This window comes from Sphingobacteriales bacterium (assembly GCA_016700115.1).
In the GTDB taxonomy this organism is placed as follows: domain Bacteria; phylum Bacteroidota; class Bacteroidia; order Chitinophagales; family UBA2359; genus UBA2359.
In genome coordinates this window covers 2018497-2076167 of sequence record CP064999.1, presented here as the reverse complement: position 1 = coordinate 2076167, position 57671 = coordinate 2018497, and the positions used below count along the sequence as shown (strand labels likewise).

General features: G+C 40.3%; 40 protein-coding genes (2 of these 40 only partly in view). 24 read left to right on the top strand and 16 right to left on the bottom strand.

The window, feature by feature from the left end; genetic code table 11:
• On the bottom strand, positions 1-1507 hold the 5' portion of the coding sequence (locus IPM47_07375; protein QQS30739.1) for a choice-of-anchor L domain-containing protein. The gene continues 590 nt to the left of window position 1, outside the view; 1507 of the gene's 2097 nt are visible here — the first part of the coding sequence; its start codon is at positions 1505-1507; its stop codon lies off the left edge, out of view.
• Between the two features lie 323 nt (positions 1508-1830).
• The gene (locus IPM47_07370) at positions 1831-2820 is read right to left on the bottom strand and encodes a GDP-mannose 4,6-dehydratase (GenBank protein QQS31415.1); all 990 of its coding nucleotides are present in this window, start codon (positions 2818-2820) and stop codon (positions 1831-1833) included.
• Between IPM47_07370 and IPM47_07365 the strand changes: the two genes are divergently transcribed.
• The 4 genes from IPM47_07365 to IPM47_07350 are packed head-to-tail and all read left to right on the top strand — an operon-like array spanning position 2819 to position 5785.
• Positions 2819-2965: a hypothetical protein gene (locus IPM47_07365; GenBank protein ID QQS30738.1), complete on the top strand. Its 147-nt coding sequence runs from the start codon at positions 2819-2821 to the stop codon at positions 2963-2965. The two genes, IPM47_07370 and IPM47_07365, sit on opposite strands and share 2 nt — an antisense overlap.
• Before the next feature lie 41 nt (positions 2966-3006).
• Positions 3007-4320 carry a 2-oxo acid dehydrogenase subunit E2 gene (locus tag IPM47_07360; protein ID QQS30737.1) on the top strand — a complete coding sequence of 438 codons (1314 nt, stop codon included), beginning with the start codon at positions 3007-3009 and terminating at the stop codon, positions 4318-4320.
• 17 nt (positions 4321-4337) lie between these two features.
• Complete coding sequence (locus IPM47_07355) at positions 4338-4994, top strand: DUF4340 domain-containing protein (GenBank protein ID QQS30736.1); 657 nt, start codon at positions 4338-4340, stop codon at positions 4992-4994.
• A gap of 23 nt (positions 4995-5017) precedes the next feature.
• The gene (locus tag IPM47_07350) at positions 5018-5785 is read left to right on the top strand and encodes a class I SAM-dependent methyltransferase (protein QQS30735.1); all 768 of its coding nucleotides are present in this window, start codon (positions 5018-5020) and stop codon (positions 5783-5785) included.
• On the opposite strand, the gene IPM47_07345 is transcribed toward IPM47_07350, so the two are convergent.
• The 4 genes from IPM47_07345 to IPM47_07330 all read right to left on the bottom strand — a co-directional run bounded on the left by IPM47_07345 (position 5782) and on the right by IPM47_07330 (position 10090).
• Positions 5782-6432: a YceI family protein gene (locus IPM47_07345; protein ID QQS30734.1), complete on the bottom strand. Its 651-nt coding sequence runs from the start codon at positions 6430-6432 to the stop codon at positions 5782-5784. The genes IPM47_07350 and IPM47_07345 overlap by 4 nt on opposite strands.
• 183 nt (positions 6433-6615) lie before the next feature.
• Positions 6616-7920 (bottom strand): hypothetical protein, encoded by a 1305-nt coding sequence (locus IPM47_07340; GenBank protein QQS30733.1) that lies wholly within the window; start codon positions 7918-7920, stop codon positions 6616-6618.
• A 39-nt stretch (positions 7921-7959) separates the two neighbouring features.
• Positions 7960-8526 carry a YceI family protein gene (locus tag IPM47_07335; protein QQS30732.1) on the bottom strand — a complete coding sequence of 189 codons (567 nt, stop codon included), beginning with the start codon at positions 8524-8526 and terminating at the stop codon, positions 7960-7962.
• A 286-nt stretch (positions 8527-8812) separates the two neighbouring features.
• Positions 8813-10090, bottom strand: coding sequence for an asparagine synthetase B (locus tag IPM47_07330; GenBank protein ID QQS30731.1), 1278 nt, complete (start codon positions 10088-10090; stop codon positions 8813-8815).
• Between the two features lie 160 nt (positions 10091-10250).
• On the opposite strand from IPM47_07330, the gene IPM47_07325 reads away from it, so the two are divergent.
• Positions 10251-10670: a hypothetical protein gene (locus tag IPM47_07325; protein ID QQS30730.1), complete on the top strand. Its 420-nt coding sequence runs from the start codon at positions 10251-10253 to the stop codon at positions 10668-10670.
• An 80-nt stretch (positions 10671-10750) separates the two neighbouring features.
• On the opposite strand, the gene IPM47_07320 is transcribed toward IPM47_07325, so the two are convergent.
• Positions 10751-12571 (bottom strand): S9 family peptidase, encoded by a 1821-nt coding sequence (locus IPM47_07320; GenBank protein ID QQS30729.1) that lies wholly within the window; start codon positions 12569-12571, stop codon positions 10751-10753.
• 125 nt (positions 12572-12696) lie between these two features.
• On the bottom strand, positions 12697-15111 hold the full coding sequence (gene lon / locus IPM47_07315) for an endopeptidase La (GenBank protein ID QQS31414.1): 2415 nt from the start codon (positions 15109-15111) through the stop codon (positions 12697-12699).
• A 962-nt stretch (positions 15112-16073) separates the two neighbouring features.
• Here lon and IPM47_07310 point away from each other — a divergent pair.
• The 11 genes from IPM47_07310 (at position 16074) to IPM47_07260 (ending at position 31496) form a co-directional block, all read left to right on the top strand.
• Entirely contained in the window at positions 16074-18503 is a 2430-nt protein-coding gene (locus tag IPM47_07310) for an endonuclease MutS2 (GenBank protein QQS30728.1), read from the top strand.
• 175 nt (positions 18504-18678) lie between these two features.
• Positions 18679-19980, top strand: coding sequence for a phosphotransferase (locus IPM47_07305; GenBank protein QQS30727.1), 1302 nt, complete (start codon positions 18679-18681; stop codon positions 19978-19980).
• A 209-nt stretch (positions 19981-20189) separates the two neighbouring features.
• Positions 20190-22331 (top strand): hypothetical protein, encoded by a 2142-nt coding sequence (locus IPM47_07300; protein QQS30726.1) that lies wholly within the window; start codon positions 20190-20192, stop codon positions 22329-22331.
• 7 nt (positions 22332-22338) lie between these two features.
• Positions 22339-23961 carry a PKD domain-containing protein gene (locus IPM47_07295; protein ID QQS30725.1) on the top strand — a complete coding sequence of 541 codons (1623 nt, stop codon included), beginning with the start codon at positions 22339-22341 and terminating at the stop codon, positions 23959-23961.
• Between the two features lie 61 nt (positions 23962-24022).
• Complete coding sequence (locus IPM47_07290; protein QQS30724.1) at positions 24023-25675, top strand: hypothetical protein; 1653 nt, start codon at positions 24023-24025, stop codon at positions 25673-25675.
• Positions 25676-25840: 165 nt separating this feature from the next.
• A complete protein-coding gene (locus IPM47_07285; protein ID QQS30723.1) occupies positions 25841-27523 on the top strand; it encodes a hypothetical protein in 1683 nt (560 codons plus the stop codon).
• A 318-nt stretch (positions 27524-27841) separates the two neighbouring features.
• Positions 27842-28765 carry a hypothetical protein gene (locus IPM47_07280; GenBank protein ID QQS30722.1) on the top strand — a complete coding sequence of 308 codons (924 nt, stop codon included), beginning with the start codon at positions 27842-27844 and terminating at the stop codon, positions 28763-28765.
• Positions 28766-28803: 38 nt separating this feature from the next.
• Positions 28804-29091 (top strand): hypothetical protein, encoded by a 288-nt coding sequence (locus IPM47_07275; GenBank protein ID QQS30721.1) that lies wholly within the window; start codon positions 28804-28806, stop codon positions 29089-29091.
• 8 nt (positions 29092-29099) lie between these two features.
• A complete protein-coding gene (locus IPM47_07270) occupies positions 29100-29372 on the top strand; it encodes a hypothetical protein (protein QQS30720.1) in 273 nt (90 codons plus the stop codon).
• 32 nt (positions 29373-29404) lie between these two features.
• A complete protein-coding gene (locus IPM47_07265; protein QQS30719.1) occupies positions 29405-29869 on the top strand; it encodes a hypothetical protein in 465 nt (154 codons plus the stop codon).
• Positions 29870-29879: 10 nt separating this feature from the next.
• Positions 29880-31496, top strand: coding sequence for a T9SS type A sorting domain-containing protein (locus IPM47_07260; GenBank protein QQS30718.1), 1617 nt, complete (start codon positions 29880-29882; stop codon positions 31494-31496).
• A 462-nt stretch (positions 31497-31958) separates the two neighbouring features.
• On the opposite strand, the gene IPM47_07255 is transcribed toward IPM47_07260, so the two are convergent.
• Positions 31959-33374 (bottom strand): SPOR domain-containing protein, encoded by a 1416-nt coding sequence (locus IPM47_07255; protein ID QQS30717.1) that lies wholly within the window; start codon positions 33372-33374, stop codon positions 31959-31961.
• A gap of 160 nt (positions 33375-33534) precedes the next feature.
• Positions 33535-33882 (bottom strand): 4Fe-4S dicluster domain-containing protein, encoded by a 348-nt coding sequence (locus IPM47_07250; GenBank protein QQS30716.1) that lies wholly within the window; start codon positions 33880-33882, stop codon positions 33535-33537.
• A gap of 96 nt (positions 33883-33978) precedes the next feature.
• Here IPM47_07250 and IPM47_07245 point away from each other — a divergent pair, with 96 nt between their 5' ends.
• Positions 33979-35004: an acyl-CoA reductase gene (locus IPM47_07245; GenBank protein QQS30715.1), complete on the top strand. Its 1026-nt coding sequence runs from the start codon at positions 33979-33981 to the stop codon at positions 35002-35004.
• A 24-nt stretch (positions 35005-35028) separates the two neighbouring features.
• On the opposite strand, the gene IPM47_07240 is transcribed toward IPM47_07245, so the two are convergent.
• On the bottom strand, positions 35029-36177 hold the full coding sequence (locus IPM47_07240) for a cystathionine gamma-synthase (GenBank protein ID QQS30714.1): 1149 nt from the start codon (positions 36175-36177) through the stop codon (positions 35029-35031).
• A gap of 190 nt (positions 36178-36367) precedes the next feature.
• Here IPM47_07240 and IPM47_07235 point away from each other — a divergent pair, with 190 nt between their 5' ends.
• The 3 genes from IPM47_07235 (at position 36368) to IPM47_07225 (ending at position 40770) form a co-directional block, all read left to right on the top strand.
• Entirely contained in the window at positions 36368-37258 is an 891-nt protein-coding gene (locus IPM47_07235; GenBank protein ID QQS30713.1) for a lytic transglycosylase domain-containing protein, read from the top strand.
• 29 nt (positions 37259-37287) lie between these two features.
• Positions 37288-38193, top strand: coding sequence for a hypothetical protein (locus IPM47_07230; GenBank protein QQS30712.1), 906 nt, complete (start codon positions 37288-37290; stop codon positions 38191-38193).
• 264 nt (positions 38194-38457) lie between these two features.
• The gene (locus IPM47_07225; protein ID QQS30711.1) at positions 38458-40770 is read left to right on the top strand and encodes a hypothetical protein; all 2313 of its coding nucleotides are present in this window, start codon (positions 38458-38460) and stop codon (positions 40768-40770) included.
• A gap of 164 nt (positions 40771-40934) precedes the next feature.
• Here IPM47_07225 and IPM47_07220 read toward each other — a convergent pair whose 3' ends face one another.
• Together IPM47_07220 and IPM47_07215 are read right to left on the bottom strand one after the other, a co-directional pair.
• Positions 40935-41828: a peptidoglycan-binding protein gene (locus IPM47_07220; protein ID QQS31413.1), complete on the bottom strand. Its 894-nt coding sequence runs from the start codon at positions 41826-41828 to the stop codon at positions 40935-40937.
• Between the two features lie 485 nt (positions 41829-42313).
• Positions 42314-42919: a DUF255 domain-containing protein gene (locus IPM47_07215; protein QQS30710.1), complete on the bottom strand. Its 606-nt coding sequence runs from the start codon at positions 42917-42919 to the stop codon at positions 42314-42316.
• A 135-nt stretch (positions 42920-43054) separates the two neighbouring features.
• Between IPM47_07215 and IPM47_07210 the strand changes: the two genes are divergently transcribed.
• A complete protein-coding gene (locus IPM47_07210) occupies positions 43055-43636 on the top strand; it encodes a UbiX family flavin prenyltransferase (protein QQS30709.1) in 582 nt (193 codons plus the stop codon).
• Between the two features lie 42 nt (positions 43637-43678).
• On the opposite strand, the gene rlmD is transcribed toward IPM47_07210, so the two are convergent.
• The 3 genes from rlmD to IPM47_07195 all read right to left on the bottom strand — a co-directional run bounded on the left by rlmD (position 43679) and on the right by IPM47_07195 (position 48668).
• The gene (gene rlmD / locus IPM47_07205) at positions 43679-45082 is read right to left on the bottom strand and encodes a 23S rRNA (uracil(1939)-C(5))-methyltransferase RlmD (GenBank protein QQS31412.1); all 1404 of its coding nucleotides are present in this window, start codon (positions 45080-45082) and stop codon (positions 43679-43681) included.
• Between the two features lie 83 nt (positions 45083-45165).
• A complete protein-coding gene (locus IPM47_07200; protein ID QQS30708.1) occupies positions 45166-46602 on the bottom strand; it encodes a TlpA family protein disulfide reductase in 1437 nt (478 codons plus the stop codon).
• A gap of 95 nt (positions 46603-46697) precedes the next feature.
• Entirely contained in the window at positions 46698-48668 is a 1971-nt protein-coding gene (locus IPM47_07195) for a DNA primase (protein ID QQS30707.1), read from the bottom strand.
• 1171 nt (positions 48669-49839) lie between these two features.
• On the opposite strand from IPM47_07195, the gene IPM47_07190 reads away from it, so the two are divergent.
• From IPM47_07190 to IPM47_07180, 3 genes are all read left to right on the top strand, one after another.
• A complete protein-coding gene (locus IPM47_07190) occupies positions 49840-53634 on the top strand; it encodes a T9SS type A sorting domain-containing protein (protein QQS30706.1) in 3795 nt (1264 codons plus the stop codon).
• A gap of 63 nt (positions 53635-53697) precedes the next feature.
• Positions 53698-55260, top strand: a complete 1563-nt coding sequence (locus tag IPM47_07185; protein ID QQS30705.1) for a T9SS type A sorting domain-containing protein — start codon at positions 53698-53700, stop codon at positions 55258-55260.
• A gap of 488 nt (positions 55261-55748) precedes the next feature.
• Positions 55749-57671 carry the 5' portion of a right-handed parallel beta-helix repeat-containing protein gene (locus tag IPM47_07180; GenBank protein QQS30704.1) on the top strand. Its footprint extends 1374 nt past the window's final position, so only the first 1923 of its 3297 coding nucleotides appear in the window; the start codon lies at positions 55749-55751; the stop codon falls past the right edge of the window.

The following is a 57671-nucleotide window of genomic DNA, read 5'->3' as shown; positions in this document are numbered from 1 at the left end:
CTATTTTAAAAGTTGCGTAAGGTGTTTGAGGGTCGCTCGTACCTATTTTGCTGACTTCACCGGTTGTTTTATTGTTTTTGGCAAGTGTAGTAAATACATCTCTGGATACAGAAACACAAAAACCGCCATTGACTGATTCGGTATAACCAAAATATGTTTTAGCGCCTTTTCCGATAAAAGCATCACGCAATGGAGGAGTTTGGTCGCTGCCACAGAAATTTGCCAAAATGACACTTTGCGGAAACTCACCGATTAAACCGGAAATATAAGAGGCATATAATTTATAGACGTTTTTCTTATCAATGGCATCCCCCTGTTTGCTGATGGTAATGTTCATACTGATACCCATCTTAGGGTTATCTCCCTGAAGTAATGCTTTATAAGACTGGTAAGCTGTTGCTGTTGTATCTGCAATTTCACCGGTTAGTACAGCCTTGCCTCCTCCCGAACCATGAGTTGATAAAACTACCATTCCATAGCTCATCATTTCGGCAATTTTAGCGACATCGGCCTCCTGATTGGTATATGCAGTTACCTGAAACCCGCCACAATCTAAACTGTCCAAAATGTTGATAATATGCGGTCGTTCATTATTTTTCCACGAGGCTTCGTAAGGTGCATAAATAAAAACATTGCGGTTACCGATGGTATTCGGGTCAAAATCTTCCATCATTTTGCCTGAAAAAACACCTTGCTCAACATAGTTTTTCCCACGAGTCTGTTGGGAAACCGGAATTTTAGTAACAGAACCCCTATCGTCATTTTCCTGAACTGAAGAAACAGGCATTGCCATTCCACCACGGGTATCAACATAGCCGTTATCGTCTTCTAAAGAAATAATCACTCCACCCATTAAACCGGATTTGTACTTGATTTCAATAGAAGTTCCGTTGCTTAAAGTTGCGGACTCAACTTCCGGTTGGCTCTGTATCCAGCTAAGCAATTGGTTAACAGCATTTGGAGCATTATTTTGATTGCCACCGAGATAGTCGTCAAGTTGACCTACCATATCGTTTTGCACATCGAACAGTGCTTTCATATCGGCACCGTTAATATCTGCATATACTTTTACCTTAAACTCTTTCGACTCGGCATCTTCTGTATCTCCCTTCGTATTGGTAATTTTACCCGCAACTTTGAGGATAATTTCTCCTGAAATAGCTTCGGTTACCGTTACTTTGGTGGTGTAAATATTGTCACCTTTAATTTCATCACCGTTGTACAAATCCCCATTATCAAGCAACTCACTAATTTCGGTAGTGTTGCCATTAGGGTCGGTTTTGAGAAGTGTTAAACTATTGTCCACCACAGCTACTCCGGGGGGAACATGAACATGTGCAGTAATAATAGTCGGAAAATTGACGACCATTTCACCGGGCGTTACGTCCAAATTGCCTAAAGCAGCCGGAATAGGGTCGTCTTCGTCGCAATTTGAAAGGGTAAAAACCATGCTAATAAGCACAAACAGCGCTAATACATAGCGAGTAAACTGATTTAATAATGTCATTTGAAAATTGGTTTGTGGTTAGAAAAACGAAAATGAATTTCAATATAAACGTGTTAAAATTCCTCACAAAATTAAATAAAAAAATTGAAACAAACCAAAACAATTCTTGCTTTTTTTAATAAAACTTTCAAATGCACAACAGACATCATGCGACTTGATGATTTTTTAGTAACCCGCCAATGTTTGGCAATAAATGATTGAGAAAACCACAACTGATATTCCGTTAAAAACCACAGATATTTACAACCTCGGTTAACAATCCATCAGACCGAAATTCATTTAATAATCTGACTTAAGACCAATGCCACAAGGACAAGAAAAACTCAAACTTGATATTCCTGAGGTTTAAACAAATGCAGGTGGTCGCTAATCCATGCTATGGTTTCGGCAAGCCCTTGTTCAAAAGAAAATTGAGGTTCCCAACCGCTCAGGTTTTTTGCAAGTTGTGCGTTACATACTAACTGAAACACTTCCGACTTTTCAGGTCTGAAGCGGCTGTTATCTGTGAGCAAATCCGGATGTTTACCCATCAAGCCACATATCGTTGCATAAGTTTCAGCAATTGAAACATCCGTCCCGGTGCCTAAATTGACCACCAATCCGACTGTATTTTCGTGAGTGCCGGCTTGTAAAAACCCCCGAATGGTGTCTTTGACATATAAGAAATCGCGCTTAGGGCTTAGGTTCCCCAACTTAATGTCTGACAGCGTGAGTAACTGTGATATAATTGTAGGGATAACCGCCCTTGCCGATTGTCGCGGGCCATACGTGTTAAATGGCCGAATAACTGTTACCGGCAGGTCAAAGGCATTGTAGTACGACAAAGCCAAAAGATCTGCACTCATTTTACTTGCCGAATAAGGGGATTGTGGTTGCAGAGGGTGCTGCTCATCTATGGGGGTATATAATGCAGTGCCATATACCTCAGACGTTGAGGTATGAACAAAGCGCTCTAAAACATCAGATTTCCGTGCAGCATTCAGCAAATATGTGGTACCGGCGATATTGGTTTGGACAAAATCGGTGGGATTGACATAAGAATAAGGAATGGCAATCAATGCCCCCAAATGAAAAACATAATGACAGCTTCTGACGGCATGATGACAGAAATCCGGGTCTTTTAAATCGCCTTTTACAATCTCTATCGCCTGAAAAATTTCACGGGGCAGAAATTCAAGGTTGCCTAATTGCGGCCTTGAACTATATCTGACCATTGCTCTAACGTTGTAACCCTGTTCAACCAGGTATTGGGTTAAATGACTGCCGATAAACCCGGCTGCTCCGGTAACTAAAGCCAGTTTGTTTTTAATCATGCTCAAAAATACGACAATTTCACCAAAGCACAAGATACAGGCTCCTATGTCATGTGCCGGCGATTTAACCAAAACACCGATTATTCCCGAAACAAATTCAGGGCATTATAAAGGGTTGATGGATAGAACTATCAATAATCGGTAAAAATCCACTAACTTTACCCCCTAAAGATTATACATATACTTATGGCACAGGTAGAACTCATCATGCCCAAAATGGGTGAAAGCATCATGGAGGCCACTATTTTAAAATGGCTAAAAAACGATGGAGATACAATTTCGGAAGAAGAAGCCGTATTGGAAATAGCTACGGATAAAGTGGACAGCGAAGTGCCGTCCCCTACTTCAGGCAAATTAGTCAAAAAATTATATGCCGAAGGCGATGTAGTACCGGTAGGAAAGGCAATAGCCCTGATTGAAACGGATGCTCAACCTTCTTCCGATAACACCAAAATTCAGGAGCCTGTTTTAACTACCCCTGAAAAAGCAATCAGTTCCACAGCTATTCAGCAAACTCCGGCATTATCGCATCAAAAAACCGAAGCTGTTGCAGTAGATAACCGGTTTTATTCTCCTTTGGTGCTCAACATTGCCCGGCAGGAAGGTATTGATATGCGCGAACTGGCCGCCATTGCCGGAACCGGCAGCAACGACCGCGTTACTAAAAAAGACATACTACAATATATACAGCAAAGGCAGGAGCAGCCAAAAGAGGTAATCCGGCCAACTGTTGAAACAGTTCAACAAAAACAAGTGAGTAGCATCACTCCACCAAAAGTAGAATATGGCAGCAATGTAGAAATCGTTGAAATGGACAGAATGAGGCGGTTGATTGCCGATCACATGGTCATGTCTAAGACCGTCGCGCCCCATGTTACCTCTTTTGTAGAGGTGGATGTAACCAATTTGGTAAACTGGCGAAATAAAATCAAAGATCGGTTTCAACAACGCGAATCCGAAAAAATTTCTTTCACTCCATTATTAATAGAAGCTGCCGTAAAAGCCATCAAAGACTACCCTTTAGTCAATTCATCGGTTGACGGGTATAATATCATCATACGCAAAGACATCAATATTGGAATGGCTACCGCAACGCCGGAAGGCAACCTGATTGTGCCGGTTATCAGAAATGCAGACCAAAAAAGCCTGATTGGGCTGACAAAAGCAGTAAACGATTTGGCAAACAGAGGAAAAGCAGGAAAATTAAAACCTGACGAAATTCAAGGCGGTACTTTTACCTTTACCAATGTCGGAACTTTTGGCAGCCTGATGGGAACCCCCATCATTAACCAGCCTCAGGTAGCAGTTTTAGCAACCGGTATCATCAGAAAAAAACCGGCAGTTTTAGAAACTGAATACGGCGACATCATTGCTATACGTCATTTAATGATTATGTCTTTGTCTTACGACCACCGCATTATTGATGGAGCACTCGGCAGTACTTTCCTGAACAGGGTGGCTCAATACCTTGAAAACTTCGACATAAACCGAGAAATTTAACCTTAGCGACCGGTACTATGAAACTGAATAACAAATTACTGATAGCCCTCTTATTCTTTTTAACAGCCATCTTTCTCTACACCCAATTTACAGGCAATAAAAAGGGAAATTTCAAGAAAGACCTCTTTGTAACTGACACTTCGAAAATTACTTCAGTTACCATTTATTCAGACGAAAACTCCGGCAAGCCTCTGACTCTTAACCGTAAGGATAACGGTTGGGAAATGACCAACGACAGTATCGGCACAACGGCAGCAAACCCGGCTACCGTCAGTTCAATGCTTGCAATATTTAATCAACTTAGCGTCAAAAGAGTAGCTGCTGCCGGTAAAGACAAATGGAAAGAATATCAGGTGAATGAAAACGCTCACAGAGTTGTAGCAAAACAAGGCAACAAAACAGTATTGGATTTTTATATCGGAAAGTTCAATATCGGACAGCCTCAGGGCGGAGGGATTTCTGAGGGAAACTTTAATCCTAACCAAAATCAGCAGCGTCCTGTTTTGACTACTTATGTCAGGCCTCACAACGACGACAAAGTATATGCAATCCCGGGAATGATTAGCGCTTCTTTCAGCAATGATCCGAAAACCTATCAGCCAAAATCGTTAGAAGGCAGTCAAATCCTAACTCCGGACACTATTATCAGACAACAAAATATCAGCACCGAATAGCCGGAAAAGGCACACCAAAGCGTATGTTGAATACTTACGATCTTAAGCAATTTGCAGAAAAAGTGGTGCCTAAAAAGTTCCTCCGGGTTTGGGGCATGTATGCTTTGCGGGCAAGTTCTGTTTTATACAAAGGCAACAAGGTTACCTGCCCTTGTTGTGGTCATTCATTCAGCAGTTTTGCCTCTTATGGTTATATAAAACGCCCTAACGTACTTTGCAGGTGGTGTTTATCGCTGGAGAGACACAGGGGATTATGGCTCTACCTTCATCAACACTCCGATATTTTAGAACGAAAGGCAAAATTACTGCATTTTGCACCTGAACATCAATTGCAGGAACTGTTTAAAAGCAATCCGAACTTAGACTACCTGAGTGCTGATCTGGACATGCCGACAGCAATGGTCAAAATGGATATTACCAATATTCCTTTGCCGGACAATACCTACGATGTTGTCATTTGCAATCATGTGCTGGAGCATGTGCCCGACGACAAGAAAGCCATGAGCGAACTTTACCGGATTCTAAAACCCGGTGGATGGGCTATTTTGCAAACTCCTATGAGCAATCTGCCCGATACCATCGAAGACCTCACCATTACCGATCCCCGGGAACGGGAAAGATTGTTTGGACAAGACGACCACGTAAGAACTTACGGAATGGATAAAAAAAACCGCCTCGAAGCGGCAGGATTCAGGGTTGAACTCAATAAATTTCTGTTTGAACTACCCCTTGAAGAAATTAACAGATATGCCATATCCAGAGAGGATATCTGGATCGCACATAAAGATTAATTTGTCAGACTAATCCCCAGATCAAACACAATATCAATACCGGAATTGACCTTTACTGCTCCAAAAAACACTTCCGGTGGCTTTACACCAAAATCCAGCATATTGAGGCGCTTTTGGCCCAGAACAAAAAACTTGTTTTCTGAGGACTTTCTCAGTTCAACATCTATCCAATATCTGTTTGATTTACCATTGATGCTGATTTGAGCATAAACCAAAGCCTCGGTCAAATTTTCAGAAACACAATCAATATTTGCATAACATTCATCCCCAATTATTACTTTTAGCAATTCAACTTTAATTTTGGGGTGAGTACTTGCATTTAGTGCTTTTTGCAAATCTGTATTCATTTTTTTATTTCCACAATCCAAAGTTGCAATTGCAAGCTGTAGTCTGGTTTCGGTAAACTCCAGAAGATCGGAAGTTGAATTTTTCAGGAAAAAACTTTGAGGGTGGTAATTATCCTTGCATTTACAGGTAAATGAGTTAACATTAGTCGTTCCTTTAAGCAAAAGAACGCTGTTTTGGTCAACAAGGAATTTACTTGCATTGCTGATATTACCTCCGGAAACTAAACTCAGAGCAACTTGTGCCTGAATTAACTGAAAGGAAACAGCAATGAACAGAAATGCAATTAAAAGTTTTCGCATAATTAAAAATCTTAGGCGGAATATTGTATGTACTATCTGTTTAACTGAGCTTAATAAATAATCAACCCGACATTTAAAAAAAGCAGGCAATGACAATTTTTTGCCCTTTGCCTGCCTTTTCTGATATTTAACAACCTGACAAGTTAAAATAGTGTTGCTTTTTAAAAGCCAAATAACAGAATTTTAGAATCCAATTACACCTTCAACCATCACCCCGTTAAATTTACCATTGCTGCGTAAATCGGCAGCCGGAAAGTCGTTGTAGTTCTGTGTAACATATTCGACTTTTGCCAAAATATTTTTGGTAACAAATGCACCCACTGAACCCTGAATACGGTCAATATTGATATCACTGACATTGCCGGAGGCAAGATGTTCGGCGTTTACTCTGCAATAACGGGCACCCGCAAAAAATTGCTCGTTTTTGCCAAAGCGGTACAACAATTCTCCGGCCAATTGGCTGACTTTCCGGGTGTCGGTTTCGTTGTTTGCCCGACCGCTAGCCATTTCATAAGTTCCAAACAATTCTGCGCCTTTGTATTTCAAAAACACATTGCCCATAACGGCAGTTACTTTGTCCCTAAATCCGGGATTGTATCGTCCGGAGGTGAAATTGGTTTGAGCAGACGCTGTTTGGGGTTCAAGCACAAGATAATATCTGGATCCTGTGCGGTCGCCGCCATAAAGTGTATTGCTGGTAGAACTTGCCGTGTAATAGGCAGAGGCTGTAGCACGCAATCTTAAATCTTCAGTGAGTTGTTTATCATACCCAAATTTTCCGATGATAGAAGGGCTTCTTTTGGCCTTGTCATCCTGTGTAGTAACAACAGGTTCTGAAACATCTCCTTTGATTTCGCCACCGGTCATTGAAAACACTGCCAATAATCCCTTATCGCATTGGTAAATGACCTCTCCACCAATTTCTGTGGTAAAAGCATCCAAAATGTAATTGCCGACAAATGGGTTCCACATAGCATTGCCGTTGTCTGTCCGGCGAAAATGTGCATCCCCGTAATTGATTTCAAAATGGCCAAATTTAAAGGTGAGGTTCTCCATTATTTTATCCACAAATTCGCTTTTTAAAAACAAAGCTTTGTCAATTTGCAGATATCCTCCTTTTACCCATGCTTCAGGGTGATGACGTGCAGAAAGATAAGTAACCAAACTTACTGAGATACCATCCTGCAATTGCGCATCTATGTTGAGGTTTGCGGTGGCAAGGTTAAAACCCGGTTTTAAGGCAGTCAGTAAAGTATCCTGATCCGATTCGTGTTGTAAAGCCTGAAATTGTTGGGCAAAATGCCCCCCAACCCGAACTTTGAATCCTGTTTCATCTGATCGGGGTTGTTTCGGAGTTTCAAAAACATGAACTCCGCGCTGGTCATAAGGACGATAATACTGAATGTCGTTTTGACCGAATAAAGCAACTGAAATAAAATAAAGCGCTAAAAAAAACACAGGCCGAACACTTTGCATAATTTTCTTCATAATGCAATTAGTTAGAGTTTTAATTAAAAAAATTGGATTTTATTTTGAAAATGTAGTGGAGAATGTAATTGTAACCTCATCACCTGTTTTCATGGCACCAAACATAAAAGACGGAGGTTTGACATTAAAATCGGTCATTTTAATCTTTTTGACACCATTGAAAACCAAATTGCCATTGGTGCTTTTTCTCCCTTTCACATTCAATTCTACCAACTTTGTGGTCCCGGCTATTGTAAGATTACCTGTTACCAAAGCATTAAAATCAGAAATTTGTCCTTTTATACTGTTCACTTTGGTCATTTGAAATGTGATTTTGGGATTTGATTTTGCTTTTAGCGCACTGTAGATATTATTATCCATAGCAGACCCTTTCTCGCTTTTAATAGCATTTACCTCAATTTCAATAGATACATTTTGCAAAGCGGTAGTCAAATCATTCTCACTAAAATTTACCGTTCCTGTTACTTTGTTGGCCTCAGCACTCCAATCGTGCAAAGAGGAAGTGCCCTCAATTTTCATGGTACTGCTTTTCAGTTTGTAATTATCCTGAGACATAGCTGTAAATGTAAAACCTAAGCAAACTGCCAATATAAATATTCGTTTCATCTCTTTTTTGTGCAAAGTTATCCCCGTTTTTATACTCAAACCAATGACATAAGTCATTTACAAAAAAGATAAAAGCTATCATAAGTTTAAAAAAAACACTTAAACCGGACTGCAACCTTAGATATTAGGCGGAGGTTTTGAATTTGATTAACAAGTTGATTGTTTGAAAAGAAGCGTAACAAAATCAGATGAAAAATTCTGATTTTGTTACAAATAAAAAATCGGCAGCCCCTATTATGGAACTACCGATTTTAATGCAACTGCATTTAGCATTTATACTGTAAGTTTATGTTTTTCTTTTTTTCTTTTTAGCAGCCGGGAATAAAACATTGTTTAGAATAAGGCGATATCCGGGCGAGTTAGGGTAAAGGCTTACATCCGTTTCCGGTTCGCCAACCAAGTGTTGGTAGTCTTCCGGGTCGTGGCCGCCATAAAAAGTCCAAAATCCTTGTCCAAATTCGTTGTGAATATACCGTACTTCGGCAGCAGCCTTATTTTCACCCATCACAAGGATATCAGATTTTACATATTTTTTCAAAAAGGCTGTAGTTTGCCCCATAAAACCTTTAACAGTTTGAGTGTGATTCTGGGTGAGCATGGTCGGTACCGGATCCCATTTTGCAGAAAATTCAAACAAGGTAAAATAGTCCATGTTTTTGGGCACATTCCGGGTTTGTGTAGCGTCAATATCAGAAAATTCATACTCGTAAGGGTTTGTACTGAGTTTGTAATCTTTGAAAGCAAATGTATTTGAATAGTCGAGTTTTTGTTGCGCTCCCGGGTCAGGCGCATCTCCGTCAAACATCCGGTCACAGATATCTACTCCCTCAGCAGACAATGCGATATCATACGAATCGGTAGCAGAACACATGGCAAACATAAAGCCGCCCCCTGCAACATATTGTTTTATTTTTTTGGCTACTGCCAACTTCATTTGTGATACTTTGCTAAATCCGAGTTGTTTGGCTTTTGATTCTTCATACTTCACCTGCTCTATATACCATGACTGGTTTCTGTAAGAGGCGTAAAAACGACCGTACTGACCGGTAAAGTCTTCGTGGTGGAGGTGTAACCAATCGTATTTTGCAAGTTTTTCATCCAACACATCCTCATCGTATAATTTGTCAAAAGGGATTTCGGCATAATCTAAAACCAAAGTAACTGCATCATCCCAAGGCAATTCGGGGTGGTGTGGCTTATTACTTGGTGTATAAACCGCCACTTTAGGCACTTTTTCAAGTTTAACCGCATCCATATTTACTTCCGGATTGGCAATTTCCTGTAAAATAGTAGTATATTGAACGTCGGGTACCAAATCATAGCTTACTCCACGGATACGGCAGGTAGCTTCTAACTTTTCATTGTATTTGAAGGCAAAACTCCCACCGCGATAATTGAGCAACCAATCTACTTCTATATTACTCTGCAAAGCAAAATAGGCCACTCCATAAGCTTTTAGATGATTCTTTTGTTTCTCATCCATATAAATGAGAACATACGAGGCTTGCAGCTTTACTGCAAAGAGCATAAACAAAAAACCAAACAATATTCTTTTCATTATCATGTTATTTTAATACGGCAGAAGGGCTGAGTTTTCATCAATGGATTGAATTTAGTCAGAACCTGTAAACCATAAAAACTGTTCGAAGTAATGAAAATTGCCCTGCATAATACAAGGCAACCTACATTTAACCTTTATTAGCAATCAATTCAACAAATAACCCATGAAACATCTACTTATTGTAACACTGCTTTTCTCAATTTTCAATATTTTTTTCAGCAATATGGTCAGTGCACAGTATCGCAGTTCAGATGTTATCCAGGCTGAACGCCTTCAAAAGCTACAAGATTCAAGATTGCGATCAACCATCGAGGGATTTACATACCAATGTAACATGTATGACGAAGTTACGGTTTATTATGTCATGCCCAATGATGAAATTCTACAAATAGACAAGGAAGGCACCATCACCTTAGCCGGTTTTAAAGACCGCCCTCCATTGGGTCGTGAAAAAGAGTTTTCATTTATGCTGGCTATTGTTACAGACCCTCCCATTACTTATGCAGTTGACCAATATGGTCAGATTTGGCAAAATAAATACCCCTATAAAGAAATTGTGGGGATGGCTAAAAAGGCCAACTGAATTTTATGAACTGCTGGATTCTTAAGATACGATGTAAGAGGTTTTAAGTTATCACCTGAAATGTAAAATGGCAATTGTTGTTAATTCAGATGCAGTGCCAAAAATTTCTCCATTGCTTCGTAAAATTCGAACTTGTTTTCCTGATTGTGGAATCCATGCCCTTCATTATCTTTAACTAAATACTGAACCTCTACGCCCTTATCTCTCAAAGCATTCACAATTTGCTCCGACTCGTTGATGTTAACCCGCGGGTCTTTGGCTCCCTGGGCGACAAAAAGCGGAGCTTTAATTTTTTGAACATGGAACACCGGAGAAGTGGCGGTCAGATGGTCTTTGTCTTTTTCGGGATGACCGACCATTTCGTACATCATATTTAAAAACGGTTTCCAATAAGGAGGGATTGTATTGAGAAAAGTAAACAAGTTTGAAACTCCGACAAAATCTATTCCACAAGCGTAAAGGTCGGGAGTAAAGGTCAGGCCTGCAAGAACTGCATAACCGCCATAGCTACCCCCGTAAATGGCAATTCGTTCCGGGTCAGCTATGCCTTGTTTGATTAGCCAATGAACGCCATCGGTGATATCGTTTTGCATGGTTTTCCCCCATTGTTTAAAAGATGCCTCCCAAAATGCGCGTCCATATCCGGTCGAGCCTCTGAAATTCATTTGAAGAATAGCGTACCCCCTGCTCGCAAGAAACTGAACTTCGGGGTTAAATCCCCATACATCGCGATGCCATGGTCCACCATGTGGATTGACTACAACAGGCAGGTGTTTAGGTTCTATTCCTTTGGGTAATGTCAGGTAACCATGTATAGTTAACCCGTCCCGTGAAGTATAGGTAATTGGTTTCATTTCGCAGAGTTCGTCCTGATTTAACCAATCGCCGATTTGAGCAAGTTTGGTAAGTTGGTCGGCAGCCAGATTGTAAAGGTAGTAGGTGCCATAATTGCGGTCAGATGTTACCGCTATGATAAAATTTTCTTCGTTTTTATCGAAATCAATGACATAGGTATGACCTTGTGTGCGTTGTTCCAATTTTTTCTGTAATTGCGCCCGTTCTTCGTCAAAAAAAGTATATTCAGTTGCCCAGGTGATAAACGATGCCCCGAGCAATTTCTTTTGTTTAAAGGAATAAATGACCGAAGCCACATCAACATCGGGGTGAGCATAGATCTGTTCCACCTCTTTACCATTGTCAATGTCGAAAATGATGAGTGCTGATTTGTCGCGGCCGATATTGGAAACCGCATACAAAAACTTGTTGTCGGGAGTAAACATCTGAGGCGACATTGACTGACGGAAATTGGTGGTCAGGATGTTTTTGAAAGGCTCATTTTCTGTTTCACGGTAAAGGATATGTTGGTTGACCCCATCAGAGGCAACTGCCACTCTGATCTGACCATTATGGTCGGTCAGCCATAAAGCTATATTGCCCGGATTTTCGGCCGCCATGCTGAGTTCGCCTGTGGTGGTGTTTAACCGGTAAACATCAAAAATTTCGGGTATTCGCTTATTGAGGGCTATCAAAACTTCTTCGTCTTTTTCGGGCAGTTCATCCACCAATTTTGCGACAACGTCCCCGAAAGGGGTAACGTCCCGGTTATTTCTGCCGTCTGTATCCACCGTAAAAAGATGAAAATTTTCATCTCCTCCGTTGTCTTTAAAATACATGAGCGTCTGATTGTTTGCCCAGAAATAACTCGAAATATTGCGATCTGTTTCAGACGTGATTCGTTTGGTTTCGCCTCCTTTTACCGGTTGAACAAAAATGTTCATCCTGCTCTCAAAAGGTGCCATAAAGGAAATAAAGTTGCCATCGGGAGAAATTTTGAACGCCATTTTTTCGGGATTGCGAAAAAAATCGCGAAGCGGAATTCGGGATGCCCTGTTTTGTGTCATACTTAATATCTGTTTTATGTTTTTAAACTTCCAAACCCGGCTTAAACATGATTGGAGTACCGGAAAAGCAGAACCAAATGAGTACGGTTGAAAGAATAAGTATCAGGCTTTGCCATTTTGTTACATCAGGTCGTCAGTGCGAGCTGAATTACTTCTTTCATATCTTTAACATAGTGAAAACACACTCCTTTAATATATTCCGGCTCAATTTCGAGGACATCTTTCCGGTTGGCCTGACTCAGAATGATGTCCACAATTCCCGCTCTTTTTGCCGCCAGCACTTTTTCCTTAATCCCGCCTACAGGTAAGACCTTGCCCCGAAGGGTAATTTCGCCGGTCATAGCCAAAAATGGCCTGACTATTTTGTTGGTAAATGCAGAGGTCAATGCCGTTAACATGGCAACTCCTGCCGAAGGTCCATCTTTTGGAATAGCACCTTCCGGCACATGGACATGGATGTCGGTATTGTCGAAAACATCGGAATCTAATTGCAGCGATTCGGCATGAGCTTTTATGTAGCTCAGTGCAGTGGTAACTGATTCTTTCATCACATCGCCCAGATTTCCGGTTAACGTCAGTTTTCCTTTCCCTTTACTCAAAATACATTCGATAAACAGTATATCGCCACCGGTTTGTGTCCAGGCTAACCCAACTGTAACGCCCGGTGGGTTATCGTTTTGATACATGTCGCGGTCATAAATGACGGCACCTAATATTCGTTCCACATCTTCGGGCATTAGCCGGGGCTGATAGTCTTCTTCCATGGCTACCAACTTGGCCACGGAACGCATTAACGCCGCAATTTTCCGCTCCAACTCGCGAACCCCCGATTCACGGGTATATTCATTGATTAGTTTTGTCAATACAGCCGAAGAAATAGTTATATTTTTACTGTTCAACCCATGTTCCTGCCTTTGCTTGGGTATCAGATGTTTTTTGGCAATCTCAATTTTTTCTTCTAACGAATAGCCGGTTATTTCGATGATTTCCATCCTGTCCAGCAAAGCAGGGTGCATGTTTACCAATGAATTGGCTGTTGCAATAAACAGTACTTTAGATAAGTCATACTCCAGTTCCAGATAGTTATCATAGAAAGTGCTGTTTTGTTCAGGGTCCAAAACTTCTAATAATGCAGAAGAAGGGTCTCCCCTGAAATCATTTCCAACCTTGTCAATTTCATCGAGAATAAAAAGCGGGTTAGAAGACTTGGTTTTCCTGATTGATTGAATAATTCTGCCGGGCATCGCTCCGATATATGTTCGCCGGTGTCCTCTGATTTCAGCTTCATCATGCAAACCTCCTAACGACATTCTCACATACTTGCGTTTCAGGGCTTTGGCAATGCTCTTTCCCAACGAGGTTTTCCCAACGCCGGGCGGGCCGATAAAACATAAAATAGGAGATTTCATATCTCCTTTGAGTTTAAGCACTGCCAGATATTCTAAAATACGTTTTTTTACTTTCTCTAACCCGTAATGGTCTTTATCTAATATGTTTCTGCTTCGCTTCAGGTCAAAGTTATCAGGTGTAAATTCACTCCATGGCAAATCGAGTAAAAGCTCCAGATAGTTAACGGTCAGGCCGTATTCGGGCAGGGCAGGATTCATCCGTTGCAGCCTTTTCAATTCTTTGTTAAAGGTTTCGCCTACCTCTTTCGACCAGTGTTTTTTGGCAGCCTTTCGTTTAAAATCGTCTATATCCCCTTCATAGTTTTCATTGCCCAGTTCCTCCTGAATTGTTTTCAATTGCTGATGAAGGAAGTAGTCGCGCTGTTGTTTGTCTATGTCAGTTCTGACTTTGGACTGAATCTGATTTTTCAGTTCTGCCATCTGATATTCGGTGTTCAGGTAACGAAGCACCTGAACTGCTCTTTTTTTGGGGTCTTCTATATTTAATAATTCCTGTTTTTCTGAAATCCCGATGCCGAGGTTGGATGCAATGAAATAGATCAAAAAATCAGGCTTATCAATATTGCGCAAAATAGCGCTTACCTCAGTCGGCATATTGGGCGAGATGCTGATGATTTGTCCCGACAAATCTTTGATAGTAGATATAAGGGCATTATACTCGGGGTCATCGGGCGATTCGGCATCCGGCAAAATTTTAATGCGGGCACGTAAAAAGGGACCTTCATTAAACATTTCTTCTACGACAAACTTTGACCGTCCCTGCAAAATAACGGTTGTGCCGCTGTCCGGCATCTTCAGCAATTTGACAATCTTTGCAATAGTTCCGGTTTGGTAAAGGTCATCCGCTTCAGGTTCTTCAATATTGGTATCTTTTTGTGCGAGTACCGCAATAAATTTATCTCCGACATTTGCTGCCTTAACAGCTCTTGTGGATTTTTCACGTCCCACCGTAATGGGTATCACCACTTCGGGAAACAAAACTGTGTTGCGAAGTGGAAGAATGGGCAAGATTTCATTATACTTATCGGCATTATCTGCTTCGCCCTCTCCTTCGGATTCAGTAAAGGACAATAAGGGTAAAAACTCAATATCTTCGTCAATCATTGGAAACATTTTTTGTTCCTCAAACATGCAACAGGTATTTGGTGAAATATAATAATCGGGAGTATAAACCGGACTGACTGATAGTTTTTCAAATAGAAGATAACCTTCCTGAACTGAAAAAAAATAACCGGTAAACACGCTTTAAATTAACAACAAATGAAACTTTTTATTTTTAAGAAAGAGCGTATTGAAAAACATTTTTTAACTCGCAAAGTTCTTACAAGCCAATTTTTACCTTTAAATGCTTGAATATGCAAAGGTAAAACAAAAACTTTTCTAATCAGTCTTCCAAAAGGTTTGACAATTGCCGATTCAATGCTTTCTAAATCTGAAAGACATTTCTCACACTGCAATTCAGGTGAATTGAAAAAAATGTATTTCATCCTGTTAAAAATAGAATATCACAAATCAAAACACAACTATTAAATCACAAAATACTGCAACCATTAAACCAAAAACATCCAGCCCGACAGCAATAAAAATTTTGGCAACATGCAGAGCGGGGTAAAAAATAGGCTTGACAATGGTTTATTGCAGGTTGGCTTTGAGTCATTGCAGGGGTGCAATAGTTTATTGCAAAGGCACATTAAGTCAAAGCAGGGGTGAAATGAGCCTTTGCAGGGATTCAACAACTCATTGCAGAGGTGCAATCACCCAATGCAGGGGTGCAACATCTCGTTGAAGGGATTCAACAACTCAATGCAGGGGTGCAACAACCCATTGCAGAGGTGAATTCACCCAATGCAGGGATGCAACAACCCTTTGCAGGGGTACATTGACCCTTTGCAGAGGTACAATAACCCGAAACAGGGGGACAATGAGGCTATACCAAGTACGGATTTTTAATATCTGCCCCATTAAAAAAATTTGGTTTGAACTATTTTTTGTTCATTAATGTTGCTCAACATCATATCTGATGCCTATCTTGAGCTAAGATGTTATATTCTGTCTGAAAAGTGGCGGCGAGTTTTAACCCCAATCCATGAAACATGAAATATTTTGACAAAGAAAAATATAAAACTGACCTATACCCGAAAGATCTGTTTCAAAAGTTAGAGTTTGACAAAGTGCAGGAGTTAGTGGCAAATAAATGCCTCAGCCCGATGGGAAAAGAATGGAGCGCAAGCATGTCTTTTCTGGCAGATCCGGACGAAATACTGAAACTCCTCCGGCAGACAAACGATTTCAAACAAATGCTGATTGTTGATCAACAGGGGTTCCCGTCCGAAAACTATTTAGACCTCCATGAAGAAATAACCTTATTGGGTATCGAAAACTCCGTTTTGAGCGAGCAACAGTTTTTTCGAATTGCCAAAGTTTTGGTTACCGTAGAAGAGATTGTACGAATGTTTACCGGTCAGCAAAATGAACGCCGTCAAAAATACCCTGACCTTTACGATATAGTTACCAACCTTGTACCGGGCAAAGAACTTTCACATCAGATTAAACAAGTGCTGGACGACAACGGCAAGATTCGTTCTGACGCTTCCAAAGAATTGCAGCAAATAAAACGAAGTATTACTGCATGTTATACTGATCTGGAACGAAAGTTTAACTCTATCATCAATGAATATAAAAAATTAGGCTGGCTGACAGACAGCGCTGAAAGTATCCGCAACGGAAGAAGGGTATTGTCTGTGCCCTCTGAGCACAAAAGAAAGGTAAAAGGAATTATTCATGACGAATCGCATACCGGCAGTACAACTTTTATTGAACCGGAAGCAACCGTTTATATCAGCAACGAAATTATAGAGTTGCAGCAAGCTGAAAAGCGGGAAATCTACCGGATTCTGCGAAATCTAACCCAACAGTCCCGCCCTTTCCTCCCTGCGCTTAAACAATACCGCCAAACTTTGGGGATTTTGGACTTTGTCCGCGCTAAAGCTTTATTGGCCTTAGACCTGAATGCCTCTATGCCTCGTTTATCTACCGATAAAAGCGTAGAAATCTTCAATGCCCGCCACCCTCTGCTGTATTTGAAAAACAAGGCTTTGAAGAAAAAAACAGTGCCATTATCTTTTTCTTTATCCATAGCCGAGCGCATTTTGGTGGTGAGCGGTCCGAATGCAGGCGGCAAATCCGTTTTATTGAAAACGGTGGGTTTGATGCAATTGATGTTGCAATCGGGTATGTTAGTTCCTGCAGACGATCATTCGTTGTTTACCATTTTTCGCAACCTGTTTGTTGATATAGGTGATGAACAATCCATCGAAAACGACCTGAGCACTTATAGTTCTCGTCTTCGCAATATGCGCTATTTTACCGAACACACCAATTCCAAAACGCTGCTGCTTATTGACGAATTTGGTTCAGGAACCGACCCTGCTCTTGGGGCAGCTATTGCCGAAGCCCTGCTCGAATATCTGAATAAAAAATTTTGCTACGGCATCATCACCACCCACTATTCCAATATTAAAGTATATGCTACAGGCACACCGGGCATTTTTAACGGCTGTATGCTGTTTGACCACGCCACACTTTCTCCTTTATACAAATTGGATGTCGGTAAGCCGGGAAGTTCGTTTGCTTTTGAACTGGCAGTTAAAAGCGGGCTTTCGGATTCTATTATTCAAACTGCCAAATCAAAAGTAGATATTGCCTATAAAGAGTTTGATGAACTGCTCAGCAACCTGCAGCGCGAAAAACAGGCAGTCAATGAAACTGCGCGAATCCTTGCCAATAAAGAGGCTCAACTTTCCAAACTTTTGGAAGATTACACTCAGAAAAGTCAATCTTTAGAACAAAACCGTAAAAAAATTATTCTGGAAGCACAACAGAAAGCCTTGGGATTTCTGGAAGAAGCCAACCGGAAGTTTGAAAATATGGTGCGGGAATGGAACGAAAACAAAGGTGAAAAAAACCTGATTAAAAAAATAAAAGCCGAAATTGAAGACGATAAAACTAAGTTGACCGAAACAGTAGAAGCCCTTAAGGATGTAATTTATTTCCGAAAATCTGAAAAACCGGTTGAAGTCGGAGCCTTTGTAAGGCTCAGGGGCGGCAATGAAGTCGGTAAGGTTGTTGAACTTAGAAAAAAAACCGCCATCGTACAGTATGACCAAATTAAAACGCATATTCATATCAAAGAATTGGATGTTGTTGAGCCGGAAGAGCAAAAACCCGACATTACTCCCGGGCGAATTAACCTGTACAATACTTTGCAGGCTAAAAGCGAGTTTAAAAACAATATAGATTTAAGAGGGTTGCGCCGCGATGAAGCAATGCGATTGGTAGAAGAAATGCTTGACCGAGCAATGATGTTTGGTGTCGGTGAGGTGAAAATAATCCATGGAATTGGAGACGGTATCCTGAGGCGGGCAATCAGAGATTTGCTAAAAAGCTACCGAAGCGTAAAATCAGTGTTAGACGAAGAACCCCAATACGGAGGGGCAGGGGTCAGTATTGTTGAGTTAATGTAATGGGGCTGTTTCCAACTTTTACCCGAATTATCCTGATTGTATGTACCTGATTTCTTTGATGAAGGTTTTTTATAGACCTTTGTACCTATACTTACTTTCGTGTTTTACTTGTTCAGCTATTATGTCAGGTAAACAATTTGATCAACCTTTTTTAAAGTAAATTCACCCGAATTTCATGAAAGTACAAGAAAATATACCTGCTTCCAAAGTTGAACGCGCCACCCGTTTTGTTAAAGCCGGATTAAAAGTCGGCTCAAACTATGTAAAGCACTATACCCAAAAAGCGTTAAATCAGGATGTCAGCAAAGAAGATTTAGATCGTGCCAACGCAGGCGATATTTATGAAACCCTAAGCGAGCTAAAGGGAAGCGCACTCAAAATAGCACAGATGCTCAGCATGGAGCGCAATTTATTGCCCGATGCCTATTCTGATATATTTTCGATGGCACAACACAACGCCCCTCCCCTTTCAGGTCCGCTGATTGTAAAAATTTTTAAACAATATATTCAAAAAACACCCCAGGAACTGTTTGACAGTTTTGACATGCAGGCGAGTCATGCCGCATCAATCGGGCAGGTTCACAGGGCAGTTAAAAATGGCCTCGAACTGGCAGTAAAAGTCCAATATCCGGGAGTTGCCGATAGTGTTAAGTCTGACCTGAAGTTGGTAAAACCGTTTGCCTTACGTCTTCTGAATATGAAAGAAAAAGATGTGAGGATATTTTTTGATGAGGTGGAAATCAAATTACTCGAAGAAACCGACTATGAATTAGAGCTGCAAAACTCCATAGCTATCAGCGCCAAATGCAGTCATTTGGAAAACCTTAAATTTGCCCGCTATTATCCTGAATATTCCTCTAAGCGCATTTTAACCATGGATTGGCTGAATGGCGTAACTTTAGGTGAGTTTATTAAAAGCAACCCGAACCAGGGGTTGCGCAACAAAGTCGGGCAAGCCCTTTGGGATTTTTACAGCTATCAAATTCATGCCTTGAAACTAACCCATGCCGACCCACATCCGGGCAACTTCTTAATACAACCGGATGGAACTGTGGCAGTGATTGATTTTGGTTGCGTCAAACAAATCCCTTCAGAGTTATACCGTCCATATTTTGATGTGGCCAAACCCGAAATCATGAATAATCCTCTGGAACTGGAAAAGCGGTTTATTGCTCTCAACATGATTTATCCGGACGATACTCAATCTGAAAAAGATTTTTTTATCCCTGTTTTCAAAAACATGATTTTCATGCTGAGCGCTCCTTTACAATATCCCACTTTTGATTTTGCGGATGATGCCTTTTTCAAACAGGTATATGACTATGGTGAACAATTAGCCCGAATGCCTGAAATACGCAATTCGGGCAAACCACGCGGCTCACAACATGTCTTGTACATTAACCGCACCTTCTTTGGCTTATACAAGTTGCTCAACAACCTCAAAGCAGAGGTCATCACCCGGTTGTTGTTTAAGTAATTTAACTGTTTTAAAACATAGTTTCATTACATTAACAGAGATGTCAAAAATACGGTCGTACAAAAACCTGAAATATAGCCTTGTTAAAAAAGATTTCGATTATAGTGACAAATTATTTTTTTCAAAAAAATAATTCAAAAATTTGTTTTTCAAAAAAACAGTGTAACTTTGAACTAAATAGCAATTACCTCTAATAAAACCTCATCGCCATGATTATTGACATCACTTCCATGCCCAGTGCGCCCAACCCTACAACCGGCGATTGGTTACAGGCTTTTTATGAAGCCCAATTATCTATGCGTGATAACATATATGGGGGGGTAATATATTTCCCTCCGGGAATCTATCATTTCAGCAACACCCTTCAGGTTTTCGGTGCACCCATCATCAGAGGCGCAGGTCCTAACAACACCTTTCTGCTTGTGAACGCCCCGTTTGCTCCTCATCCTTTCGATAGCGGTCTTTCATTGCCGGCAGACGGTTTGATTGTTCATTTCAATAATGGTTTAGGTACAGGTTCATTTCTCAATCACCCCACTTTGCCTATCGGACCTGAAATTGATTTTGTTTGGTCACCGGGATATGATATTTTGGAGTTTATAGATGAAGAAGGCAATTTCCTCACTAATGCAGAACCCACTTTAGAAGACTTTTCGCTGATTTATAACAATACATCAGAAGTTTACCAAAATCCCGCCAATCCTGATTTTGGATTTGGACATGGAATGGTACTACATAAACGTACTGCAATCAACAATTGTAACATTAGAGGCTTCCCGGGAGATGGTATCAGATTGGTTGGTACTAATTTCGGAAGTTTTTTTCTTGAGGGGCAAAGAATATGGGGGCTATTTTACGAAATTGACGGCATAATGATAGCCAATCCTCCTGACCCTGAACATATTCTAAATCAATTAACCCCCACTCCTTTACCTGATAATTATATCCAATTCAGATATTCGGAATATGTAGGAATTAGTCCGGTACCGGATATTGATACCAATCTCACTGATTTAGAAATAAACTTTTTGCATGCTGTTAATAAAACACAGTTAGACGGAAGTACCGTATTAGATAACTTAGAAATTGAAATACTTATTGGAGGTGAAGATTTATCTGTTTTGCTAATGCCTTTTTTTGAGGTTTCTTCTGGACCAATTGCTGCCAATTCAGTTATATTTAGTATTAATGCCGATACCGCATCGTTTCCTTTTGGACAATTTCCTATTCGGATAAAAGCTACTTATGATGGCAGTATTAATGCCGTTTCAGAAGTGTTTTTTGTTTATGCCTGTGACAATGTCAACAACGGATACCCAATTAGCGTTTACACAAATGTCAATGTAAGTCAGATATACAATTCCCGTATCAGCCATTGTAAGAGAAACGGACTTTATGTGGCCGGAATTGATGCCAATGCAGGCGCTATAGTAAGTTTGAACACAGTCCGCAATGGAAGTTGGGGAATATTTGATAACAGTGGATTGGGAAATACTTATCTTGGTTGTCATAGCGAAGGAAATTTAACCGGCGCTTATACTACGGGAGTAGAAAGCGGTGTAAATTATAACTTGTTTATCGGTTGTACCGGCGAGGGGAGGGTGTTGCTTGAAATACCGGCACAATGGATAGGAGGCAGTACGGAATACAGCCCAAATTATTTTCCTGATGGTGTGTGGCGGAACGGAGCGTCTATTCTTCAACAAGGCGGTATTTTCCCGTTATACCGTCAGGTAGTCCGATTTAGAAACTCGACCGGCACCACTCCCGACCCTGAAGACGGAGTTTTTGGGGGTGCGGGCGTATTTTTCGATGCAGGTCCAAACGCCCCTGTTGATATCTTAGGATTTGGACATACCAACTCCCGAGAATGGGCTTTGTCGGTAAAAGAATTACCAAATATTGGTACAGGCAATAGCAATTATTATGTATTCAACGAAGCCAACGCTGATGCTGGTAGAGGTTTGTCCCTATCCGGATTACTAACAGGAGGTGAAACTCCGCCCGGAATGCCTTATTTTTTCAATCCCATCCTGATGAGTAAAAATGACGAGGAGGGTGAAAAGAAAATTAGAATTACGGTAGGTGAGGGTAAACCCGTTGAAGAACCCGTTCATAATAATGGTATTCCAATTTTATTAACTCCAACTATTCCATTAACAAAAGTAATTGGCAATATAGGTGATATACATTTAAACAGAAAACCAACTTATGATGACGACTCTGAAATTATTAATGAATTAGAATATGTTGCTTGGATTTGTACCGAGTCATTCTTATATGATGAGGGGAATCCAATTGACTCAATAAATGCGATTTGGAAACCATTTTGGCACATAAATCCAATTTAGCAATGCCATGAATAAATTAATCTACTACCTAATTACAGCTCTTCTCTGCACACAATTTGTCAATGCTCAAGGTTGGGTGAGCTTTTTTATACCTAACTATATTTTAGGGCCTAGTTATACTAATGTTTGGGATTTAGTTGAATTAGAGAATGGGAATTATCTGTGTAGCGGTCTTGATCCCGGATTAATAATGATAAATTCAGAAAACGGTGATACGCTGTGGACAAGCAATATTGCTGCCGGGCATATTGTACAAACAAACGATGGGGGATATATTGTCAATAATACAAAATTTGATTCCAATTTTGTTTTAGTATGGGAAATTCCATTTTCAGCTATAAATCCCACAGGATTAGGTTTAATTTTTGAAGCAGTATCCAATAATGAAGATATCGTTTATTTTTCCGGCAGAACACAAACTATTTTAATTGGTGATGCACCATTTCCTTATGAGTATAACTGCACTTGGTTCTTAAACAGCTCAACCGGCGATTTTCAAAGTTCTGTTCGTATTTTGGCCCTACCTGTCCAAACATTAGATGACTGGGCAGCAGGTGCAAATAACGACATGGTTCCTTTATTGGAAGGAAATGGATGGATGGTTTTTGCACAATGTAATGATTGCCATTCCTGTTTTATCAAAGTTCCCAATGGAAGCTCAATAAGTCAGTCTTGTATTGATGGTTTTAATGCAGAAACCCGAAGCATTATTCATTCAAACGAAGGAGACGGTTATATTGTAACTTTTGGAAATCGCACTATAGCAAAAGTTGCCGTAAACACCTATTTTATTTGGAGTAATGTTTATCAAACCACTATTCCTCCTGTTGTCCCAGGAACTTATGGTTTTCACAACATTATCAGCACCGGCACAGATGGCTATATTGCAGTTGGAAGAACTAATAGTGATGAAAAACTCTGGGTAATCAAGATAGATAACAACGGCAATTTACAATGGCAGTCCGACCATATCAGGATCAAAAACTATCGAACAGTTGGCAATACTATTATAAAAACTTCTGACGGTGGTTACCTTATAGGTGGAGTTGCAGTACATATAACCTCTCCACTAAATGAAAGATATCCCTTTTTTGTAAAAATGGATTCCACAGGCAATTGCCGGCCGCAGGCCGCTTTTATCCATTCCATAGACAACTACACCCTAAACATAGTAAGCAATACCTCCACCGGCGCACACGAATATACCTGGTTGTTCGGAAATTCGGATACCGCCCAAACTGCAACTCCCGTTTATACCTATCCCAACCCCGGAACCTACAACCTTTGCCTCGTCGCCACCAACCCCTGCGGTAACGATACCCTTTGCACCCAAATTGATGTGGCTACTGGCATACATAAGCCCGATAATCCCATTCAGTCCATAACAACACTATATCCAAACCCTGTTTCGGCAAATCAAAACATCTATTGGCAGGCAGACGGTATTTCTTCGGGTGCTTCCTTAGAATTGCGGGTGTTTAACCTTACAGGCAATATCCTCTACCGGGAGCAACCCAACCAACCTTCCGGAATCCTGCCATCGCATACATACCGCCTTTTACTTTCTGCAACTCATCACCCCAAACTCCCAAACTACAGTGCGGTTGGTAGTTTCGGGGGAATGATTTAAACCATCTTAGATAAAAAATATTATGATTAATATCGTTGATTTTGCCCTAACCTCATATCCTATGTTTGCAGCCGCAAACAGTAATCCTGTTTCCGATCCTGATCATCTGTTAGATACCTTAGCTGGAGAACCAACACTTGAAACAGGTGATCATACTTGGGATAGAGTTTTCCACGCTATGCTTAATTTAGGAAATACCCCGAAACGGATATATTTCCCGGCGAGCTATACAAGTACCACTGCTTTAGCCCCTGCTCCCAATCCGGCTACTTACCCAAGTTATCCTATTCTCAATACTTTAAATATAGACCGCCCTGTTATTGTGTGCGGAGATGGCGGACGCTCGACCATATTAGAGTATGCAGATACATTCAATGAAAGTCCGGCAATCAGAGTTCTGTCACCCGGAGTAACTTTAGAGCATTTTAAAGTCAGCAGAACTAATACAGGGTTAATGGAACACGGGATATTATTGTCGCAGCCTGCCACAGTTAAACAACTCTATATAGAACGCGCATTATATGATGGAATTCACATTCTGGAAGTAGCAAACGGATGTCAATTTTATTATGTAAAATCATATTCCAATGCCAGATATGGATTTTACACGAAAGCTTCAAATGGAGTAATAATTGGGTTGGATGCAAATGTAAATGCAGAAGCAGCAGTTATGGATCAAAGCAATGCCGGAAATATTTTTGTTGGATGCCATACTGCCGGGATTGACGACACTTTCCAGCCAATCAGTTATCAGGCAAAGAATGGTTTGTTTTTGGGTTGTTATGCAGAATGGGACCAATTAGCCCCTAAAATAGATAAGCCGGGAATATGGATTGGTGCAGAATCTGAAACCCCTGTGGGTAGTGGTTCTATATGGAGAAGCCAAACCTTTTATATACAGAACCATAACAGGGGGATCCGATTTGAAAACATGATGGGTAATATTGTCGATTTTACTGCAGGCGGTATATTTGAAGGTATTATTTTTGAATTTGGTGCAAACGAAGATTTTCAGACTGTAAGTTTTCCATTCGAAAGATTAGACAATGAGCTTATCGACGAAAGACAAATCGCCACATTACGTTATAGATTTGACCTTTACCATCAACTCGAAGAGTTAATCGATCAACGTCAAAAGTTGATTGAACAAATGGAGCACACTAAAGATAAAGAGGAGTTGGCTGAAATTAAAATTTCATTAGCCAATAATCAAAACCGGAAAAACTTAATAAATCTTGAGATAAGTGCAGTAGAAGAAATCATCAAAGATATTCCTATTGACACGATTGATGGTGTTATATTCGGGCGATGGCGACTTGAATATACCCCCGAAATATCTGGTTCATACAAAGATTGGTATCGTTTGAGATACTATGCCCAACCCAAAATTATTAATCAGGATATATTTATTCCTCCAGATGTAGAGGCTGAAGTTAACACCGGTATGGCATTTTCAAGTAATGAGGCTAATTTGCATCAGGAAAATGACGGCTACCGATTATTGGGTTATGTCGCATTTCCAAGAGGATTTTTTATAGGAATAGGCTCTAACAGAATAAAAGTAGGAGTATCGGATGCCGCACCCGATAATCCTACAAAACTTGGAGACATTATATTCAATTATAATCCTACTATAGGTTCAAATGTGGGATGGATATGCGCAGACGTAGGAGGAGGATTAGCTTGGCGAAAATTTGACACGATTGAAGAATAGCTATTTCTTTAAAACTTTGTTCAAGATGTTGAAATACTCCTTGATTTAAATAAATGTATCGGGCTTTTACATAACCAGCTACAACTCATCGCCCCAACGAACAAACTATTGTCCGGTTGATTGTAACGGGTGAATAATATTAAACCATTTTAAACAATAAATATTATGACTAATATCGTTGAATTTGCAATTGGTGCGTATATTGTGCAATCCTCATTAGGCAGTAATCCTGTTTCAAATCCCGAATATTTGTTAGATACTTTAGCCGGCGTACCGCCAATTGAAACAGGGGAAACAGGGGAGCATACTTGGGATATTGTTTTCAATACTATGCTTAATTTAATAGTTCCTCTAAAGCGAGTGTACTTTCCAGCAAGCTATACGAGCAGCACTGCATTAGACCCAGGTCCTGATCCTGCAACATATACAACATACCCAATTCGAAACCCATTAAATATTGACCGTTCTGTTATAATTAGCGGAGATGGCAGACAATCTACCATAATTGAATATGCAAATACAGACGTTATAAATCCTGCAATCAGAGTTCTAACAAACGATGTAACTTTAGAGCATTTTAAAGTCAGCAGATCTGATCTCGGACTAATGCAGCACGGGATTTTGTTGATGCAGCCTGCCACTCTTAAACATATAGACATAGAACTCGCAATAAATGACGGAATTCATATTCTGGAAATGGCAAACGGATGTCAATTTTATCATGTGAAATCCTATCGCAATGCCAGATATGGGTTTTATACTGAAGCTTCAAATGGTGTGATATTAGGATTGGATGCAAATGCAAATTCATTAGGAGCAATAATAGATCAAAGTTTTGCCGGAAATAATTATGTTGGTTGCCATACTGCTGGAATAAACAGCACAAGCAATTTGCCAATCAGCTATCAGGCAAAAAATGGATTGTTTTTAGGTTGTTTTGCAGAAAATGACCAATTAGCCCCCAAAATAGATAAGCCGGGAATATGGATGGGTTCAGAATCTGAAATCCCAATAGGTAGTGGTACTATATTGAGAGGTCAAACTTTTTATATACAGAACCAAAACAGAGGAATACGTTTTGAAAACAGGATGGGCAGCATTGTCGATTTTACCGCAGGCGGTGTATTTCCCGGTGTAATATTTGAATTTGGTGCAAACGAAGATTTTCAGACCGGTGGTTTCCCTTTTGAAAGATTAGATAAAGAACATCTCGATAAAACTAAAATTACCACTTTACGTTTCAGATTTGACCTTTACCGTCAACTCGAAGAGTTAATTGATCAACGCCAAAAGTTGCTTGAACAGATGGATCTCACTACTGATGAAGAAGAGTTGGCTGAAATTAATATTTCATTAGCCAATAATCAAAATCGTAAAAATTTAATCAACGTTGAGATAATAACAGTAAATGAAACCATCGAAGAGATGAAAATTGAGAACCTTGAAGGTGTTACATTCGGGCGATGGCGGCTTGAATTTACCCCTGAAGAATTAGGTGAATACAATAACTGGTATCGGTTGAGATACTATGCCCAACCAATGAGTTCGATTCCTGTATTAGTCCCTGCAGAAGTAACTACCGGGATGGCATTTTCAAGTATAAAGGCCAATTTGTCGGATAATTATAGCGGTCACCGATTATGGGGCCATGTCGCATTTCCAAGAGGATTTTTTATGGGAAAAGGATCCAACAGAATAAAAATAGATGTAGCGAACGCCGCTCCTGATGTTCCGACAACAATTGGTGACATTGTATTTAACTCTAATCCTGTGGTGGGTTCACCGATAGGGTGGGTATGTACACATGTAGAAGTTGGGTTAGCTTGGAGAAGTTTTGGAGAAGTATGACCATAACTATTCTTCTCTTTAAAAAGGTTTTGGATGTTAAAAAGTGCTTTGCTTTTAGTTAAATATATCTTCTATTTAAAAAGCAGTTAAGACTAAGTTAATCCTTCATAGTTAAGTAATCTTGATTGCTTGATAAATATAAAAAGTATTTTTACTTAATTTGTTTTAAAATTTTAATGCAATAATAGGAAAAGTACCTATAAACCCAATATATTATGATAGTTGATATAACCACTATGCCCAGTGCGCCCAACCCTACAACCGGCGATTGGTTACAGGCTTTTTATGAAGCCCAATTATCTATGCGTGATAACATATATGGGGGGGGTAATATATTTCCCTCCGGGAATCTATCATTTCAGCAACACCCTTCAGGTTTTCGGTGCACCCATCATCAGAGGCGCAGGTCCTAACAACACCTTTCTGCTTGTGAACGCCCCGTTTGCTCCTCATCCTTTCGATAGCGGTCTTTCATTGCCGGCAGACGGTTTGATTGTTCATTTCAATAATGGTTTAGGTACAGGTTCATTTCTCAATCACCCCACTTTGCCTATCGGACCTGAAATTGATTTTGTTTGGTCACCGGGATATGATATTTTGGAGTTTATAGATGAAGAAGGCAATTTCCTCACTAATGCAGAACCCACTTTAGAAGACTTTTCGCTGATTTATAACAATACATCAGAAGTTTACCAAAATCCCGCCAATCCTGATTTTGGATTTGGACATGGAATGGTACTACATAAACGTACTGCAATCAACAATTGTAACATTAGAGGCTTCCCGGGAGATGGTATCAGATTGGTTGGTACTAATTTCGGAAATTTTTTTCTTGAGGGGCAAAGAATATGGGGGCTATTTTACGAAATTGACGGCATAATGATAGCCAATCCTCCTGACCCTGAACATATTCTAAATCAATTAACCCCCACTCCTTTACCTGATAATTATATCCAATTCAGATATTCGGAATATGTAGGAATTAGTCCGGTACCGGATATTGATACCAATCTCACTGATTTAGAAATAAACTTTTTGCATCTTGTTAATAAAACACAGTTAGACGGAAGTACCGTATTAGATAACTTAGAAATTGAAATACTTATTGGAGGTGAAGATTTATCTGTTTTGCTAATGCCTTTTTTGAGGTTTCTTCTGGACCAATTGCTGCCAATTCAGTTATATTTAGTATTAATGCCGATACCGCATCGTTTCCTTTTGGACAATTTCCTATTCGGATAAAAGCTACTTATGATGGCAGTATTAATGCCGTTTCAGAAGTGTTTTTTGTTTATGCCTGTGACAATGTCAACAACGGATACCCAATTAGCGTTTACACAAATGTCAATGTAAGTCAGATATACAATTCCCGTATCAGCCATTGTAAGAGAAACGGACTTTATGTGGCCGGAATTGATGCCAATGCAGGCGCTATAGTAAGTTTGAACACAGTCCGCAATGGAAGTTGGGGAATATTTGATAACAGTGGATTGGGAAATACTTATCTTGGTTGTCATAGCGAAGGAAATTTAACCGGCGCTTATACTACGGGAGTAGAAGCGGTGTAAATTATAACTTGTTTATCGGTTGTACCGGCGAGGGGAGGGTGTTGCTTGAAATACCGGCACAATGGATAGGAGGCAGTACGGAATACAGCCCAAATTATTTTCCTGATGGTGTGTGGCGGAACGGAGCGTCTATTCTTCAACAAGGCGGTATTTTCCCGTTATACCGTCAGGTAGTCCGATTTAGAAACTCGACCGGCACCACTCCCGACCCTGAAGACGGAGTTTTTGGGGGTGCGGGCGTATTTTTCGATGCAGGTCCAAACGCCCTGTTGATATCTTAGGATTTGGACATACCAACTCCCGAGAATGGGCTTTGTCGGTAAAAGAATTACCAAATATTGGTACAGGCAATAGCAATTATTATGTATTCAACGAAGCCAACGCTGATGCTGGCAGAGGTTTGTCCCTATCCGGATTACTAACAGGAGGTGAAACTCCGCCCGGAATGCCTTATTTTTTCAATCCCATCCTGATGAGTAAAAATGACGAGGAGGGTGAAAAGAAAATTAGAATTACGGTAGGTGAGGGACAGCCCGTAGCAGAAGCAGTACATGTGGACGGAATTCCTTATGGTTCTCCTCCATATTTACAAAAAATAGTCGGTAATGTAGGAGATATTCACTTCAATAGTGCTCCTCTATATTTGGGAGAATCCTCTGATAATGACGAACGCGACAATGTAGCATGGATATGTACAGAGTCCTTCAATTTCAACTCCGAAGTCCCAGAGGACTCTATTGAAGCCATATGGAAACCTTTTTGGTTCATTTACCCATAATTACAATACCATGAAAAAAATTTCAATCTCTTTGTTGGCTGTTCTGCTCTGCTCGCAACTTGTATTTGCACAAGTTTGGGTTAGCCACTTCAAATCAAATGCATTATCAAACTCTGATGTGGAAGTCTTTGATTTATTCGAAATGGATGACGGAAACTTTTTGAGTTCTGGTAGGAAACCGGGCATGGTACTTTTAAACTCAGAAACCGGCGATACTCTTTGGACATCTGATATTGCTCAAGGCCAAGCCGTGCGTACAACTGACGGTGGTTTCATGTTTTATAACACAAAACTGAATAGTAATTTTGAAATTGAATGGTCTATTACTGAAAGCATATACGGTTTGGGGGGCATTTGGGAAATAATTCAAGGTTCCGGAGATTTAGTTATATATTCCGGCACATCAACAACATTACTGTTGGGAGATGCATATTATCCGTTTGAATATAATTGTATCTGGTCTTTAAACAGTGCTACCGGCTTGTATCCAAGTTCAGTTAATTTTCTTGCTCTTCCCGTACAAACTTTTGATAACTGGTCTTCAGGACCTACTAATAACGACATAGTCCCTTTATTAGACGGAAACGGTTGGATGGTTTTTGCACATTGTAATTATTGCGATGGTTGCTTTATCAAGGTTCCTTATTCTGGTTCGATAAGCCAAAGTTGCGTTGATTTGTGGGAAGTTGATACCCGAACTATTATCCATGCCAATGAAGGAGATGGTTATATCGTTACCGATGGTTATCGTATAATTGCAAAGGTTGACCTAAATGGCAATCATGTTTGGACCAAGTATTATCAAACCACGGTTCCACCTGTCGTACCCGGTGTCTATGGTTTTCATAGCATCATCAGCACCGGCACAGACGGCTATATTGCCGTTGGAAGAACTTATTCAAACCCAAAACCGAATCTTTGGATTGTCAAAATAGATAATAACGGCAACCTGCAATGGCAGTCTGACTATATCAAAATTAAAAACTACAGAACTGTCGGAAGAACCATCCTCAAAACATCAGACGGAGGTTATCTTATAGGTGGAGTAGCAGTACAACTCGCCTCGCCTTATTATTTAGGCCACCCCTTCTTCGTAAAAATGGATTCCACCGGAAATTGCCGTCCGCAGGCCGCTTTTATCCATTCCATAGACAACTACACCCTAAACATAGTAAGCAATACCTCCACCGGCGCACACGAATATACCTGGTTGTTCGGAAATTCGGATACCGCCCAAACTGCTACTCCTGTTTACACCTACCCCTATCCCGGAACCTACAACCTTTGCCTCGTCGCCACCAACCCCTGCGGTAACGATACCCTTTGCACCCAAATTGATGTGGCTACTGGCATACATAAGCCCGATAATCCCATTCAGTCCATAACACTATATCCAAACCCTGTTTCGGCAAATCAAAACATCTATTGGCAGGCAGACGGTATTTCTTCGGGTGCTTCCTTAGAATTGCGGGTGTTTAACCTTACAGGCAATATCCTCTACCGGGAGCAACCCAACCAACCTTCCGGAATCCTGCCATCGCATACATGGCCGCCCGGGCTTTACTTTCTGCAACTCATCACCCCAAACTCCCAAACTACCGTGCGGTTGGTGGTTTCGGGGGAATGATATTTAATTCATTTAGCTTCAACCAATTAATGAAGATTTTAAGGGCAATAACTATCAGTTTACCGTGAGGTTGGAATTAGAATTTCAACAAGACTTTTTTATTAAATCTTTAAGAAGTTGATGTGTATGTTATCAAGCTTCTTGGATGATGAAGCTGATTAGCGAACCCGAAAGGTTCACACATTTATAGAAGCTATATAGAGCGTTATATACGACCCCATTCGGGTCGAATAGGTTGTTGAACGGCTATGTTCTATAAATGTTTTATCCCTTCAGGATAATTGGGTTGTTTCATTGTTTTTCAAGACTTTAACACTTATAACGGCACCTCGATTTAACAATCTATCACACGTTAATCAAAACGGGAGGTCGCAGAAATACCAAAAAAACATGCGAATTGATGGCACTGGTCGAAAAACCTATTACCTAAATCCTGCTGAGTTACAGCTTAATAACTAACAACTAAAATGCAGTTGCAATACCATTTTTAAGGTGATACCATCTATTCAACCTGAAAGCCTCTTCCCACGCATTAGAGACAGTATTCAATTGAAAAACGATGTAGTAATTATCGGTATCGGTTTGTTTAAAAAATTTTGTGCCATCTTGACTGGCATAAATACCGTTAGCGCTTTCTGCCTGATATGGAGGCAGGTTTTTAAAAGCGCTTTTACTCATTGTGCCTTTATATTGCCAGTTAGCTCCTCCATCGGAAGTGCTCCATAAAAAATTGGTTTCGTCTTCGCAATTATAGACAACGGTGCCAAATTTCACATCGTTCATGCGAAGGTAGGTCGGATAACAATAATGTTCGTTTTTGGGAATATTACCTACCTCTTTCCATGCAATTCCTTTATTATCGGTTCGGTATAGTGTCAATGCTCCGGGGCCTTCAACATAACCCATAGTCATCATAAATGCGGTTTGCTCGTTGACAAATTCGAGATAACGGATATCATACCCATATTCTCCTTTAAAGACCTCTGTCCAGTTTTTACCGCTGTTATCCGAACGCAACAACAAAGTCTGAGCATACATGTCACCCTTGATTCTGATATACCCATGAAACAAAAAGTCATTTTGGGTAAGAGGTAAAATATTGCCGTGAATTTCCACCGAATCGGTAGGATAAGGAAGTGAAAACTCCTCTATCGGGTTGGAAAAGGTTACTGCGGCAATCTGTAGGTTTGGAGTATTTCCCTGTGGAATTCCTTGTCGCTGTTCAATCAGTAATTCCAAAGCAGAAATGGGCATCTCTTTCACAAAAGCGCCTTTAAATCCGGATGCTTTTGCAACTTTCAAAGGTTCATCCGCAGCCTTGCGGCTGGCAAAAGTACCTACAAATACTTTGGTGGCAGTATTCGTTTTTTCAGTATAAATATTGCCGATACTGACCAATGGCAAAATTTCGTTCATTGGTATTTTTCCGCCAAATACCCCTACTTGTACCAAAAAAGCTTTGGATTGGTCATTTTTTCGGGATGGTTGTACCCCCCCCTTGTTTCCATTATCACCCTGTATCAAATCCAAATTGTCATAAATCGTAGGTACATTGTCAATTTGTCGCTCTACAATGAAAGCATCAGAAAAACCTTTTGCTTTTACATCCTTTAGAGTCTTTTCGGCATCAACTCGCATAGCAAATTGCCCCAACAGATATCTTTGCTGGTTCTTACCGGTATTTTCGATATAAATTGCTCCTAAATTCTTGACCTGCTCTATTTGATTTGTGGGTTTCTTTGAAAAAACTCCTAATTGTACAAAGAAAACAGATTCTTTCTGTGCTAATGCCTGCTTTGCCGGGATAGTAAATGCAGCAAACAGGAAAAGATATAAAATACAGGTATAACCCTCCAATTTTCTTATTAACAATTTCATAAACCAAATTTTAAGATATGAAACCCAAAATACAGTTGTTTGGGTTGAGATGGCCGTTTTTTAAAAAAATACCTTAGCAATAACGGATTTAACTAACGTATTGCTAAGGTATATCTAATTTAGATCGGGTAAAACCCCTAAAACAAATTTGGAAAAGAGATTAGATATGTAGCTTGGCTTTTTTCCCAAGCAGTACTTCGTCCGTTTCTCTGAAATCAGGATCAGGTACACAACAATCTACGGGACAAACTGCAGCGCACTGCGGCTCTTCATGAAAACCCATACATTCTGTGCATTTGTCGGGTACAATATAATAGTAATCCTCCTGAATAGGGGTAAATCTGTCTGAAGCATCCACAATACTTCCGTCCAACAAAGTTACATCTCCTTTAATGGTAGTGCCATCTTCAATTGCCCATTCAACACCACCTTCATAAATAGCATTGTTAGGACATTCGGGTTCACAAGCACCACAGTTAATACATTCGTCAGTTATCATTATAGCCATAGCAAAAGTATTTTTATGAGGTTGTAAATTTAAGATGTTATTTTTGCTTTTTTGAACACTTTTGGTCTTAAAAATTTTATTAACCAATTAAAAAACATGCAACAATCTTCCCGAATAAAGGTTTTGGCAGCTTTAGGTGAAAAACTTAAAAATAAAGAAGCAGATTTTGATAGTGTGGTGAACCAATCTTGTGTGTCAAATCCCTGGTTTACTCCTGAAAGTGTCCGTCAGGCCGTTGATGCTATTACTACACGCTATCTCAACGAAAACAATTTGTACAAATGGTCAAGCCGTTACAATATACCCTCTTCTCCTGTTGAATTAAAGACCATCGGATTGGTGATGGCTGGAAATGTGCCTTTAGTCGGGTTTCACGATTTTTTATGTGTATTTGTTGCCGGACATAAGGCAAAGGTGAAGCTATCGGGGAAAGATGCCTTGTTGTTCCCGTTTCTGATAAACCTGCTCAAAGAAACAGACCCGGAAGTATCCTGCTATATTGACTTTGCAGAACAGTTAAACGGGTTTGATGCTGTTATTGCTACCGGCAGCAATAATTCTGCCCGTTACTTTGAATATTATTTTGGGAAATACCCCCATATTATCCGAAAAAACCGGAGCTCGGCTGCCATTTTAACCGGCAACGAATCTTCGGATGAAATCCAAGAATTAGGTAAAGACATTTTTCAATACTTTGGATTAGGATGCCGAAATGTATCTAAATTGTTTGTGCCTGTTGGATATGACTTTCCTAACCTGCTGTCTCACTTAGAGTATTTTGCCGATGTAAACCAACACAATAAATATAAAAACAACTTTGACTACTACTATTCTATTTTCATGCTAAATGGTCAATTAAAATACGCCTCCGATTTTTTGGTTTTACAGGAAAACAAAACTGTTGCATCCCCGGTTGGAGTTTTGCACTATGAATACTACTATGATAAAGCCGGTTTATACGGCAAACTTATGGAGCAGGCGGACCAAATTCAATGCGTCGTTGCCTCTCCTGAAAATTCTTTGGGCGTATTAATTCCTTTCGGTCAGGCACAATTACCAAATTTGTGGGACTATGCTGATGGTGTGGATACTATGCAGTTTTTATCGGGCTTATATAACTGAATACAACCCCTTAGAAATTGTATTTCATAAAACCATATCCAAGGCTTGTTTCAGATCTTCAATCAAATCGTCTGCATCCTCTATTCCGACACTTAGCCTCAATAAAGAATCGAGCACCCCGGTTTTCTGTCTTTCTTCCAAAGGGATCGAGGCATGAGTCATTGTAGCTGGATGCCCAATCAGTGATTCTACGCCGCCCAATGACTCGGCCAAGGCAAACAAATGGGTGTTAGACAATACTTTGGTGGCAGCCTCAATGGTATCGTTTTTAAGGGTAAAAGACACCATGCCTCCGAAGCCCCGCATTTGTTGTTTGGCAATTTGATGGTTGGGATGTGTTTCGAAACCCGGGTAATTCACCTTTTTAATTGCCTGATGCTGTAAAAGAAATGCGGCAACCAAAGCCGCATTTTTACAGTGAGCTTCCATTCGAAGATGCAGGGTTTTTAATCCTCTCAATACCAAAAAACAATCCATAGGTGCAGGAACTGCTCCAACCGCATTTTGGTGGAAGACAAGATGTTCATGAAAAGCCTCATCGTTGCACATAACAGCTCCCATAATGACATCAGAATGTCCCCCCAGATATTTGGTTACAGAATGTACAACCACATCAGCTCCAAGATCCAGCGGATTTTGCAAATATGGAGAAGCAAAAGTATTGTCCACACATAGACGCAGACCTTTTGATTTACAAATCACAGACATGGCCGATATGTCAATGATGCCCAACATTGGATTAGTCGGTGTTTCTATCCATACCATTTTTGTATGGTTATTGATAAGGGGCAGAATGCTATTGACATCCTGCATATCGGTAAAATGGAACTTAATACCATATTTCTGAAAAACCCGAACAAATAAACGATAGGTGCCACCATATAGATCATTGCCGGCAATCACCTCATCTCCGGGTTGAAGCAATCGCAACACTGCATCTGTAGCTGACAAACCGCTTGAAAAACAAACCCCGTAACGGGCATTTTCAAGTGCAGCCAAATTGTTTTGGAGTACAGTCCGTGTAGGGTTTTGGGTGCGTCCATATTCGTACCCATGGTGTATTCCGGGTGCTTCCTGAACATAGGTTGAGGTTTGAAATATGGGAGTCATGATGGCACCTGTAGATGGATCGGGCGAGATGCCGGCATGTATAACTTTGGTTCCGAATTTCATAAAGAATTGGTACTTTAAATAAAAATATTGATACTGCCTATAAATGACAAGCCGGACAAAGGTACAAAAACAACCCGATTAATTTTTAAAGCCATATAGAACGGTAAATGAAAAAAAACACTACCTTAGCATCTGTAATTATATAAAGCAACAGCCTCAACGTTTCTTTGATTTTAAAAAAGGTAAAGTCATGCGCCATCTGTTAACCGCACTTCATCTTATATCGGTCATGTTTTTAATCTACCTGTTGTTCATCAGCGGGTTTAGCCTCAATACTCCTTCAACCAACAAGGTTCAGCAACATGTCAATCAACCTCCCATTCCCACAAGTTTGACATTTGCAGGCGAACCTGTTCCGCTTTATGACAGGGAAGTTCGTGAGCGATTAGACCGGGAAATCATCAATGTAACTCATCAACATTCCAGTACCATCAGGGTGATGAAACTGGCATATCGTATCCTTCCTGAAATAGAAGATATTTTACGCAGAAACGGAATACCCGATGATTTTAAATATCTGGCAATGGCTGAAAGCGGGCTGGAAAACGTAACTTCCTCCAAAGGGGCAAAAGGTGTATGGCAATTTATGGAAGCTACCGCCCGTCAATATAACATGGAGGTAAGCGAAGATGTGGATGAAAGGTTGCATCTTGAAAAATCTACCCAAGCAGCTTGTAATTACCTGAGAAACGCCAATCAGCGATTGAATAGCTGGACAATGGCAGCAGCAGGATATAACAGAGGCGTATCGGGTATGAATGACCATACTGACGACCAGTTAGAAAGTAGTTTTTACAACCTATACTTAAATACCGAAACTTCGCGCTATATCTTCCGTATTCTGGCATATAAAGTGGTCATGACAAATCCCCATGACTATGGTTATCACTTTACAACCGAAGATTTCTATCCCAAACAAGCCACCAATCAGGTTGAAGTTACCGGCATAGACAACCTGACAACTTTTGCTAAAAGCTACAATACCAACTATAAAACGATAAAACTACTCAATCCGTGGATGCGTACCACTTTCCTGAAAACCAAAAAAGATAAAACCTATCTGGTTAAAGTGCCTGTTTAATTGCCTGGGTCTCAAAACTTCATCCAACTATGTCTAAATCTCTATTGCTCATATTTTTTATAGTTTCTATCCAAACCCTCGTCTCTGCCCAAAATCCACCATCTGCTGAAATTCCTTTGGTTGATGTTGACGGTCCCGAACAAAAAGTTTGTGTAAGAGATGATGTGCCCTACTTAGATGCCATGATACTGGCCAATAAGCCCGCAACATTGCTTTCCATCAGAACGCAGACTCTTCTGAGAATGCAGGAAAATGCAGGCTCTCCGTATTATATAGACAAACGGAATTATGCCCATATCGAAGTAGGGAACTTGTTTAACCCCTTACAAAAACACGCTGTTATTGCCTATTTGTCTGATGCCTACCTCCTCGGAAATACAAAGGATTATTACTTAAACCTCTATGTTTATGAGGTAAAAAACAATACGCTCTTTCAGGTTTTTAAAGCCGAAAACCTAAGCAGTTACTACCCAAACGTAGGGGTTGAAGTTTCCGACTTTAACCTTGACGGTGTTTCAGATATATTGGTAGCTACAAGCGAACCGGAATGGTATCATGGAAACAGGCCTACCGGCACTTATTACCATTTGTTTCAATACACCCCACAAGAAAGTACCTCTTTGTTTTCATCCATTCCACTGATAACTCCAATCCCAAATCCAAAATTTATCAATCCACAGGTAGTTTTTTCCCTTTCTGACTGCGGTTGTAGCGGGTATTGTTGGTTTTCCAAGCTCTATTTGCTTCAAGACAATGCCACACGACAAATAGCTGAGGCCGGGCAATATTGTACCAACATGGCTCAGGTTTTTCATTTTAAAGATCAAAGCAAAATAGTGATTGCAGAATTAATGCACACAGAGGCAGGAGACAGCCAGTTTATCGAAAGCGTTTGGCGCGAACTAATGCCAAAAATTCTTCCAAACGAACCATAAACAGTTTTTAAAAAGGTTTGTCATCTTCATGCATATCTGACAAAGACATACACAAAATCCTGAACATAAATTTAGTGATTAGATATAACAACGTTCTGCCAATTACTCAAATTGAACCGGTTTAAATCCCTGAAGATTGGTTGAATTTAGTGGGAATTAATTGTATGTTCATATCATGTATTTTACAAAGTTTTATTACAATCCGGCTTACGTTGTTGTAAAAAAAATGCGGTCTATTCAGAGAATTTTCTTTTTTGCTTTGCCATGCCCTACCGATTATTTTCGCTTTTGATGTTGCTTTTTTTTATTTCAGAAAACCTCCTGATTGGGCAAAACACCAAATACCGGAAGACATACCTTCAACCCTGGGAACAACGACCTGATTTTGAACATACAATCAGCCCTGAATTTTTGGATCAGGATGCCGTCATTTTGTCTGAATCTACCGAATGGACTTTCAACAACCGATTCAACAGTACCTTAGTTACTACTCACAGACGGGTTAAAATTTTAACCGCCAAAGGCATAACAACCGGTGCAACTATCAATATCCCGGAAGTAACCGACCCTTCATCTGAATTTTCAGACCTGACTGTATATCACCGAAAAGGTATTCATCGTCCCAAATTTTTTGACTTAGAAATCATCCATTTCAAAGCAAGAATTTTAAAACCTGACGGTCAGTTGAAAATTGTATTGCCGGAAGATACCATCCAAACAGAAAAATTACTGTACAGCAATCGTGACCGTTTCGCCTATTCTTATCACTTCACCATCCCTCAAGCCGTCCCGGGTGATATTGTAGAGATTTCTTACAGTTGGTATCTGCCGTTTGTTTTTGACTGGAAGCGTATTTTTCTGCACCTACCCTTACCTGCACAGACCAGAACATTTCACCTGACAGTACCTTCGAGAGAACTGTTGTTGTTGCATCTTCACAACGGACTTCCTGCTCCCGACACGCTATTCAGCACAAAAGCCCCTGATTTTAACCACACCTATACCTGGAAATTAACGAATTTGCCGGCTTGTTTGTATGAACCAAATGCCCGTCTTTATGCCGACCTTCCACATTTAACCTTCTACCTGCACAACAAAGCTTTTGGGATTCTCAGAAACGATGAGTTTGTTGCTTTTAAACCCTACACATGGAATTATTTTTCTTATGATATGGTGTCGTTCAGGGATATAAAAATCCATAAAACCAAGCGTTTTCTAAGTTCAAAAGAATTAGCGCTGAATAGTTTTTTTTCGGAACAAACCCAAAATATAGACAAAGATCAAGCCTTTAAGCTTATGGAAAAACTACAAAAAACCTTAGCAGAAGAGTTTGAATATATATACGAACAAGACTATTTTAACAATAACGATGAGCGCATGGCAAAAATCGGTAGCAGCAGGCGCGAGATTATTTTGAAAGAACTGAATAAAGACCTGCAATTTCAGGGGCCTTTTGACCGCATCAGCAATCAATTATACGCCCATGTTTTGACAGAAGGTTATAGGGGCTTGACCGATGCTAAACGTGAAAAAGTGGCACTGGGAATCAAGAATAAACAAATGTTAAACATCAACCGGTATGTTATTTACGAAGGTTTGCTCACACGAGTTAAAAAGGACTTTTTCAGGGTTTTGGTTTCAGATAAAAGAATTGGAAAAATCAATCCCGATACTTGTCTGCCCGTTTTTGGGCAAGTATTGATGTATTCTTTTCAATCCAATAATGAATTGACTTTTGTTTTTCCTAAAAACAGTCGTTTCGGGTATCAGTTGAATGAGTTACCGTTTTACTTAGAAAATACTCCTTCTTTACATATTTGGCAAATGGCAGACAGTCATCTCAACCCAAAAACTACTCAGTTTTTCCAAACTCCGGTAACAAGCTTGATCTATAATTTCAGAACCTCAAACATTCATGTTAAAGTAAACCTGAACACTAATCAACTTAATTTTAATTCGAAAATAACTTTGTCCGGTCAATATTCAACCCTTATCAGAGGGTTTTACCAATACAATGTTATCGATTCAACTGTAAATCCGGGGTATTACCGTCATTTATCAAGACTTAGTGATAAAAGCACCCCATCTGCCAAACCAGAAATCCAAATCCAAGAGGGCTATCCGTTTAAAACCGAAATCCAACTAAATTATAAGGATAATTCTCTGTTAACAAAAGTCAACGACACCACTTATAGAATTTCTCTAACCAACTGGATACAACATGTTATCGTAGAAGGTTTAAATGTTCGCAAGCGCACACTGCCTTTTTATTCCGATTTTACAGGAACTGACACTTATAACTACTATTTAGAGTTTGACCGGGATATCTATATTGAAGCATTTAAAGATTTACCGTTAGCTATCAACAATGATTTTGGCACTTACTCATTTGACATCAGGCAAACCAAAGAAAATAGTATCTCAATTCAATCTGTTTTTAAAACTAAAGCCGAGCGAATTCCTGCAGATGGCATGTTTGCTGTCGAGGAAGTATATAAATATATCAGGCAGATGGAGAATGCATCAGTAACGATTTTTGCCGGCTCAGGGAAAGCCGGAAAGCAACCAAATAAATAGATTGGTATAATGGCCTGTTGCTGCTAATTCACACCATAACATGGTTTGGTTTTTTGTAATTCCACCGGATGAGTGTTTAGATCGAAACTGTAAATGAAAAAACCCCTCTGCTATTATTAAAACAGAGGGGTTTAAATCCGCATTGTTAATTGCAGATGCCGGGATTAGTTGCCCGAAACACCAAGAGCTCTAAGGGTTTCGACATTAAGATTTCCTACCGGCAAACCATTGTCTTTCTGGAATTGAACCAAAGCTGCTTTAGTACGCGCACCCATGACGTTATCAAGCGGTCCGGGGTCATAGCCTTTGTTTTTAAGTGCTTTTTGAACTTCCAAAATTTTAGAAGCCGTAACTTTAGCTTCGCACAAAACTTCAACCCAATCGGTAAAACCACCGGTTTTAACTAATTTTTGGCTGGTCAGGGTGCTGTATTCGGCAGGGATTTCCACTTCTCGTGTAGTAGCCGGAGAGCGCAAAACCTGTTTGGTGATGCTTTTGTATTCGGCGGGAACTTCGCTCTCACGAGTGGAGGCGGGGGTTTGAACCACTGCTTTGGTAATGGTGCGATATTCGGCCGGAATGGGAGTTTCGGTAGTGGCTGCCGGTGTTTTCAATACCTGTTTGGTAACAGTTTTGTATTGAGCAGGCACTTCAGTCAAACACCATACCTTACATTTTTCAGGGTCTTCGTTCAGACAGTTTTTGTCTGCTTTTCCTTGAACCCATTTTGTAGTGGCGGGAGAGATCAACATCTGTTCAGTAATCGTTTCATAAACAGGGGGTACATAATCCAAGCGGCTGCCGGCTTCTTTTACCAACATCTGCTCTTCAACTGTGGTAAAAGTTGCAGGTACAATTTCAAGTACTTTATAGCCTTCTTTAACCAAAATCTGCTCTTCTACCGATTCGAACACAGCAGGAACTACTTCAATACGCGATGCAGCCTCTTTTAACAGGATCTGCTCAGTTACCGTTTCATACTGATCGGGAATCAAACATTTTGCATAGCATTTACCGGCTATTGCATTGGGGGGTAAATCCCCGTCGGCCTGCGCCATTGCTATGCTACTCAACAACAAAGTAGCGCAAAGCAGCAGTAAGTGTGCCTTTAAGTTTCTCATTCAATTACAGTTTAAGTTGTGAAATACGATTATTTGCAATTTTGACAAAACAATGACACAAAACTAAACGATTAATGGATTTAAAAACAATTTTGGTCATAAAATCTCGATTTTTTTTGACCTTTTTTTAACACTTTTTTTCAACCACAAATTAATCGTGATGAATACTTAGATTTTATTGTTTGATTGGTTCAAATTTTCTATTTATCGTAAATAAATAGCTTGAACAAGTTTTCATACTTGTTTAAGGAACAAAAGGTAAATTTACATATCCGTGCATACCTGATTAAACATGCTGTTTTTTTTTGCCAACAAACCGGACTATACTGATAAAACAGCATTGCATAGAATCAAAAAAGCACCTGAGGTAGGGCAGGTGCTTTTTTGATTTAGAAAAAAATTTAATTCGGGCTTTGAGCAAATTATTTAGGAGATGCGTAGGCCCTTCCTTTTTCTAAAGGAGATTGGTAAATCTGACTGAACAGCCCCCAATCAATTTGTTTGTAATAGTTTTCACCAAAGTATTTCAACAATTTATCCATTCTGATTGGATTTTGAAAGCCTGCAACAGGTTGAGGATTGGCCACAAATTCGTCGAGGAAAATAACTGAAGGGTAATTCAATCGTCCGCGGGTCAGGTAGATGGCAATTTCGTGAACACCTCGTCCGCTTGCTCCTTCATCGGGTCTGAAAATATATTCTTTGTCCTTAAAAGTGATAGAGCGTTGTGCTTCGGCATCCAACTTAACAGGGTAGAAATTTTCATTAATGTACTCGGCTATATTCGGATGTTCAAATGTAGCTTTTTCCATCTTCAGACACCATGTACACCAATCTGTGTACAGGTCAACAAATAGTTTTTTAGGGTTTTCCTCGTTTCTTTTTACGGCTTCCTCAAACGAAATCCAATGAATTTTTAACTTGCTGTCTTTGGTGCTGTTGTCTTCTTTATCATTGTTGGTCAATAATGAAAAAGACATACACATCAAGCAAACAAATGCAGTTAAAGTAAAAAGAATCTTGCTCATAAGGAGAAACAGTTTATGAGAGATGAACACTATATCTTTAGGAATGTTATACAATTCGTCGAAATGCCTCGCAAGATAGGGAGTTTTAAACCAAAATTCACTTTTTGTTGATTTTTTTGACAAAAATAAAACAAAATGAAACGTAAAATCGTCGTAGCCGTTACCGGAGCCAGTGGATCTATCTATACAAAGGTGCTTTTTGACCGTCTTTTACCGTTGATTCAGGCCGGACAGTTGCAGAATGTTGGGGTGGTGATGTCGGAAAATGCCGTAACTGTTTGGGAATATGAACTGAACAATCAAACCTATCGCGACTACCCGTTTGCTTTTTACAAAAAAGGCGACTTCTTTGCCCCTTTTGCATCAGGTTCTGCAAAATACGACACGATGTTGGTGTGCCCCTGTTCTATGGGCACTATGGGACGGATTGCTCAGGGTATTTCTGATGATCTGATCACTCGTGCTGCCGATGTCATGTTAAAAGAAAGGCGCAGACTGATTTTAATGGTACGCGATGCTCCTTATGGGCTGATACAGATCAACAATATGAAAACGATTACAGAAGCCGGTGGCATTATCTGCCCCGCCTCTCCGTCTTTTTACAGCCGTCCGGCAACATTTGAAGCACTTGCCGCTACTATCATTGACCGGATGCTCGATTTGTCCGGCTTTGATCTTGCTACTTTCCGGTGGAATGATTCCCCGACGCTCATTTGATGGCGTGTTTTTCCTGCTTTTAAAAGACTATCTTTACAGATATTACCGGGACTTCCGGCTCAGCAAAGCGACATTTTCAATATGGTAGGTATGTGGGAACATATCTATGGGTTGAAGCTGGTCAATCTGATAGTTTTCACATAGCACCTGAAGGTCGCGTGCCTGTGTAACCGGATTGCAACTGACATAGACAATTCGTGCAGGTTCGAGCATCAGTATTTGCCTGAGTACTTCAGGATGCATTCCTGCACGGGGCGGATCGGTAATCAGCACATCAGGTTTACCGTGTCTGGCTATAAACTCCGGCTGTAGTATCTTTCGCACATCTCCTGTAAAAAAAGCGGCATTGGTTATTCCGTTTAGCTGCGCATTGTGTTTTGCATCTTCAATGGCAGCATCTACCTCCTCTATGCCAATGACTTGTTTGCATTTTTGTGCCAGAAACAATGCAATACTGCCTGTGCCGGTGTAAAGATCATATACAGTTTCGGTGCCGGATAGTTGTGCCATCTGCTCAATGACTGAATATAAGCGGAAAGCCTGATGGCTATTGGTTTGAAAAAATGATTTGGGGCTGATTTTGTACCGGCAATGTCCTATTTGTTCGATGATATGGTCTTGTCCCGAATGGGTGATGATGTCGAGGTCAAACCACATATCGTTGCGTTTGTTATTGATGGTATAACCGAGTGAGGTGATTTGCGGAAACCGATTTCTGATATGCTCCAAAAGCGGGGTATGCCATTGGGGATGGTCAAAATTAAAGGCAAATACTACCATCAGTTGGCCGAGGGTTGAAGTCCTGATAAGTAGGTTTCTCAAATATCCGCTCCTGTTTTTAATGTCGTAAAATGGCAGGTCGTAGCGGACACAATAGTCAAACACTTCGTTTCTGATTTCGTTGGAAGGCGATGCCTGAAGGTAGCAATGTTGAAGATTGACCACCCGGTCATACATGCCTTTTACGTGAAAGCCCAAAGCCCGCCGGTCAATCTGCCGTTGTTCGCTGTCGGCTTCGTCTTGTAACAACCAACGCCGGCTGGAGAAGGTAAACTCCATTTTGTTGCGGTAATATTCTGTCAGATCGGGAGTAATGATAGGGTTTAATTCCGGAAACTGCAATTTTCCGATGCGGGTAAAAGCTTCGCGTGTAATCTGTTCTTTATACGCAGCTTGTTTTGGATAGGTTAAATATTGCCATTTGCACCCGCCACATACCCCGAAATGACTGCAAAAGGGGGTAATCCGGTCGGGAGATTCCTGTTTTAAGGCGATTACTTTTGCCGTTGCGTAATCTGTTCGCTTTTCTGTAATGCGCACATCTGCCACATCACCCGGAACAGCATCTTCGACAAACACAATCAATCCCTGCAAACGGGCAATGCCCTTACCTTCGGCAACTATTTGTGTGACGGGTACATTTTCGAGGAGACTTCCTTTTCGCATAGGGAGCAATTCTGATAAAGACAGATTGGATTGCAGGTTGTTTTCCTGCAAATCTGCTATCCTTTTTTGTTTAGAAAAAAATTTTACCTGATGCCCAACGCTTCTTCAATTTGTTGCGTAACAAAAGGCTGCTCAGAAGGACGGCGGGGTTTGCTGTTGGCAATGTTTCCGTTCCGGTCAATGATAAAATATTTTGGAATGCCCCTTACCTGATATTGTTGTCCGATAGTTTGTGCAGCCGGACCCTGTGCTATAAGATGTATTCCGGGCAATTGTTCTTTTTTGACAAAGTTTTCCCATTGGGTTCGGTCTTTATCGGTAGAAATATATAAAAACACAACATCTTTGCCCTCAAACTGGCTTTTTAGTTTTTTCCCGTGAGGCAGTTGTTGTTTACAGGGCCCGCACCAGGTAGCCCAAAAGTCGAGATAGACTACCTTTCCTTTTAAATCGCTCAAAGAAACCTGTGTGCCGTCAATGCTTTCGAGGGTAAACGCAGGCGCAGGGCTTCCTGCTGCAAGATATTTGTTGTTTTTATACATAAAATCAACGACCTCTTTGTATTCAGGATAGGGGCAGGCCGTCATAAATTCGTTGTATTTGGTAAATATCTTTTCTAAACGTCCGTTGTTACAGCCTTCGTAAAATGCTTTTGCCATTAAATAATACATGGCTTTCCCTTTGATGGCTTTTTGAGCATACTCATACTGATCGGTATAATAGCTGTCCATATTATAATTGGGAGTCGTCGCCACTACCTGATGATAAAAGGTCGTGTTGAAAAAAGCATCCATAAATTGCACATAAGCCGGGATTAACATGGCGTTATCTTCCAGAAACTTCATTTCCTGCAAAAAGTTGTTATAGTCGGAAGGTATTTCAATGGTTTGTTTGCCATTAAAACGGGCGTGGTCGTTGGGAAAACTGAGCAAAGCTGCTCCCCATGGATAGTCAATATTTATTTTCGCCAGTTCCTTAAAGGTGGCTGAAAGTGTTGTCTTTTTAGCATACTCAGTCAAAAACTGTAGCTGGACTGTACGCAAACTATCTGTAAACTTGCGGTAAGGCACAAAATCGAGCATTCTTACCTGTTGTGGGTTGTTGTAGCTGATGCCGCGAAGTAAAAAGGCGCGGTCAAAATCGCGAAGGTAGTGCTGATGTGCAACTCCGATGCCTTCAAATTTCATGTCTCCGGCATAATTTTGACCGTTGGCAGTTATGACCAAACTATCCCCGGGTTCAAGATACAAGTGCACACTCGCCCCACGTCCGTGAACCAACTGAACCGGAATAGGAATACCTAAATCAAAGGCGATACGAAATTGGTTGCCGGCATCCAACGTATCGGTATAAGTAAACGGATTGGTGAGTGGGTTGGCAAAAATAGCGATGCTGATGGTGCGCCCCTGCGGGTTGACCACCGTACCTTTAACCACTACCGGTTTTGATACAAACTGTTGTTGTGCCTGAATTTGAAATACGGTAAGCGTCAAAAACAAGAGCAGGAATATTTTTTTCATGTTCAGCTTCAGAAGATTGAAAATATACGATATGGATTTGATGATAATATTCTATTAAAAAAAACAGGAAACTTACTGTCCTGCCTGCTGCAAAGTTAGCGAATAATGGTAATGCCGAGTAGTTTGGCCAGGTCCTGTTTCCATTTTGAGAGTAAAATTAGTTTATGTTGTAATTCGGTTTGCATTTCGGGGGAATGATGGGTTTTGAGCTGCTCGTTAATTTCTTCGAGCTTCTTTAATATATGGGTCAGTTTAAACCGGTTGATGACATCAAACACCTCGTCTTTAAACCTGCTGACCGAATCGGTAATAAAAATATCGTGCATCGCCTCCCAGTTACTGCTCAGTTCGTAGGGTGAAGTGAGCATATCTATGGCAATTGTACTGATTTGTTCGTCCTGATGCATCAAAAAGAAGTCGGAGGTCGGAGGTGGATTTTCATCTGTAATTTGTTGTTTAAAATAGTCGAATATTTTAGCATAAAGGGGCTTTTCAAAGGGCAATTCTGAAATTTCACGAACAATACAGGCTGCCACCGTTTGGAACTCGGTAAGAGCATGTTTGGTTTCGGCATGTACCTTTTCAACGGTTATTTCTTTATTTCCGTATTCAATGAGCAGCCGGATGATTTCCCTTTCACAGATGATTTCATCGGGCAATGCCCGATTTTGCTGTTTGGTCTGTTTATGATGTTTGTCGCGGCTATCTCCTATTTTTGGGGGAAGTTCCCCGGAATGTTCAGATTTTTCTGATTCTTTATCTATCTTTTTCCACTTTAGCCGGTTGGTTTCGCTGACTATCAGGTTTTCGGGCACTTCCAACAACTGGCTACACTCTTTGATATACATCAACCTTTTAATGGGGTCAGGAATTAAGGCAATGGTGCGGATTACCTCCCTGACCAACTCTGTTTTTTTGACCGGGTCAGTGCCTGCATCATCGAGCAGCAGTTGCGTTTTAAAAAAGACAAAATCTTTTGCGTTTTGATGAATATACTGAAGGGTTGCAGTTTTTCCATGTTTCTGAACATAGCTGTCAGGATCTTCGTCGGGCGGTAAAACTACCACTTTTACATTCAGGTTTTCCTCCAAAATCAAATCTACACCGCGTAGGGCCGCCTTAATACCTGCCGCATCGCCATCATATAGCATGATAATATTGGGAGTATAGCGATGTATCAGTTTGATTTGTTCCAAAGTCAGTGCTGTGCCCGAAGAGGCCACCACATTTTCTATACCGGCCTGAAAAAGTGAAATCACATCGGTATAACCCTCCACCAAAATGCACTCGTTTTTTTGACGGATTTCCTTTTTGGCAAAGAAAATGCCGTACAAAATTTTACTCTTCACATAAATCTCGGTTTCCGGAGAGTTGATGTATTTAGGTTGTTTTTTATCTTTCGACAAGGTGCGTCCGGCAAATGCAACCACTTTTCCCGATAGGTTGTGAATAGGAAACATCACCCTTGCTCTGAAAAACGGCAGGTAACGCTCGTCTTTTTGAACGATTAACCCTGTTTTTTGCAACATCTCTAAACTATACTGCCCCTTTCGGGCTTCGTCAATCAACGCATCATAGCTTTCGAGACTATAGCCAAGCTGAAAATGATTGATAGTTTCAGGTGTAAATCCCCTTTCCTTAAAATAACTGAGGGCAACGCTTCGCCCTTCGTCTTTTTGAAACAGATTGTCAATAAAATGCTGCCGCGCAAAATCGGTGGCAATATACAGACTGTCCAAGTGCTGTTTTTCTTGCCTGCCGGTTTCGTCTTCTACTTCTTCAATAGTGATATTGTATTTTTTGGCGAGGTAGCGCATGGCTTCCGGATAGGTCATTTTTTCATGCTCCATGATAAATTTCACCGAGCTTCCGGCAGCCCCGCAACCAAAACACTTGTATATCCCCTTGCTTGGTGATACCGAAAATGAAGGCGTTCGCTCGTTGTGAAACGGACATAAACCTATCAGGTTGGCTCCACGCCTTTTGAGATTCACAAAATCGCCGACAACCTCTTCTATTCGCGCAGAGTCTAAAATAGTTGCAACGGTTTGTTCTGGAATCATCATACCTGAATCGCCTTTATATTTAGGCTATAAAGGTGGTGAATTTAAACAAAATGACCCGCCTTTTGGTGCTATGTCCGGCATTTTTTTAAATACCTGCAAAAATACTACTCATTCAGTCAGCTAAAAAACCGGAATAATTAAGGCAAACCAATCATTCATGTTGAGCTTTTTACTAATCATCAGCAATTTGTTGTGTGGGAAATTCATTTCCAAGTTAAAAAAAACTGCCCCATCACCTGCTCAGAGATGACCAAACTTATTGATATTTTTAAACCAATGAGTATAAAAGTCTAAGGGTTTTAAGCAGGAAGCATTAACCATCCCCCCTCTGTAAAGAGCATTTTTAAAGTAAAACAAACTTTTTTTAGCCCTTGCAAAGCCCCTGAGCCTCTCTGAAATAACTCTATGCACCCCTTCAATGACTTATTGCACCCCTGCATTAACTCAATGAACCTTCGCAATGAAGTAATGCACCCCTGCATTGGGTGAATGCACCTGTGCATTGCCTTAAATCACCTCTGCAAAGACTTCATGCACCCCTGCATTGGGTTATTGTGCCTCCGCATTGTTTTAAATCGCCTTTGCAATAAATCAATTCACCCCTGCAACAGGTTAATGCACCCCTGCATTGACTTAAAGCCCCCCTGCAATAAGTTATTGTCAACCCTTTTTGCTACTCTAAATCTTGTTTTTTTGCAATAGTTATTGGTAAGGTGGCAGTGGTTGGGAAGTGAAAAGTGAAAAACTAAAAGTGAAAAACTAAAAGTGAAAAGTGAAAAGCAAGAAAACCTTGAAGGGGTTGAATTTGAATAGCCATTGTCAATTGTCAATTGCAAAAAACCCTGTAAGGTAGCTTTTTTAAAAACCTCATAGGTTTGGCAAACCTATAAGGATTGACAAATTCAGGCAATTATCAAAAACATAGAATGTTTCTGAAACATCTTATGTTTAAACAGCTTCAGGCAACCCAGGTAAATTGTTTTTCGTTAACAAAAGCAGGCATTTGATGTTAAAAAAAACTTTTTTTCAAAAAAAATGAAAAAAAGTGCGATTTTAAGCTGATTTTTTTGTGTGAAAAGGAATATACATAGTAATGCACCAGATAAACCCTTTCTTGATAGAAAGATAAACTTAAGATGATGCAGAATTTTAAACCAAAACATTTAATTTTATGAACAAAAACAAAACCTTGTTTTTTCGCTTTGCAGCGATTGTTTGTATTGGTTTAATTTTTAATGGGGGGGGGGTGAATAGCCTCTTTGCTCAAGGTGGCGGTTCACAACCACCACCGACTTGTGAAATAGTAAACACTTGTAATCCCGACTTGGATTGCAGGCAAGTATTTGATATTTATGCCGATCTTACCGGAGAAAATCTTTTAGACATTGAACCTTGCCGTAATAGAAAATTTGCAATAACCGATATTTTTGGAGGAGGATTTGGTCCCTGCACCTTCGTAGGAGAATATCAAACTCTTTACGCATGGATGCCTCCTTTAGGAGATGACGAATCAACATGTTTAGTATCGGGTTATAGTGATTTAGCCAATTACACGGATACTGAGTTAGAACTCATGTCGTTTCCCTTTGGCAAAAATACTCAACGTTCAATAGCAGCAACATCTTTTACCGGAACAAATCAAAGGGTATTGACAATAAATGAAAATTTAAACCCTATTGTTAAAAGACGTTTTTATGCTCTTTCAAGCAGTTGGTTTACAATAAGTAATCCACTATCTTATTCCGAAGAAGAAGAAGATAATTTAACCAGCACACCAAATGATGAACCTACTTCAAGAAGAACAATAGTGCCACACTCCGTCATAAAACACAGGAAATATGTATTATGCAATAATGAACCGGTAAGTTTCATAGATGTTGTGATTGATAACACACGCGGCAGAGCAAAATTTTATCCATTTAAGAATTGTAATGAAATAATTGATCCAAGTTGTACTTCAGCAGAAGACGAACATGATATTTCTATCATTCCTTTTATTGATATAAATACCACAGATGGAAACCCTCCTTCCGGTGGTTTTAACTATTTAAACTATTTTCCGATTGAAGAAGCTCCTGAATGTGAAGCATTTTCATGCCTGTCTTGGGACGGAACTTCCAGCACCCCTCCACTGTGTACTTATATGCATCCTCCTCCGTATTCGCTGATTGGAGTGCATCTGCGTAATGGTGCAAGCCCTTATTTACCATTAGGATATGTCTCTCCAAATCCAGATGGAACCAACTTGCAGCAACAACCTGGCATCGAACACACTTATATTGTGGACAAAAACTTCGACATCGCCCAGATTAACCCCGAAGAACGCATTTTTTACAACCCCTCCGAAGTATTTATTGAAGCCGACAACCTCATTTTTCCTTCCGGTTATAGTTTTGTTACTGCACGGGGCCTGCCTCCCACTTTAGACGATATAGCAGCTACTCCATGCGACCAAAAAAATAATATTGACCAACGGTATATGCCTGTTGAAAGCGATCAGCCAAATAATACCTATACTTTAAGCACGGGTACAACCATATCGGTAAAGCCATCGGTTTATATTTTAGAGCCCGGCAGCAAACTAACAATCCAGCCCTGTGTTCATCTTTACGATATGACTATTATTGTCAAACCGGGCGCAAGACTAATATACTACCCCAATTTATTGTATGGCAACTTTGATCCTGCAAACGACATTATTTTTGATAATGCTAATCCAAGTACGACTGTAAGTACAATTCCTTATGTGGGGCGTTGTAACGATTGCCGTTGCGAACAACAATTCGATATTTATAATGGACTAACGATAGACGAAAACACCACATGGGAAAACCAGTTTAAAGTAGTACACGGACAAATTAAGGTGCTACCCGGAGTTACACTTAGTATAAAAAACAGCGAACTGCAATTTGCCGATACAAAAATTACGGGTGTGCCAACCGGTATAACAGTACTCCCCGGTGGTCGGCTTAACATTATTGATGCCAAACTTACCGTACTCAGTTGCCATGATATGTGGGACGGAATACGCATACAAGGCGACCACCTAATCCAAGCTCCTAATGCTTTAAGAGCCTATATCTATACAGAAAACAGTGTGATTGAATTTGCCCGTAGTGCTGCAAGTTCGTTCAATGTGTTAAATCCTTCGGTCGGACTGCCGATTGCAAGCATTGGTGGGAATATTTATGCTGTTAATACAACTTTCAGAAACAATCATGTTTCTTTCGGGCATATAGAATTTGTATCCGCAGGTGGAGAAACCAACATATTCAGAGGTTGCACCTTTGAACAAACTAAACTTTTGAAAGATACAGAACTCAGCCCCTCCGGTTATCATAAGTCACATATCATTTTATACAACTCGCAAAATACTGTTTTTGAAGATTGTATATTCAAAGGGTTGCCACTAGCATTATATGATGATATAGAGGCTTCTTATGGCATTTTGTCTTACTTATCCCGTGTGAATGTGCGAAATTGTCAACCCGATTATGTCCTACCCTATATACCTTGCGCTAATTCTGAAAGCCGGTTTGAAAACCTAAGAAAAGGAATTGGTGCTCATGGAACCGGCAGTTTTTTCCATAAACTGAATGTGCAAAATACCAATTTTGAAAATTGTTCAGTAGGGATCAGCTCTGATGGCAATTTCGGTGATTATATAGTCAATAATACATTCAACTGTATGAATACTGATTTAGAGTTGATGAGTTCAGAAGCAGTTACCGTAGCCAGCAATCGGTTTTCTAAAGTAACCAATAGCGACAGACCTTCTTTGGTGGCCGATAACACAGATGCCGGTGGGGGCAATATTTTTCAAAACGATTTCTCGCTGATAGACATTAGCTTAGAGATGACTCGAGGTATTGAGTTCTACCAAGACAATCATGCGCTTTCTGTGATTTGTAATACATTTCGGGATTTTAGTGCGCCTCCGGAAATTGTTGTTGTACCAGCTGCCCCTTGGATGGTATTTGGTGAGTTAGGCAACCAAGGTTCAGCATGTGGTTCGGGCTTAACCGCCGGGAACCTTTTTTATGATGCTGCTCCTTCCGAAGTGGATTATCATATCTGGGTAAGCAGCACTTTTATTCCACCTTTTACATACTTCGCTAATGAACAACAACCACTAACGGTACCTACCAGTAATTCCGGTTCACCAATGATTATAGACCCATGTACGGGTATATTTTTTGACCCAAACGAATGCCCAAAATTAGAGGAAGGTGATTTTATTGGTATGATAACCGAAGGGAAAAGCCCTCAATACTTAGCCAATGAAGTATTGGCGATGTCGGTTGATGAGGCTGAACAAATTCAGTTTACCAACGAAGTATTGCATAATTACTTCGAAACAGAACAACCCGATAGCATTTTGTTTGGATTTTTGGATGCGCTTAATACTATTTATGCTAAACGACTGCTGATGCAAACCCATACTACTGTTAAAGGAAGTGTAGCTCAGGCTACAGCCGGTTTAAGCAGTTTGGCTGCTACACAAACACTAAAACCCGATTATGAAGACCTATTTGAATTGTTACACTCCATAAAAGCCGAAAACCGCTCTTTACAGGAACTTAGAGTGCAACAGGCAGAGGCTTTGGACCTTATTGCCCAAACCAACAGCACTGCCGGCATTTATGCACAATCTATTTTGGCATTTCAGCAGGAAAAAACATGGTTTCGAGATTATACCATAACAACTTCAGGTAAAACCAAGATGCGATCAGCAACCGTTTCAGCAATTTGCTATCCAAATCCCGCAAATAATCATCTCACCCTTTTAAATTGGGAAAATATTTTACGGTTCAATTTGTATAACATTAATGGAGCGTTGGCACTAAGTGTGAACGATATAACCCCGGACATAAATATTTCAAAGCAAATTAAGGGTTTGTATATAGTAGAGGCAGTTTATAAATCGGGAGAAATTAAACGGCAAAAACTCTTAATTACCCGTTAGCCTTGATTTACTCACATTTACCTTGAATGCAACTTATGCAGTTTAGGTATCAATTAAATTGCAATGAAAACACTATCCATAAAGTTTTGCCTTTTTATAGGCTTTAATTTTTTCATTATAGCTTCTTTTGCACAAAACCCTGACGATTATTGTAAAGGAATGGCTATGGACCAATTACCTAATTCATCAGTCTTTAGAGATATTATTAGTTTAAATAGCAACACTTTTGTAGCTGTCGGTATAAAGCGCAATATCCCTACTAGAGATGAACTGTATCTTGTTAATCTTGACCTGTGTAAAGATACACTGTGGACTAAATTTTTCAGTAATCAGTATTCACTATATACAGGTCATTACATTATTAATGTTGATGAAACGTCCTTTGCCGTAGTTTGCTCGTATGTACCTGATTATACAACAAATACATACTATAAATCCCTGTTACTGAAAATGAACAATCTGGGAGACACGCTTTGGAGCAAAACATATAGTTTGGGGTCATACAATAATGGTCCGGCATGTATTACCGTAACTCAGGATGGGGGCTTCATAATTGGCGGATTTTCTGATAATTTTCCTGAAAACAGCTCTCACGCACAAGCATGGATCATAAAAACCGATGCCGAAGGCAATATTGAATGGAGCAAAACTTATGGGTTTGACAATGCAAGTGAAATTGTAAGAGTAATCATTCAAAATTCAGATGGAACTTACATAGTAGCTGCACAAAGAAGTCATTCCGGTACTAGCACCTTATGGGTTTTCAAAATAGATAGTCAAGGCAATATGTTATGGAACAGGATATTAGGAAATGGATACTGGACAGTAGGAATTGCAATGCTTCCGGCACAAAATGGGTATATAATAGCAGGATTAGAACAGCCCTATATTTGGAATGTTGGAAATGCGTTTGTGCTAAAAATTGACACTACAGGAACCCAACAATGGGTTAAATATTATGGCGATGGAGGCATGGATGAATTTTCAGACATGATTAGATTGCCTGATGACAATTTGATTGCAATAGGTTCTAACAGTTTTATTTCCGGTGGTTCATACCATTCTGATGCTTGGTTAATGAAGTTAGATGCAGAAGGAGATAGTATTTGGAGTCATTCTTATGCTTTAAATGGTACGATACCTATTAATGACTATGTTTGGGGAGTAAGTCAAACTTCAGAGGGTGGTTTTATGATGGCAGGTTTTACCTCAGTTTTCAATGCCGATTCCACTACCCTTACTCAAACGGCATGGGTAGTTCGCACCGATAGTCTTGGTAATTCCTGCTATATTCCGGAAGGTTGTGAGTGGGCGGTGGGTATAGACTCTTTTTTACCCCCCGCCCCCCTAAAGCGGGAGAACTTCATCCAAGTTTACCCCAACCCCGCACAAAACACGCTCCAAATCACGCTCCCCGATCATTCCGCCGGCTCGTTGAGCGGAGCCGAAACGAGCTTTACCCTATACAACCTGACCGGTCAGTTGGTGTTGCAAACCCAAATACCTGCAGGCGAAACCCACAAAACCGTTTCGGTGGCGCATCTGCCGGAGGGGGTGTATGTTTATGTGGTTACTGCGGGAGAGGGTGTGTTGGCACGGGGGAAGGTGGCGGTGGTTAGAAAGTGAAAAGTGAAAAACTAAAAGTGAAAAGCAAGAAAACCCTGAAAGGGTTGAATATGAATAGCCGTAGGTGAAACCTACGGAAATAAATGAAATAGCCCATCTAAGGAGGTGTTGTGTTGGCGCGGGGGAAGGTGGCGGTGGTGTGGCAGGATGGTTAAAACCTCATAGTTTTGGCAAAACTATGAGGTTTGACCAAAACAAGCAACCCGGATTAAAAAATCTTCGTTTCGTTAATGAAAGCAGGTATCTGAGGTTAAAAAAACTTTTTTTCAAAAAAAATGAAAAAAAAATGCGATTTTGGGTTGATTTTTTTCTGTGAAAAGGAATATACATAGTAATGCGCCAAATAAACCCTTTCCTGAGAGAAAGATAAACTTAAGATGATGCAGAATTTTAAACCAAAACTTTTATTTGTATGAAAACAAACCAAAACCCGCTTTTCCGCTTTGTAGCGATTGCTTGCATTAGTTTAATTTTTAATGGGGGGGGGGGTGAATAGCCTTTATGCCCAAGAGTTTACAGAGGAAACTGTCATGCCACCCTGCGAAACAGCAGCCCCATGTTTATCCTTTCCCGGTTGCAATGTTATTTGCAACAAAACCATTCTAAGGCAAAGTTGCCCAACTTCAGTTCCTGTACCGACACCGGAGGCAATATCGGGTATATTTTATGTTTGTAACCAACCTATTTACGGTTGGGGGCAAGTGGCAGGAACTTGTGAGTTTTATGACAACACGCCATTAGACCCGGGTATAGATTTGAGGGGGTCTATTGGAATTTTCGGGGCGAATAATGCAACACATCGGTCGGAAGTACCTTATGTAGAGGCAAGTATAACTCCAAATACAGACTATTTATTTAGTTATGTAAGAAGAACTGTAAGTAACGTAAATGTTACTTTTGGACAAGACGCTCCGTTAGTGGCAACATATACATTGGAGCCAACAAATTTTTTTATTGCGACTAAAGATTGGGGAACTTTCCCTTGTGTAAGTCTAAGCCAATCTGTAAGCGGTTTGCCTTATGCTAATAGTACTGTCCTTCTTAATGACAACAATTTTGGAGGTACAAACGCTCCATTTTCTTGGCGGCAAGTAGTCGCAGCAGTAAGAACAGGCAGTTCTTCTAGTCACAATTCACTGTACTGTTATCAAAGAAGAGATAATTCACCTTCGGGTGGTTACTATACAGAAATAGACCACTTCGAAATGATACAGGACATTTTTATTAACGATCAAACAATTGTCATGACCTGCAACCAAACATCTGTGGAAATTGGAGACCCAACCCTTTGCGTAAATACGGATTTACTGAATATGCGCTACCGATGGTCGCAATCCACTGACGGGGGTTCTACATGGACCGGATTGTTTGGTTTTGACAACCAAACTTCAATTACCGTAACCCCCAATGTTACTACTCTGTATAGATTAAGACGTTACTTTCCAAATTCCTTTACTGCTCCGGACGGAACCTCAATACCTGTTACTACGGTTGACGGACCTATAAATACTGTAAACCGAGAAGCCATCATAACCGTTGATCCCTATTATGCCGGCATCAACAATAGTATTGATATCGTCCTGCCTGCAGGGGCAACAACTTGGAGTCCGGGCACTCACCCATTTACCGATTTTATAGGCAATGCGGCTGACCCTATAAGAATTGCAGGTACAATAAGGGTATCGGATTTAAGTGTGCTAACTATTGATAATCTTGTATTTGAGTTCGGGTCACTAGGGCGTATTTTAGTTGAACCGCATGGGCGGTTAATACTAATCGGTGCTACATTAAGCGGAGATGCCAACTGCAACAATATGTGGCAAGGCATAAGAACTTATGGCAATAACACATCCACAACAGGCGGCAGGGTTGATACTAACCCTTCATCTCAATCAGTCATCAGAGATGCTTTAATTGGCATCAGTACCCAAAATTTACCCATTATAGACCTCAACAATATTGCATCCCAACTAATCAGCATACCGGATTTTAACCCAATCAATAACTTAACCAATCTTTTATTTCCCGACCTTTGGCAGATGAGTGTTATCAACTCAGCCGATGGGTTTTTGGTGTTAAATAATGTTGCATTTGAAAACTGCTTTATGGGCATCAATACGGCATGGAAACCCAGCCATAACGATATCATAAGGGGATGTAATTTTAATACCACCTCTGCTGGTTTGCTTTTCCCCTTCCAGGGCTGGATAACTCAAGGTGAGGCAGGTATATTCAGCATGTTTTCAAAAAGGCTTATCATGCAATGGTGCACTTTTAATAATCTCAAATACGGTGTCCGCACCAATGCAGTTGACGATTTACAAATCCCCAATAATAGTACGGCAGCTACCGAAACCAATATTTTTACCAATTGCCAAGTGGGTATTTCTTCGCGCAACTTTACTTCTACC

Excerpts from the sequence above, each read along its gene's own strand:
- IPM47_07210 (QQS30709.1), top strand. The coding sequence starts at position 43,055 with ATGAAACGTAAAATCGTCGTAGCCGTTACCGGAGCCAGTGGATCTATC.
- IPM47_07350 (QQS30735.1), top strand. The coding sequence starts at position 5,018 with ATGTTGAATACTTACGATCTTAAGCAATTTGCAGAAAAAGTGGTGCCT.
- IPM47_07345 (QQS30734.1), bottom strand. The coding sequence starts at position 6,432 with ATGCGAAAACTTTTAATTGCATTTCTGTTCATTGCTGTTTCCTTTCAG.
- IPM47_07245 (QQS30715.1), top strand. The coding sequence starts at position 33,979 with ATGCAACAATCTTCCCGAATAAAGGTTTTGGCAGCTTTAGGTGAAAAA.
- lon (QQS31414.1), bottom strand. The coding sequence starts at position 15,111 with ATGTTTGAGGAACAAAAAATGTTTCCAATGATTGACGAAGATATTGAG.
- IPM47_07365 (QQS30738.1), top strand. The coding sequence starts at position 2,819 with ATGCTCAAAAATACGACAATTTCACCAAAGCACAAGATACAGGCTCCT.
- IPM47_07330 (QQS30731.1), bottom strand. The coding sequence starts at position 10,090 with ATGATAATGAAAAGAATATTGTTTGGTTTTTTGTTTATGCTCTTTGCA.
- IPM47_07230 (QQS30712.1), top strand. The coding sequence starts at position 37,288 with ATGTCTAAATCTCTATTGCTCATATTTTTTATAGTTTCTATCCAAACC.
- IPM47_07320 (QQS30729.1), bottom strand. The coding sequence starts at position 12,571 with ATGACACAAAACAGGGCATCCCGAATTCCGCTTCGCGATTTTTTTCGC.
- IPM47_07255 (QQS30717.1), bottom strand. The coding sequence starts at position 33,374 with ATGAAATTGTTAATAAGAAAATTGGAGGGTTATACCTGTATTTTATAT.
- IPM47_07360 (QQS30737.1), top strand. The coding sequence starts at position 3,007 with ATGGCACAGGTAGAACTCATCATGCCCAAAATGGGTGAAAGCATCATG.
- IPM47_07340 (QQS30733.1), bottom strand. The coding sequence starts at position 7,920 with ATGAAGAAAATTATGCAAAGTGTTCGGCCTGTGTTTTTTTTAGCGCTT.
- IPM47_07250 (QQS30716.1), bottom strand. The coding sequence starts at position 33,882 with ATGGCTATAATGATAACTGACGAATGTATTAACTGTGGTGCTTGTGAA.
- IPM47_07220 (QQS31413.1), bottom strand. The coding sequence starts at position 41,828 with ATGGCGCAGGCCGACGGGGATTTACCCCCCAATGCAATAGCCGGTAAA.
- IPM47_07300 (QQS30726.1), top strand. The coding sequence starts at position 20,190 with ATGATTATTGACATCACTTCCATGCCCAGTGCGCCCAACCCTACAACC.
- IPM47_07195 (QQS30707.1), bottom strand. The coding sequence starts at position 48,668 with ATGATGATTCCAGAACAAACCGTTGCAACTATTTTAGACTCTGCGCGA.
- IPM47_07235 (QQS30713.1), top strand. The coding sequence starts at position 36,368 with ATGCGCCATCTGTTAACCGCACTTCATCTTATATCGGTCATGTTTTTA.
- IPM47_07200 (QQS30708.1), bottom strand. The coding sequence starts at position 46,602 with ATGAAAAAAATATTCCTGCTCTTGTTTTTGACGCTTACCGTATTTCAA.
- IPM47_07325 (QQS30730.1), top strand. The coding sequence starts at position 10,251 with ATGAAACATCTACTTATTGTAACACTGCTTTTCTCAATTTTCAATATT.
- IPM47_07370 (QQS31415.1), bottom strand. The coding sequence starts at position 2,820 with ATGATTAAAAACAAACTGGCTTTAGTTACCGGAGCAGCCGGGTTTATC.
- IPM47_07335 (QQS30732.1), bottom strand. The coding sequence starts at position 8,526 with ATGAAACGAATATTTATATTGGCAGTTTGCTTAGGTTTTACATTTACA.
- IPM47_07310 (QQS30728.1), top strand. The coding sequence starts at position 16,074 with ATGAAATATTTTGACAAAGAAAAATATAAAACTGACCTATACCCGAAA.
- IPM47_07215 (QQS30710.1), bottom strand. The coding sequence starts at position 42,919 with ATGAGCAAGATTCTTTTTACTTTAACTGCATTTGTTTGCTTGATGTGT.
- IPM47_07280 (QQS30722.1), top strand. The coding sequence starts at position 27,842 with ATGGGGGGGGTAATATATTTCCCTCCGGGAATCTATCATTTCAGCAAC.
- IPM47_07185 (QQS30705.1), top strand. The coding sequence starts at position 53,698 with ATGAAAACACTATCCATAAAGTTTTGCCTTTTTATAGGCTTTAATTTT.
- IPM47_07295 (QQS30725.1), top strand. The coding sequence starts at position 22,339 with ATGAATAAATTAATCTACTACCTAATTACAGCTCTTCTCTGCACACAA.
- IPM47_07290 (QQS30724.1), top strand. The coding sequence starts at position 24,023 with ATGTTTGCAGCCGCAAACAGTAATCCTGTTTCCGATCCTGATCATCTG.
- rlmD (QQS31412.1), bottom strand. The coding sequence starts at position 45,082 with ATGCGAAAAGGAAGTCTCCTCGAAAATGTACCCGTCACACAAATAGTT.
- IPM47_07260 (QQS30718.1), top strand. The coding sequence starts at position 29,880 with ATGAAAAAAATTTCAATCTCTTTGTTGGCTGTTCTGCTCTGCTCGCAA.
- IPM47_07225 (QQS30711.1), top strand. The coding sequence starts at position 38,458 with ATGCCCTACCGATTATTTTCGCTTTTGATGTTGCTTTTTTTTATTTCA.
- IPM47_07355 (QQS30736.1), top strand. The coding sequence starts at position 4,338 with ATGAAACTGAATAACAAATTACTGATAGCCCTCTTATTCTTTTTAACA.
- IPM47_07305 (QQS30727.1), top strand. The coding sequence starts at position 18,679 with ATGAAAGTACAAGAAAATATACCTGCTTCCAAAGTTGAACGCGCCACC.
- IPM47_07190 (QQS30706.1), top strand. The coding sequence starts at position 49,840 with ATGAACAAAAACAAAACCTTGTTTTTTCGCTTTGCAGCGATTGTTTGT.
- IPM47_07240 (QQS30714.1), bottom strand. The coding sequence starts at position 36,177 with ATGAAATTCGGAACCAAAGTTATACATGCCGGCATCTCGCCCGATCCA.
- IPM47_07285 (QQS30723.1), top strand. The coding sequence starts at position 25,841 with ATGACTAATATCGTTGAATTTGCAATTGGTGCGTATATTGTGCAATCC.